This is a genomic window from Streptomyces sp. NPDC045968 (genome assembly GCF_056430475.1).
Genome location: NZ_JBWKLF010000006.1, coordinates 402,274 through 459,944, shown reverse-complemented (window position 1 = coordinate 459,944; position 57,671 = coordinate 402,274). Strand labels below are relative to the sequence as shown.

The window sequence follows — 57,671 nt, the reverse complement described above, 5'->3', positions numbered from 1 at the left end:
TGCCGCCGTCTGCCCCTGCCCGCCGCTCCTGGTTCCCGAGGTCGCCGCCGGAGCGGCGCCCGAGCTCGATACCGCACGGACCGCGTGCGGGGACGCCCTGGGCGTACTCGCCGCGGCCCGCCCGGATCTGCTGATCGTCGTCGGGACCGCCGACGACGGAGGCGAAGGACCGTATGCCGCCGGAGCGACCGGTTCCTTCGAGGGCTTCGGCGTGGACCTCTCCGTACGGCTGGGCGGCCCGCCCCGCGACTCCGCCGGGGTGGGCCGCCGGCTTCCGGCCTCCCTGGCTGTGGGGGCGTGGCTGCTGGATGGAGCGCGGTGGTCCGCCGCCGCGGTCGAGGGCCTGGGCGTGGGGGAGCGGCTGGCGGCCGACAGCTGCGCCCTGGCCGGCAAAGAGCTGGCGGTCAGGGCCGACCGCGTCGCCCTGCTGGTGATGGGGGACGGAAGCGCCTGCCGCACGGTGAAGGCACCCGGCTACCTGGACGAGCGGGCCGTGGACTTCGACACGGCCGTGACGCGCGCCCTGGGTGACGCCGATCTTCCCGCTCTGAACAGGCTCGACGCGTCGCTGGCGTACCAGCTCAAGGCATCGGGCCGGGCGCCCTGGCAGGTACTCGCGGGGGCCGCGGAAGGCGCGGGTCTGGGCGGCCAGCTGCTGTACGCGGATGCCCCGTACGGCGTGGGCTACACCGTCGCCGCCTGGTCATGACGTTCTGACCCGGCGTGCAAAGGAGGGCCCGGAGCACATGCGCTCCGGGCCCTCCTCCGTACGCGGTCCTTCGAGGTCAGGCAGTCGGCGGCCTGGTGCCGCCCCCGTCCTTGTGGCCCAGCCGGTCCACGGCGTCCTTGGCCTTCTGGGTGCCGGTCACGATCTTGTCGCTGTACTTGCCCTTGGTCTTCTGATCGACCGTTCGCGCGGCCTTGTCGAGGCCCTGCTCGATCTTGCCCCCGTGCTGGTGTGCGAGGTCGCCGACCTTGTCCTTGGCCGGAGCGAGCTTGGCCTTCAGATTGTCCAGGAAACCCATGGGTCACCTTCCGTGCAGTGGGGACTGTGCTCGGGCGTGCTCTGCAGCTCCATTATCCGTTGCCTCGTCGACGGACCGGTGCGGATGAGAGCTGCGAGGCAATACGTGTACTGCATATTTGTACAACATTTTACTCGCGTGCGGGCGGCCTACGGCTCTCGGCTTCGTGTACCCGGCCAGATCGGAAGTCACTCCGCGTGCGTTCGGGAAGTGTCTGCGTGTTTGGGAGACTGGGGCGGTGAGAACACCTGCTTCCGCCCCCCGCGTCATCACCGTCGTAGGTCCCACCGCAGCCGGAAAGTCCGATCTGGGGGTATTTCTCGCCCAGCAGCTCGGTGGCGAAGTGGTCAACGCGGACTCCATGCAGCTCTATCGCGGGATGGACATCGGCACAGCGAAGCTGACGGTCCCCGAGCGCGGCGACATCCCGCACCGGCTGCTCGACATCTGGGACGTCACCGAGGCGGCCAGCGTCGCCGAGTACCAGCGGCTGGCCCGTGCGGAGATCGACCGGCTGCTGGCCGAAGGCCGCACCCCCGTCCTGGTGGGCGGTTCCGGGCTCTACGTGAAGGGCGCCATCGACGCCCTGGAGTTCCCCGGTACGGACCCCGAGGTGCGCGCCCGGCTGGAACAGGAGCTCGACCGGGGCGGCTCCGGCGCCCTGCACGCCCGGCTCGCCGCGGCGGACCCGGCGGCCGGGCGGGCCATCCTGCCGAGCAACGGGCGCCGCATCGTGCGCGCCCTGGAAGTAATCGAGATCACGGGCAAGCCCTTCACGGCCAACCTCCCCGGTGATGAGGCGGTCTACGACGCCGTGCAGATCGGTGTGGACGTCGGCCGTCCCGAGCTCGACGAGCGGATCACCGTCCGCGTCGACCGGATGTGGGAAGCCGGACTCGTCGACGAGGTGCGTGCTCTGGAGGCCCAGGGGCTGCGCGAGGGGCGCACGGCCTCCCGGGCGCTCGGCTACCAGCAGGTCCTGGCGGCACTCGCGGGCGAGTGCACGGAGGACGAGGCGCGCGCCGAGACCGTGCGTGCCACCAAGCGGTTCGCGCGCCGCCAGGACTCCTGGTTCCGCCGCGACCCGCGCGTCCACTGGCTGAGTGGTGCCGCCGACGGGCGCGCGGAACTCCCGCATCTGGCGCTGGCGTTGGTCGAACGAGCGGTCACAGCCTGATGGCGTGGGGAGAGAACGACGTGTAGCAGGAACCCCAGCGCTGCATTGCATCGACGCAGGTCAGAAAGAATCCTGGGTTGCGGGGCTTCAGCAGACTTCGACGAGCCAGGAGAACCGTTCCCAACCGCTGTAGAGCCTGACGGCCGGCGGGTCGAGGCCGGGTCCGTCGGCCGCCCCGGGTGGCGAACTCCCTGCCCCCCTTGGCAGCGCGACGGCCGGCCCCGGAAGGCAGGCAACCGGAAGGTGGTTGGGCCGGCCGACGCGTCCCCTGGTGAGGGCTACTTGGAGAAGTACAGGTACTTCCAGGCGCCGTAAGTGGTCGAGTTGACGTTGTCGCCGGACGTGCCGTTGACGTAGACGGACCGCGTCCGCGCCCGGATCCCGGACTCGCCGGGTGCCCCGAGGCTGATCGCCGACTTTCCGTTCGTGCCGAGGGGGAAGTACCGAGAGCCGCCGGAGTGCCAGGCGCCGTTGTAGTGGACCTGAAGGTCGAAGCGCTGCGGGGAGATCACTTGACGCGCCGGGGAGCGGACGAGGCAACGGCTCAGCGGGGCCGGCCTGCCAGGGTGGCGGAGGACAATGGGCTGGAAACACGGAACGCTAGAGCAGGAGCCTCCATGGCGAAGCGAGTTCACCAACCCCGTGAGGATGCGGAGTTCGATTTCATCCTCGGGATGAGCGGAGTCCCGGTTCTCGCCTACTTCATCGGGACATGGCCGAAGGCGATCGAGCCCTGCCGGGAGATGGACCTCGTCGTGGGCGGCCTCGCCGACGAATACGCGGGCCGACTGACGGCCGTCCGCACGGACATGACGCGCTGTCCCGCCACGACCAGTCGCTATGGGATCACCAGCGCCCCGTCATACGTCCTGCTGAAGGAGGGCAGGACGGTGGCACAAGGCACGGGGCCGCTGACCGCCGCCGAGGCACGGCAGTGCCTGGACAGCCAACTCTGAGCCGCCGCGGGCAGGCGTGAGAGGCGGCGACGAGTCCGGTGGCGCCCTCGCGCGCCAAGCCCTCCTTGCCGCCCATGCGAAAGCCCGGCCGCAACGGGGATGCGGTCGGGCCGATACGGGGGCGTTGGAGGCCGCGCAGGCGCGCCTTCCGCTGCTCGAACTCGGCAGGGGACATAGGGGCATCCCCGATGATGTGCGGGCCCCGTTCCTGGCGGTGTTTCCGCTGGTGAGGTGGCCTTTCGTTGGGTTGGAGTGTGGTTACGCGCCGTCTCGGAGAAGCCTCGGGGCGAGTGTGCCGGCGTCGCGACCTCGCGCGTTCGCGCCCGTGACGCCGCGCGGCTCTGGCCCTTGACCGGTTGTGCGCTGTCGTGCCAACCCCTGGGCGCAGGAGGTCAATGCGGTCGGTCGGGTCGCTCGTAGCTTGAAGACGTGCCGAGCCGCGGAGGTGGCGGGCACGTTGCCGACTGCTTCGAGAGGACCCCTCATGTTCGACATAGACAAGGTGCAGGCCGCCCCGAGCGCGGATCTGCTCACGCCCGACAACGCGGTCATGCTCTTCGTGGACCACCAGCCGCAGATGTTCTTCGGCACCGGGAGCGGCGATCGCGCCGCGATCATCAACAGCACCGTGGGTCTCGCCAAGGCGGCTCAGGCGTTCGACGTGCCGGCCGTCCTCACCACGGTCGCCGCCGAGTCGTTCTCCGGGCCCCTGCTCCCGCAGCTCGCCGAGGTGTTCCCCAAGAACGAGGTCATCGACCGCACCACCATGAACGCCTGGGAGGACGAGGCGCTCGTGGCGGCGGTCAAGGCGACCGGGCGTAAGAAGATCATCCTCTCCGGCCTGTGGACCGAGGTCTGCCTCGTGCTGCCCGCCCTCTCCGCGCTGGAGCAGGGTTACGAGGTGTACGTGGTCTCCGACGCGTCCGGCGGCGTCAGCCCGGCCGCCCACGAGCACGCGCTGCAGCGGATGCTCGCCGCCGGCGCGGTGCCGGTGACCTGGGTGCAGGTCCTCCTGGAGCTGCAGCGCGACTGGGCGCGTCAGGAGACCTACCCCGCGGTCATGGAGATCGTCAAGGCCCATGCGGGCGCCTACGGCCTGGGCGTCGTGTACGCGCAGAGTGTCATCGGCGCGCACGCGGCAGGCTGACGCCTGTGGACACCGGCATTCTGATCCTGCGTCTGCTGGTGGGCCTGCTCGTCGCCGCCCACGGAGTGCAGAAGATCAGCTCCCATCTGGGCGGCAGGGGACTCGAGGGAGGTACCGAGGAGTTCCGCGCCGACGGCTTCCGCGGCGGAGCCCTCACCGCCCTGGCGGCGGGCGGGGGCCAGATCGGGTCGGGGCTGCTTCTCGCCGCCGGCTTCCTGACCCCGCTCGCCGCGACCGGCGCCATCGGGGTGATGACGGTCGCGCTCACCGTGAAATGGCGTCACGGCCTCTGGGTGCAGAACGACGGGTACGAGTATCCGCTCGTCCTCGTCGGCACCGCCGCCGCCCTCGCCGCCACAGGCCCCGGCGCCTGGTCCGTCGACGCGGCCCTCGGTCTCACGCCGTACCCGCTGTGGTGGTCGGCTCTCGCGCTCGTGGCCGGACTCGGCAGCGGGCTGCTCACCCGGCTCGTCCTGCACCGTCCGGCCCCGGAGGCCCGCAGGGACGCCCTCGACGGGCGCTGAGCGCGAGCCGCGCAGACCGGTCCGGCCGCCCGCACACCCCTGACCGGGCGGCCGGACCATCCCACCCTCTCTCTCCCGAACAGGAGCACTCGATGGACCCCCTCACGACCCAGATCGGCGGCGGCCAGCCGCTGCTGCATCAGAAGGGCGCCGAGACCCAGGCGTTCGGCACGCTCAAGCAGCTGCCGATCGGGCTCGGCCACGACACCCGCATGTACGCGTGCCAGCGGCTGAACCGCGTACTCGCCGACACGCAGATCCTGTACTCCCTCTACAAGAAGCACCACTGGCTCATGCGCGGGGCGACCTTCTACTCGCTCCACCTCATGCTGGACAAGCATGCGGAGGCCCAACTGGCCATCGTGGACGCGCTGGCCGAGCGGGTCCAGAGCCTCGGCGGTGTCGCCGTCGGGGACCCGCGCCACGTCGCGGAACTCACCACGGTTCCTCGGCCGCCGGACGGAGTGGAGCCGGTTCCCGTCATGCTGTCGCGGCTCCTCGACGCGCACGAGCGGATCCTGATCGACGCGCGGGACGCCGCCGCCCGGATCTCGGCGGAGGGCGACGAGGGCAGCACCGACCTGCTCGTCTCCGACGTCATCCGCACCGGCGAGGCGCAGGTCTGGTTCCTGGCCGAGCACCTCGTGGACACCCCTTTGGTGCACGGCTGATGGACACGTACGACGTCGTCGTGGTCGGCGGCGGTCCGGCCGGCGAGGTCGCCGCCGACCGGGCCGTCCGGTCGACGACACCTGTCGGGTCACCGCGATCGAGGGCGCATGGCTCTACGCCGTCGGCGACGTGAATCACCGTGCGCCGCTGACCCACATGGCCAAGTACCAGGCCCGCGCCTGCGCGGCGGCGATCGCCGAGCGGGCAGCAGGGCGCCCGGCCGTCACCGGCGGCCGACAGCCGTGGAGCGCGGAGGCCGAGCACATTGCCGTCCCCCAGGCCGTCTTCACCCGCCCCGAGGTCGCGAGCGTCGGTCTCACGGAACGCGCGGCACGTGAAGCGGGTCTCGCCGTACGCACGGTGGAGTACCGCATCGACGACGTCGCCGGAGCCGCGCTCCACGCGGACGACTACCGCGGCCACGCCAAGCTCGTCGTCGACGAGACCCGGGGAGTCGTCGTCGGCTGCACGCTCACCGGCCCCCTGGCGACCGAACTCATCCACACCGCCACCGTGGCCATCGTGGGCGAGGTCCCCCTGGAGCACCTGTGGCACGCCGTACCTGCCTTCCCGACGGTGAGCGAGGTCTGGCTCCGGCTCCTGGAGGCGTACGGCCTCTGAGCCCCCGACCGAGCGCCGCACCCTCCCGCCCTACCGGCACACCCCCGCCGGCCCGAGCGCACCCGAATGCCTCACCACTCGACAAGGAGCCCCCTTTGCATCCCAAGAGGCGCACCCTCGCCCTCGCCCTGCCGGCCACGCTGGCCGCCCTGATGGGCGCCGCACCCGCCACACCCGCGAGCGGCACGGCCGCCGCCGGCGCCGACCGGCACGGACCCAAGCCCACGATCGTCCTGGTCCACGGGGCGTTCGCCGACGCCTCCAGCTGGAGCGGCACGATCAGGCGGCTGCAGCGCTTCGGCTATCCCGTCCTGGCCCCCGCCAACCCGCTGCGCGGTCTCGCCGCGGACACCGCCTATGTGCGCAGCGTGCTGGCCACCGTCGAGGGACCCGTCGTCCTGGTCGGCCACTCCTACGGCGGCGCCGTCATCAGTGGCGCCGCGCTGGGCGACAGCCGTGTGAAGGCTCTCGTCTACATCGCCGCGTTCACCCCGGACAAGGGCGAGAGCGCGGCCGAGCTCGCCGCCAAGTTTCCCGGCTCCACCCTCGGTGACACGGTGAACTCCCGGCCGTACCCGCTGCCCGGCGGTGGCACCGGCACCGAACTCGTCATCGAACGCGCCAAGTTCCACCGGCAGTTCGCCGCCGACGTCCCCACCGCCGACGCGGCCGTCATGGCCGCGTCACAGCGCCCGGTCGCCACCGCCGCGCTGGAGGAGAAGGCCGGGGAAGCGGCCTGGAAGACGATCCCGTCCTGGGCGCTGATCGCCACCGCCGACAAGAACATCCCGCCGGCCGCCGGACGGTGGATGGCCCGGCGCGCAGGCTCACACATCACCGAAGTGGACGCGTCGCACGCCGTGGCCGTCTCCCGTCCAGCCGCGGTCACCGACGTGATCCTCGGCGCCGTACGGGCGACCCGCTGAGCCCCCGACCCGCGTCCTCTCGCACATCCCAGAAGGAGAACCCCTCATGAAGAACCGTCCGGTCCTCGAACCCGCTGCCCAGGCCTTCGCCGACGCCACCGCCCAGCCGCCGTACCTCTACCAGATCCCCGTCGCCGAAGGCCGTAAGGCTGTGGACGGCGTCCAGAACGGTGAGGGCGTCCCCCTGCCCGAGGCCGACGAGGAGTGGATCACCGTCCACGGCGGCCCGACCGGCGACGTCCGCGCCCGCATCGTCCGCCCCCGCGGCGCCACCGGCCCGCTCCCCGTCATCCTCTACATCCACGGAGCGGGCTGGGTCTTCGGCAACGCCCACACCCACGACCGGCTCGTCCGCGAACTCGCCGTCGGCGCCAGGGCGGCCGTCGTCTTCCCCGAGTACGACCTCTCGCCCGAGGCGCGCTACCCCGTCGCGATCGAGCAGAACTACACCGTCGCCCAGTGGATCGGCCGCGAGGGACACCACAAGGACCTCGACGGCACCCGGATCGCCGTCGCGGGCGACTCGGTCGGCGGGAACATGACCGCCGCCCTCACCCTCATGGCCAAGCAGCGCGGCGACGTCATGTTCGTCCAGCAGGTCCTCTTCTACCCGGTCACGGACGCGAGCTTCGACACCGACTCGTACCACCAGTTCGGCGAGGGCTACTTCCTGCGCCGCGACGCCATGAAGTGGTTCTGGGACCAGTACACGACGGAGGAGACCGAGCGCGCCCAGATCACCGCCTCGCCGCTGCGCGCCACCACCGAGCAGCTCAGCGGCCTGCCGTCGGCCCTGGTCATCACCGCCGAGGCCGACGTCCTGCGCGACGAGGGCGAGGCGTACGCGGCGAAGCTCCGCGCCGCCGGCGTCCCCACCACCGCCCTCCGCGTCCAGGGGACCATCCACGACTTCGTCATGCTGAACGCACTGCGCGAGACGCAGGCCGCGGAACTCGCCATCGGTCTCGCCACCGACATCCTGCGCAAGGCCCTCGCATGACTGGGCCGTCGACGAGCATGCCGGTGGCGGGCCTCGTCCCCGCCCCGCGCCGGGAGCACGAGCACGCCGAGCTCCTCGTCCGTAACGCCAAGGTCTTCACCGGTGACCCCGACCGGCCCGAGGCCCGCGCCGTCGCGATCCGCGACGGCCGGGTCACGGCCCTCGGCGACGACCACGACCTCGCCCGCCTCGTCGGGCCGGGGACCAAGGTCGTCGACGCACTCGGCCGCCGCGTGATCCCCGGCCTGAACGACTCGCACCTGCACGTCATCCGGGGCGGCCTGAACTACGTCCTGGAGTTGCGCTGGGACGGGGTGCGCAGTCTGCGCCATGCCCTGGCCATGCTGCGCGAGCAGGCCGGTCGCACCCCGAAGGGGCAGTGGATCCGCGTCGTGGGCGGCTGGACCGCCGAGCAGTTCGCCGAGCGCAGGATGCCGACCGTCGCGGAGCTGAACGCCGCCGCCCCCGACACCCCGGTCTTCGTCCTGCACCTGTACCAGTCGGCCCTGATGAACCGGGCCGCCGTCAAGGCTGCCGGATTCACCCGGGAGACCCCCGACCCGCGCGGCGGGCACATCGTACGCGGCCGGGAGGGCGAACCCAACGGCGTCCTCCTCGCGGCGCCGGGCGCGCTCATCCTGTACTCGACCCTGGCCAAGGCGCCGGCCCTCGACGAGGCCGACAAGCGGACGTCGACACGCCACTTCCTGCGTGAGCTGAACCGCTTCGGACTGACCTCCGCGGTCGACGCCGCCGGCGGGTTCCAGAACTTCCCCGACAACTACGCCACCGTCGTCGACCTCGCCGGCTCGGGGGAGCTGACCCTCCGGATCGCCTATCACCTCTTCCCGCAGACGGCCGGACAGGAGCTCGCCGACCTCAAGCGCTGGACCGAGATGGTCAAGCCCGGTGACGGGGACGAGTGGCTCCGGCTCAACGGCGCGGGCGAGAACCTGACCTGGGCCGCCGCCGACTTCGAGAACTTCTCCGAACCCCGGCCCGAACTCGCCGCAGGGTACGAGACCGAATTCGAGAGCGCCGTACGGCTCCTGATGGAGAACGGCTGGGGCTTCCGGCTCCACGCCACCTACGACGAGACGATCCGCCGCGACCTGGCCGTTTTCGAGAAGCTCGCGGCCGAAGGGCTGTTCCCTGGCGACAACCGCTGGCTCTTCGATCACGCGGAGACCGTCTCGGCCGGCAGCCTCGACCGGATCGCAGCCCTCGGTGGCGCCCTCTCCGTCCAGAACCGCATGTCCTTCCAGGGCACCGCCTTCCGTGATCGTTACGGCGCCGAGGCCGCCGCCCACACGCCGCCGGTCCGGGCCATGCTGGACCGGGGACTGACCGTCGCCGCCGGAACCGACGCCACCCGCGTCTCCTCGTACAACCCCTGGGTCGCTCTCCACTGGCTGGTCACCGGGCGCACCGTCGGCGGCACGGCCCTCTACCCGGCCGGGAACCTGATCGACCGGGAGACCGCCCTCGGCCTCTATACCCGGGGCGGAGCGCAGCTCACCGGCGAGCAGGACGTCAAGGGCATTCTGAGGGAGGGGTATTACGGCGACCTCGCGATCCTGTCCGACGACTTCCTCACTGTGCCCGAGGACGTCGTTCCCGACATCGAGTCCGTCCTCACCGTCGTCGGCGGCCGCATCGTCTACGCCTCCGCCGAGTACGAGGGCCTCGACGAGGCCATCCCGCCGGTCACCCCGGAGTGGAGCCCCGTGGCCCACTTCGGCGGCTACCGGAGCGGCGCCGACCAGGCATCGGCCGTGACCGAGGCCGTCGCCGAGTCCGAGCAGCACCGCCGCTGGCGCGTCGCCCGGGGCTCCGTCCCCGACACCCCGCCGTCCTTCGTCGACCCCTGCTTCGAGCACTGAAAGAGAGATTCACCCGATGTCCGCAGCCTCCCCCGCCGCCGAAAGCGGCGACACCCCGGCGACCTCGCCGGACGCGCCCCCGGGACGTCGTTTCGAACCGGACCTACGGTCGATGACACGGATCAACCTGCGCCCCATCGCCTCACCCATGCCGCTCGGCTTCTTCACGATAGCCATCGCCTCCGTGATGACGGGCTGCCTCCAGCTCGGGCTCTTCGACGAGGCGGCCCGCGCCGCCGTCGCCTACACCGTGCTGCCGGCCTTCGCCCTCCAACTCCTGGTGAGTTTCCTGGCCTTCGGCGCCCGTGACGTGATCGCGGCGACCCTGATGGCGGTCTTCGCCGGCAGCTGGCTGCCCTACTCGCTCATCATGCTGAGCGGCGCGGCCGACGGCCTTCAGGTGCTCGGCGTGTTCAACCTGGCACTGCTCTGCTTCGGGGCCCTGATGACCGCCGTGACCCGGCCCAAGCGCGCGCTGTGGCTCGTCCTCGCGGTCTCCCTGCCCCGCTGGGCGGCCACCGGCCTCGCGGGCATCACCGGCGCCGACTGGCTGACCCGCACGTCCGGCGCGCTCGGCCTCGTGGTGGCGCTCGTCGCGATGTACACGGCGTTCGCCCTGATGCTCGAGGACATGCGCAGCGAGCAGGTCCTGCCCATCGGCCGCAGCGGTCCCGCCCACCTGGCCGTGGAAGGCGACCTGACCGTCCAGCTCCGCAACCTGGAACGCCAGGCGGGCGTACGCCGCACGCTCTGACCGCGCCCACCCACCCACCCCGACACACCACGACCGCACAGGAGCACCCCATGGAACCGCAGGTGACGGACCGGCCCCAGAAGTCCCGGTACGAGATCCTCGCCGGCGACGACGGCACCGAGACCGCGGGCTTCGCCGAGTACCACCTCTCGGAGGGCGAGATCGCCTTCATCCACACCGAGATCGACAGCCGGTTCGCGGGCCAGGGCTTGGGCGGTCGCCTTGCCCGGGGAGCGCTCGACGACGCCCGTGCCCGTGGGCTGCGCGCCCTGCCGTACTGCCCCTTCATCCGGGGTTGGATCGGCAAGCACCCCGAGTACACCGACCTGGTGCCTGAGGCGAGGCGCGCCCGCTTCGGCCTGTGAAGTACCCAGCATCCCTCTCCCGCATCCCCAGCCCCACCCCCCGTCACGCACCGAGGAGTTCCCCCATGTCCCGACACGCCCGCCCCACCGTCGTCCTGGTCCACGGCGCCTTCGCCGACGCCTCCAGCTTCGCCCGCGTCATCCCCGAGCTGACCGCCGCCGGCATGGAAGTGGTGGCCCCGGCGGTGCCCAACCGCAGCCTCGTCGACGACGCCGCGTACATCGCCTCGGTGATCCGCGCCGTCGAAGGCCCCGTGATCCTGGTCGGGCACTCCTACGGCGGTGCCGTCATCACCCTCGCCGGGACGGAGGACAACGTCCGCGCACTGGTGTACCTCGCGGGATACGCGCTGGAGGAGGGCGAGAGTCTGGGCGAGCTGCAGGGCCGCTTCCCCGACTCCGGTCTCGCCGACGCGCTCGTATACACCCCGTTCCCGATGGCCGGCTCCACCGAGACCGGCACCGACGTCTCGGTGGAGATCGAGAAGTTCCCCGCCCTCTTCGCGGCGGACGTCGACCCCGGCCTCGCCAGGGTGCTCGCCGTCTCCCAGCGCCCCTTGGCCGCACGTGCCTTCTCGGAGGCGGCGCCTGTCGCGGCGTGGAAGACCAAGCCCTCGTGGGGCCTGGTCGCCTCCTCCGACCGCACGATCAACCCCGATGTCGAGCGCTACGGCTATGAGCGCGCCGGCATGACCACCGTCGAGGTCGACTCCTCCCACCTGGTCATGCTTGCCCAGCCCAAGGCTGTGGCGGAGCTGATCCAGGACGCGGCCCGGGCCACCACTCGCTGACCCGATCGTTCAGGATCGGACGATTAGTCGATAATGTTCGAGCGCTGGTAGCTTCTGATCGCCCCCGAGGATCCTTCGGCGGGCGATCGGAGGAGCTACACCCATGAGGTTCGGCGCGAGGCTCGCGCTCGCCGTCATCGCCCTCGCCGCCCTTGCCACCGCCTGCGGTGTTCCGCAGGACAGCGGGTCCCGGTCGCACACCTCCGCGGACTGTGGGCCCTACACCAAGTACGGCAAGCACCCCGGCACCAAGGTCACCGTCTACGCGGAGAACCGGGGCCGGGAGGCCGACCTGTTCGAAGAGACCTGGGCCGACTTCGCGGACTGCACGGGAATCGACGTCCAGTACGAGGGGGACGGGGAGTTCGAGGCCCAGATCCAGCTCCGGGTCGACGGCGGGAGTGCGCCCGATGTGGCGTTCTTCCCCCAGCCCGGGCTCCTGGAACGCTTCGCGCGGGCGGGAGAGCTCAAGCCCGCGAGCGCCGGGGTCGTGGCCCTCGCGAAGCAGGGCTGGTCGGCTGACTGGAACAGCTACGCGACCGTGAACGGCACCCTCTACGGCACGCCGCTGGTCGCGAACGTGAAGTCGTTCGTCTGGTACTCGCCGAAGTTCTTCCGCGACAGGGGACTGAGCGTTCCCCGCACGTGGTCCGAGCTGATGGCCGTGACGGAGAAGGCCGCGGCGTCGGGCGTCAAGCCGTGGTGCGCGGGCATCGAGTCCGCCGAGGCGACCGGCTGGCCCGTGACGGACTGGATCGAGGACGTCCTGCTGCGTCAGCAGGGCACGGACGTCTACGACCAGTGGGTCGCCCACAAGATCCCGTTCAACGACCCACGGGTGATCAAGGCCATGGACACCGTGGGGTCCATCCTCAAGAACGACCGGTACGCCAACGGCGGTTTCGGCCCGGCCCGCTCGATGGCGTCGATCTCCTTCCAGGAGGCCGGCACACCGATTCTCTCCGGCGACTGTGCGATGCACCGCCAGGCCTCGTTCTATGCCGACATGTGGCCGAAGGGCACCGAGATCGGACCGGACAAGGACGTCTACGCCTTCCTCCTGCCGGGGGCCGACCCGGCCAACCGCCCCGTACTGGGCGGTGGGGTGTTCACCGCGGTGTTCGCCGACCGTCCCGAAGTACGGGCCTTCCAGGAGTATCTGGCCTCCGCGGACTTCGCGAACGCGCGGATGAAGAAGGGCCCGTTCGTCTCGGCGAACAGGGCCGTGGATCCGGCGAATGCCGCGAACCCGGTCGACAGGCTCTCGATCCGGCTGCTCCAGGATCCCAGGACACACTTCAGGTTCGACGGTTCGGACCTGATGCCCGCTTCGGTCGGCGCCGGGACGTTCTGGAAGGGGTCCGTCGACTGGATCGGCGGCGCGAGCACCCGGCAGGTCGCCGACTCCATCGAACGGTCCTGGCCGAGCCACTGATGTCGTTCGACGTCGTCGCCCAGCAGCCCAAGCTGCTGTACCTGCTCCAGGGCGTCGCCGCCTTCGCGGCGGTGGTCTCCCTGATCCTCCTGGCGCTGCACCGGGGGCCGGTCCGCAGAAGGGCCGCGGCCCTTCTGCTGCTGGCCCCCGCGCTGACGCTGCTCACGGTGGGTCTCCTTCTGCCCGGTCTGCGCACCCTGGCGTTGTCGTTCACGGAGAACGGGGGAGACGCGTGGGCCGGCTTCGACAACTACGTGTGGATGTTCACCGACCCCCGGGCGATGGTCGCGCTGCGCAACACCCTGGCGTGGGTGGTGCTCGTGCCGTCGCTGGCGACCTCGGTCGGTCTGCTCTACGCGGCGGCCGTCGCACGGTCGCGGTTCAGAGCGTTCGCGCTCTTGCTCGTCCTCATGCCGATGGCGATCTCGCTCGTCGGCGCGGGTGTCGTGTGGAAGTTCGTCTACGCCTACCGTCCCGCGGAGGCCGGGCAGGTCGGACTGCTGAACCAGCTCGTCCTCGCGTTCGGCGGCGAACCGAGGCAATGGCTCGTGGACTCTCCCTGGAACGTCCTGTTCCTCATCGTGGTGATGGTGTGGACACAGGCGGGCTTCGCCGCCGTCCTGCTGGCCGGCGCGATCAGGGCCGTTCCCGGAGAGCTGATCGAGGCGGCCGGACTCGACGGCGCGTCCCCCCGGCAGATCTTCTGGCGGATCACCATGCCGTCGATCAGGCCCACTCTGCTCGTCGTGGTACTCGCCCAGGTGATCGGCACCTTCAAGGCCTTCGACATCGTCAAGACCATGACCGGAGGACAGTTCGACACGGGCGTCATCGCCCACGAGATGTACGACCAGGCCTTCCGCTACGGCGAAACAGGCCGCGGCGCCGCCCTCGCCGTGCTCCTCTTCGTCCTCGTCACGCCCTTCGTCGCCCACCAGGTCCGGGCACAGCGGAGGGCGGGGTGAAGGGAGTCCGGGAGCGTCTGGCCTCCCGCGCCTTCACGTCGATCGCCGTGGTGATCGCGGTCGTCTGGACGACACCGACCCTCGGTCTGCTGCTCTCCTCGTTCCGTCCCGAGGAGGAGATCAAGACGACGGGCTGGTGGACCGTGTTCGGGACGCCGCATCTCACGCTCGACAACTACGGCGAGGTGTTGTCCGGCGGCGGGAACGGGTCGGGGCGGCTCGCGGAGTACTTCGTCAACTCCGTCGTCATCACCCTTCCCTCGGTGCTGTTCCCGCTGGTGCTGGCGTTCTTCGCGGCGTACGCCCTGGCGTGGATCGACTTCAGGGGGCGGGACGCGCTCGTGGTCGGCATCTTCGCGCTCCAGGTCGTGCCGCTCCAGATGGCGCTCGTTCCCTTCCTGAGGCTGTTCTCCCAGGGCTGGCTGTTCTTGCCCGCGTGGGACGTCACCGGTCCCGCGCGGTTCGGCCACATCTGGTTCGCCCACACGGTCTTCGCGCTGCCGTTCGCGGTGTTCCTCCTGCACAACTTCCTGGCGGGGTTGCCCCGCGAGCTGATCGAGGCCGCCCGCGTCGACGGCGCGTCGCACGGGACGCTGCTGCTCCGGATCGTGCTGCCCCTGGCCCGCCCGGCCCTGGTCTCCTTCTCCATCATCCAGTTCATCTGGGTGTGGAACGACCTCCTCGTGGCACTGACGCTGTCGGGCGGGACGGCGGAGACCGCGCCGATGACGGTCAGACTCGCGAGCCTGGCCGGTACGTACGGCAACGAGTGGCAGCGGCTCACCGCAGGAGCCTTCGTGGCGGCGTTCGTCCCGCTGCTCGTGTTCTTCTCCCTCCGGCGGCACTTCGCACGGGGACTGCTCGCCGGATCGGTGAAGGGATGAGCCCCGGCCGGCCCGCGGGGGAAGGCATGGCGGTGCCCGGGAGCGCGGCGCTGAGCCGGCCCGGGCTGCGGGGCCGCGAAGCCGAGGTGGGGCGGCTGTGCGCCCTGGTCGAGGCGGTGCGCGACGGCGAGGGAGGAGCGATCGCGCTGCTCCTGGGCGAGCCCGGCATCGGGAAGACCGTACTGCTGCAGGAGACCGTCTCGATCGCGCGGGCTCACGGCTTCGTCGTCAGCCATGGACGCGCCGAGGAACTGCACGAGCTGGCACCGCTCGCCTCACTGGCCTCTGGCCTCCTGCACGGTGACCCGCCGCTCCTGTCCAGCTCGGACTTCGCAGACCTCGCGGGCTATCACGGCCAGCGCATCTGGCTCGTTGAACGACTGGCCCAGCTGATTGAGGAACGCTCGGCGGACACGCCCGTGCTGATCGCTGTCGACGACGTCCAATGGGCCGACCCGCTGAGCCGGTTCGCCCTGAGTGTCATGCCGGCACGACTGCTCAGCTCCCCGGTCCTCTGGCTGCTCACAGGCAGGAACGACCCGGAACTGTACGGGCAGGGGCCGCGGACGACGACGCTCCCCCTCCGGCCGCTGTCCGATACGGCCCTGGCCGAGGTGGCGCGGGACGTGCTCGGCGGGGACGTGCCGACGCGGGTCGCGGGACTTCTCGACGGGGCGGGAGGCAACCCCTTCCTCGCGGCCGAGGTGCTCGCGGGCATCGCGGCGTCGGGCTCGGACGTGCCGGAGCCGCCGGAGCGGCTGGTTCTCGGTGTACGCGACCGGCTGGCCGACCTACGGCCGGACACCCTCCACTTCCTGCGGATCGGCTCGGTCCTCGGCCGCGCGTTCTCGCTCGCGGACGCCGCCGCCCTGTGCGGCAGGCCCGCCTCCGGACTCAGCGCCGAAGTGAACGAGGCGATCGCCGCCGCCCTCCTCCACGACGATGGCGAACGCCTCCTGTTCCGTCACGACCTGCTCCGCCAGGCGGTGTACGCCGATCTCGCCCCCTCCGTACGCCGGGCGCTCCACCGTGAGGCCGCGAGCCGGCTCGTCGCGGCGGGCCGGAGCTCCACCGACGCGGTCCCGCATCTGCTGAAGAGCGCCGAACCCGGCGACCAGGAGGCGATCGGGCTGCTGGGCACGGCCGCCACGGACGTGATGGCCGTGATGCCCGATCTCGCCGCCGACCTGGCCGTACGCGCCCTGGAACTCGTACCGCCCCATGTGCCCATGGTGTTCGACGTGGGAGAACGGGCCATCGTCGCGCTGACCCGCGCGGGCCGGTACACCCAGGCACGGGATACCGGCGACAGGCTGCTCGCCCGGCAACCGCCGCTGGCCGTCTTCGCCCGTCTGCAGTCCGTACTCGGCGACACGCTGTGGCACCTCGACGACATCCACGAGCTGACCCGCCGCTCGACGGCAGCACTGGCGGCCGCCACCGACCCGACGATCCGCGCCCGGCTCACCGCCCGGCAGGCCCTCGCCCGGTCCCGCGGGCGCGACCTCGGGGCCGCTCGCGAGACCGGCGAACGGGCGCTCGCCGAGGCGGAGCGGTCCGGTGACCGGGAGGCCCGTGTCCTCGCGCTGTGGGGCCTCGGCGAGATCGCCCTCAACGCGGGCGACTGCGCCGCCGCCGTCGAACACCACACGGCGCTGAACGTGTTCGACACGGCCTTCCTGCCCGAGGAGGCCGTCGCACGGATCCACATGGACGACTTCGACACCGTACGGCGACTGCTCCGGACGGCGGGCGACGCTCCCCTGCGCCCCTCCATGCTGAGCTGGGCCCAGGGAACCCTGAACATGGGGCTCGGCCGGCTCGACGACGCGGACGCCGACCTCGTCACCGCCGAGCGGCTCGAAGCGGACCTCCACGTGCCCGGCAACCTGGTCAACATCCGCGTCAACCGCGGCCTCCTCGCGATGCTGCGCGGCGACCGCGAAGCCGCGCGGGAACACCTGGACGTCGTACGGGCGACCGTGGCCGAGCGGCCGAACACGGGCAACCACGCCACGCACCAGTACTTCGAGGCAGTGGTCGCCGACGCCGACGGCGACCACGCGGCAGCGGCCGAACTGGTCCGATCCGTGCAGCGGGACCACCCTTTCCTCCGGTGGCGGCTGCTGCGCCCCCATGTCGTCCAGGCCGTGCGGATCGCCCTTCGCGGCGGGGACCGGAACCTGGCCGATGACCTCGCGGCCCAGGCTGTCGAACACGCCACCCGCAATCCCGGCGTGCCGACCGCCCAAGGGGCGGCCGCCCACGCGTCCGCCTTGACGAACGCCGACCACGGACTCCTGGAGCGGTCGGTCCGCCTCCTCCTCGCCGGCCCCCGGCCGCTGCCCCTCGCCGCCGCATCCGCCAACCTCGGGCGCGCTCTCCTCACAGCGGGAGACCCCGCCGCGACACCCGCTCTGACCAGGGCACACGACATCTACGCCCAGGCGGGGGCCGATGCCGAGGCCGACCGGGTCCGGGCCGATCTGGAACGGGCCACCAGCCGCTCCGGCCGGCGCACCGGAGCCCTCCGGCCGCGCCCCGGCCAGGGCTGGGACGCGCTCACGGCCTCGGAACGCAAGGTCGCCCGGCTGATCGCCGCGGGCCACACCAACCGGTCGGCCGCGCAGGCCCTCGTCGTCTCCCCGCACACGGTCAACACCCATCTGGCGTCGATCTTCCGCAAGCTCTCGGTGCGCTCAAGGGTCCACCTGGCCCGGATCGTGCTCGCCGAAGGCAACGCCGGAACAGCCACCGACGGCTGAGTGACCTCTGCGCCCCCGTGCAAGGGGTGGTGCGTCGTACGGCAACAGGAGGCGCAGGACCGGTCCTAGCGTGACGGGCATACCGCGCCGCTTCGACGCGCGGACCAGCCGACCCGAATCGAGGGAACATCCCCATGCCGTACATCACCGTGGGCCAGGAGAACACCAACCCCATCGAGCTGTACTTCGAGGACCAGGGCGCCGGGCAGCCCGTCGTCCTCATCCACGGCTTCCCGCTCGACGGCCACTCCTGGGAGCGCCAGAGCGCCGCGCTGCTCGCCGCCGGCCACCGCGTGATCACGTACGACCGCCGCGGATTCGGACAGTCCTCGCAGCCGACCATCGGCTACGACTACGACACCTTCGCCGCCGACCTGAACACCGTGATGGAGACCCTCGACCTGAACGACGCCGTCCTCGTCGGCTTCTCCATGGGCACCGGCGAGGTCGCCCGCTACATAGCCACGTACGGCTCCGCCCGCGTCGCCAAGGCCGCGTTCCTGGCCTCGCTGGAGCCCTGCCTGCTCAAGAGCGACGACAACCCGGACGGGGTGGCCCCCAAGGAGTTCTTCGACGGAGTCGTCGCCGCCGTCAAGGCCGACCGCTACGCCTACTACACCGCCTTCTTCCAGGACTTCTACAACCTCGACGAGAACCTGGGCACCCGGATCAGCGAGGAGGCCGTCCGCAACAGCTGGAACACCGCGGCCCGCGGCGGCTCCTTCGCCGCGTCCGCCGCGCCGGCGACCTGGTACACCGACTTCCGCGCCGACATCCCCGCCGTCGACGTGCCCGCCCTGATCCTGCACGGCACCGCCGACCGCATCCTGCCGGCCGAGGGCACCGCCCGCCCCTTCCACAAGATGCTCCCGTCGGCCGACTACGTCGAGATCGAGGGCGCTCCGCACGGCCTGCTGTGGACCCACGCCGAGGAGGTCAACACCGCCCTCCTCGCCTTCCTGGAGAAGTGACGCCGCGCCGCTGACCCCGCCGGGTGACGCCGGAGCCCCCGACGTCACCCCGACCCGGTTCCCCGGCGCGGGAACCGGACGAGCCCAGGAGAGCAGACACCCCATGCAGTTCGGCATCTTCACCGTCGGGGACGTGACCCCCGACCCCACCAACGGCCGTATTCCGACGGAACACGAGCGCATCAAGGCGATGGTCGCCATCGCCCTCAAGGCCGAGGAAGTCGGCCTCGACGTCTTCGCGACAGGCGAGCACCACAACCCGCCGTTCGTCCCGTCGTCGCCGACGACCATGCTCGGCCACATCGCCGCCCGCACCGAGAAGCTGATCCTGTCCACGTCCACGACGCTGATCACCACCAACGACCCGGTGAAGATCGCCGAGGACTACGCGATGCTCCAGCACCTGGCCGACGGCCGGGTCGACCTCATGCTGGGGCGCGGCAACACCGGTCCGGTCTACCCGTGGTTCGGACAGGACATCCGCCAGGGCCTCAGCCTCGCCAAGGAGAACTACACGCTGCTGCGCCGGCTGTGGCGCGAGGACGTCGTGGACTGGGAGGGCACGTTCCGTACGCCGCTCCAGGCCTTCACGTCGACACCCCGGCCCCTGGACGGCGTCCCTCCCTTCGTCTGGCACGGGTCCATCCGGTCCCCTGAGATCGCGGAGCAGGCCGCCTTCTACGGCGACGGCTTCTTCCACAACAACATCTTCTGGCCGGCCGACCACACCAGGCGCATGGTGCAGCTCTACCGGCGCCGGTTCGCGCACCACGGCCACGGCCGCCCGGAGGACGCCATCGTCGGCCTGGGCGGACAGGTCTTCATGCGCGAGAACTCCCAGGACGCCGTACGGGAGTTCCGTCCCTACTTCGACAACGCTCCCGTGTACGGCCACGGCCCGTCGCTGGAGGACTTCACCGAGCAGACCCCGCTGACGGTGGGCTCTCCCCAGCAGGTCATCGAGCGGACCCTGTCGTTCCGGGAGAGCGTCGGCGACTACCAGCGTCAGCTGTTCCTGATGGACCACGCGGGCCTGCCTCTGAAGACCGTCCTTGAGCAGCTGGACATCCTCGGCGAAGAGGTCGTGCCCGTCCTGCGGAGGGAGTTCGCGAAGGGACGCCCGGCCGACGTGCCGGAGGCCCCCACGCACACGTCGCTCCGAGCCGTCCGGGAGGTGTCCGCCGCATGAAGCTGATCGTCGTCTCCGCGGGGCTGAGCACGCCCTCCTCCACCCGCCTGCTCGCGGACCGGCTGGCCGAGGCGGCCCGCGACGAACTCGCTGCCCGGGGGCAGGCGCCGTCGACCGAGGTCGTGGAGCTGCGGGAACTGGCCGGCGACATCGCCAACCACCTGGTGACCGGCTTTCCGCCGCCGCGACTGAGCGCCGCGATCGACGCGGTGACGGCGGCTGACGGCCTGATCGTGGTGACTCCCGTGTTCGCGGCTTCCTACAGCGGTCTCTTCAAGTCCTTCTTCGACGTGATCGATCCGGACGCCCTCTCCGGGAGGCCGGTCCTGATCGCGGCGACCGGCGGTACCGCCCGCCACTCCCTGGTCCTTGAGCACGCCGTGCGCCCGCTCTTCGCCTATCTCCGCGCCGTCGTCGTCCCCACCGCCGTGTTCGCGGCCTCCGAGGACTGGGGCTCGGGGGGAGACGAGTACACCGACGGCCTGCCCGGCCGCGTCCGCCGGGCGGGCGTCGAGCTCGCCGCGCTCATGGCGGCGCGCCCGGTCGGTGCAGAGCCCGAGGACGACGTCACCGTGCTCGAACGGCAACTCGCCGACCTGCGCTTCGACTGAGACGGGCGCCTGGGCCGGGCGACGGCGGGGTGGTACATACCGTTCATACTGGTGCGCTGTATGAGCGTGAACCGAGTGACGACAAGGACCGTGCCCGAGGAACTCGACGGTGTACGGGCGCCCCTCCGCGGCAGGGACGCCGAACTGGCGTTCATCGAGGCGCGGCTCGACGCGCTCGACCGGGGCGAAGGCGGGATTGTCCGCGTCGAAGGCCCCGTCGGCATCGGCAGGTCCAGAATCCTCGCGGAGTCCGCGGCAGCCGCGGGGCGGCGCGGGGCGAGGGTGTTCGAGGGAGCGGCGGACCCCGACGAACAGTTCGTGCCGCTCGGCCCGCTCCTCGACGGTCTGCTCTCCGGCGAGGAACCGCTGTCGGGCGCCGTCCGCCTCAGGGACCTGGCCACGACACCTGGCCAGCGCTTCTGGCTGCTCCAGGAACTGGGGGACCGCCTGAGGGAGACGGCTCGCAACGGCCCCCTGCTCGTCGTCCTCGACGACCTCCAGTGGTGCGACGACCTGACCCTTCTCACCTTCAACACCCTCGCGGCCGGACTCTCGTCACACGCCATCCTGTGGATGGTCGGCATGCGCGGCGGCAGCGTGCCGTCGGGAGTGCGCACGACCCTGGACCGGATCCGGCGGGCAGGCGCACACGAGCTGACGCTGGGAGCGCTGGACGACCAGGCGGTCACACGGATCACCGAGGACGTCCTCGGCGCCGCTCCCGACCCGGACGTCCTTCGCGTCGTCCGTCGCGCCGAAGGAGTCCCGCAGCTGCTGGTCGAGCTGCTCGGCCCGCTTCGGAAGGCGGCGAGGATCGGGAACGGCACGGCCAGGCTGCCGGCCGGGCCCCCCGCCCCACGGGAGCTCCCCTCTGTCGTGCGCCGCCTCGACCAGCTGTCCGGCGAGGCACGGGAGCTGGTCCAGACGGTGGCAGCCGTGGGCGGTCCGGTCACCGTCGCGCTGCTGGCCGAACTGCTCGGCAGGTCATCGGCGGCGCTCATCACAGCGGTGCGGGAATCCCTCGACGCCGATCTGCTCATCGAAAGCGGCGATCGCCTCGCCTTCCGCCACGACATGGTCCGCGAGGCGGTGGAAACCGGCCTCCCCCTGCCCCTGCGTCAGGCCCTGCGGGGTCAAGCCGCCGAGCTGCCGCCGGGGAGCGTGGCCTCCCCCGTCGAGCGTCCCGGGCCGTCGGCAGGGAGAGTGCGGGCAGATGCGGCGGCGGCCGGGAGAGCGGGGCCGGGAGACGTGGCGGAGGCCGACCGGCTGCGCACCGCCGCGGCGGAACTCGCGGCCACCGCTCCCGGAACCGCCGCGGAACGCAGTCTCAAGGCCCTGGAGCTCACCACGGCGGACGCTCCCGAACGGCCGCTGGTCATCGCCGAGACGATCCCGCTGCTCTGGCAGACGGGCCGGGCCGCCCAGGCGCGTGAGCTGGGGACCTCCGCCCTCGCGACCGGCGCTCTCGGACCAGAGGACGAGGCGCGCATACGCCTTGCGCTGGCACGCCTCGCCGTACCGTTCGACTTCTCCGAGGCGGTCCGCCAGGCCCGCGCCGGGGCGGCACTGCCCGGGATCCCCGTGGACTTGAGGGGGCGACTGCTCGCCATGCTCGCTGTCGGCCTGTCGATGTCGGGCGAGCACTCGGCGGCCGAGCAGGTCGCCGCGGAGGCATGGGAGACCGCCGCGGCAGCGGGGGACCGCTCCGCCGAGGCCACGCTGACGACGGTCCGCTCGGCGGTGAGTTTCCACCGCATGGACTTGACCGAGGCGTTCCGGCAGGCCGAGCGGTCCGCCGCGCTGGCCGACGCCCTGGGCGTCAGCACCTCGCTGTGGGTTCCCGAGGCCTTGTGGCACGCTCTCCTGTCGAACACCACCGGACGCTCGGCGGAGGCGCTCGCCGCCGCGGAGGACGGCATCCGGCTCACCAGGGAGCAGGGCCGGACAGCGGCCACCGGTATGTGGCTCATGACCCGCTCCCGCATCCTTCTGGAGGCCGGACGGCTGACGGACGCCCGGGCCGACGCTGAAGCCGCGTCCGCGACGACCGACGACCTCGGCCCGGGCAACCTCGCCGACGTCACCCTCCGGTACGTGATGATGCGTGTCGCCCTCCACACCAACGACCAGCAGACCGCACGAGCGTACGCGGCGGAGGCGAGGCGCATGCGGCGCGACGGCGCACCCGTCGTCCGCCAATTCGGCTCCTGGATGCTGGCGCTGCTGGCCGACTTCGAAGGCCGGCCCGACCGTGCCATGGCCGAGCTCGACGAGGTGATGACGTCGCCCGCCGCGGACCGGCCGGCCTACGCCGGCTTGGTCGACCCCGCCGACGCCCCGGTCCTGGTCCGCCTGGCGCTGCGTGCCGGCGCACACGAACGGGCCGCGCAGGCAGTGGCCCTGGCCGAGCGACTAGCCGTGCTCAACCCCGACCTCACGTTCCTGGCCGCCACCGCCGCGCACGCCCGGGGGCTCCTCGACAACGACCTCGCCCCTCTCGTACGCGCCGCCCGGCTGTACGAGGACTGCCCTCGGCCGTTGTCCCGGGCGTCTGCACTGGAGGACGCCGGACGCAAGCTCGCGGCCACCCGCAAGCCCGAAGCGGTGCCGTACTTCGACACGGCCCTCGCTCTCTACGCGCGAGCGGGCGCCGAGAGGGACGTCGCACGCGTCCGCCGGCGCCTCCGGGCCGCTGGTGTCCGCCGCCGGCCCTCGACGGCCGGACTCTCCGGGGCATGGCCCGAGCTGACGGCCGCGGAGAAACGGGTGGTACGGCTCGTCGCACAAGGGCTGACCAACCAACAGGTGGCCGAGCGCCTCTCCCTCTCGCCGCACACGGTGAGTTCGCACCTGCGCCGTGCCTTCACCAAGCTGGACATCACCTCGCGCGGGGAGCTGACCCGGCTGGTGAGGCATCGCGACAGCGGAGAGTAGTCACTTCGTATCCCCTGCGGGTGTCGTGACAATGGACGATTCGTGTGATGTGCCGACGTCGTCGCTTCCTCAGAATGATCAAGAGCCGCGGAATGGAGAAGTCCGCGGGGAACCGTTGGTCGAGAGAGGAACAGCGCATGACCGTAAGGCTCCAGCGAGCCCGCTCCGGCAGCCCCGAGCTCCAGGCACTTGTCGACGAGCTGGCGGAGCGGCTCGGCCGGTCCGTGGCCGTCGACGACCCGCTGGTCCGCATGGTCTGTACGAGCCGCCACTTCGGCGACGAGGACCCCGTCCGCATCGGCACCCTGTTGCAGGGCCGTGCCGACAACGCGGCCATCCGCTACGTCCTCGCCCAGGGCGTGACCCAGTGGTCCCGGGCCGGGTTCATCGATGGACGTGACGATCTCGGACTGCTGCCCCGTTACGTCGTGCCCCTGCGCGAGCGCGGGCGTCTCCTCGGACTGCTCCTGGTGGTCGTGCCCGAGAAGACGCTCGCAGAGCACGAGACACGTGCCATCGCCCGGGCCGCGGACGCCATGGCCGCCCAGATGCACGGAGAGCACATCGCCACCGACACCCGGAAGGCCGACGAGCGGGACCTCGTCCTCCAACTCGTCGGCACCGACGTCGCCGCCCGTACCACCGCACGGCGGCGAGGCAGAGAACTCGGACTGCTCGGAGCAGCCGAGCACGTCCTGGTCACCATCGTCCAGCTGAGCTGCGCGACCGAACTCGTGGGGCAGTCCGAGGCGGCCCTGTGGGGGGCGCTGGAGGGGTTCCGGCAGACGCGTTCGGCCCAGGGTCTCATCGCGATCGGCAAGGAGCGGGCGACCTTGCTCCAGCTGCGCGACCGCCCACCCGGCCAGGACGAGGTCACCGCACAATCCGCTCGCATCCTGGGCGAACTCCGCACCTTCCTGGGTCCGTCGGCGGACCCCGTGATCGGCGTCGGCGGCCGGCACCCCAGCCTGGACGACGCATGGACGTCGTACGAGCAGGCGCTCGTGGCGGCACGTGCGGCTCACCGACTGCCCACCCTGAAGAGCGCTGGCGACTGGGAGCTGCTCGGGGAGCTCGCGGTGCTGCTCCAGCTCCCCGAGCACGCACTGAACGCGTCTTTGGTCCCCAAGCCGCTCCGTACCCTGAGCGACGCTCACGGCGGTGACCGCCTGCGGGACACCCTGCGCTGCTTCCTCGAACACGCGGGATCGATTCCCCGGACCGCGGACACGCTGGGAATCCACCGCACCTCGCTCTACTACCGGCTGCGCCAGATTCAGGAGATCACCGGACTCGACCTCGACGACGGCGCCCACCGGCTCACTCTGCACCTCGGCCTCAGGATCGAGGAACTTCTCGCCCCAGGCGGCGACGGGGCCGTCTGACACGGACTCGCTTCGACAAAGCGAGGAGGATTCACGGCCCGATTCCTACAGCTCGCGGTGGTGCGGGCAGCGGGCCCCATTCGATGATGTACGGGACGGGCGGGCACGATGTGCCGCCTCTGACCAGGGGAGAGGTCATGAAGGAACTGATCACGACGGACGGCGCACGGCTCGCGTACCAGGACACCGGTGGGGAGGGCGTCCCGCTGGTGATGCTGCACGGCTGGGGGCAGACGCAGGCGATGTTCCGCCACCAGATCGAGGGGCTGGCGCCCGGCCGTCGCGTCGTCACCGTCGACTTCCGCGGCCATGGGAAGTCCGGCAAGCCGCGTCACGGCTACCGCATCGCCAGACTCTCCCGCGATGTGCTCGAACTCGTCGACCATCTCGGTCTCGACCGTTTCGACGCACTGGGCTGGTCCATGGGTGTCTCGGTGTGGTGGAGCTTCATCGACCAGTACGGGACCGGACGGATCCGGCGCTTCGTCGCCGTCGACCAGCCCGCGGCGGTCGCCGCCGTGCCGTGGATGACCGAGCGGGAACAGCGGGACTCCGGTGCCATCTTCGATGTGTCGGGGCTGTTGTACCTCGGTGCGGCTCTCGCGGGTCCGGAGGGCGACACGGTCCGCGCCGACTTCGTGCGCGGCATGTTCTCCGGCGAGCCCGACCCCGAGGTGCTGGCCTTCATCGCCGAGGAAATCAGGTCGACACCCGCCTACGCGGGCGTACCGCTGCTGTTCGACCACTGCGCGCAGGACTGGCGCGACGTGCTTCCCCGGATCGATGTGCCGACCCTGGTGATCGGCTGTGAGGGAAGCCATGTGCACCCCGATTCGCAGCGCTTCGTCGCCGAGCGGATTCCCGGCGCACGCCTGCACGTCTTCGCCTCCGACGTGGCGAGCTCACACTTCCCCTTCCTGGAGAACCCGCCGGCCTTCAACGCCGTGGTGGACAAGTTCCTGGCCGAGGAGCTGGCGAACGGGGTGTGAATCCACGCTCCGCCCGCACGCACCTACGCCTAGGACTCCCCATGACCCTCTCGCTGATGTCTCGTGTGCCCGAACGGATGCCCCGACAGGCGCCCGATCCGGCCTCGCCCTCCTCCCGCTCGGGGTGGCTGGTCCAGATGCTCTCCGAGATGCCGGAGACGAACGACCGGAACCACATCTACCTCGGTGTCCATGTCCGTGGGCCCGTCACCGTCGTCCACGAGCGTGCCAAGACCCTGCTGGAGCCGAACGACCTCGTCTTCTGCGACCCGTCCCGACAGCACCTGCTGCGGTTCGGCGAGGACTGCCAGATGATCTTCTTCCGGATCCCTCGCTGCTATCTGGGCGTCACGGAGCCGGAACTGAACCAGGTGCTCGGCGTACCCGTACGCGGCGGGGAGGGGATCGGGGCGCTGGCGTCCGACTTCCTGACCGCGCTCGCCGCCAAGGCGGAGTTCCGCCGGTCCACGATCGGGGACCGGCGTGCCCGGACGGCCGTACACCTCCTCTCCATCCTGGTCATGGAGCTCCTCGAAGCGGACACGACGTCCGAGGCCGACGACGCGTCCGGGGCGGGTAACGAGATGCTGTCCCGTATCCACGGCTACATCGAAGAGCATCTGATGGACCCGGACCTCTCACCGGAGTCGATCGCGCGCGCCCACCACATCTCCGTCCGGTACCTGCAGAAGCTCTTCCAGAACGACGGCAGCACGGTGAGCCATTGGGTGCGGCGGCGCAGGCTCGAGTTCTGCCGGCTCGAACTGGGCCGCTCCAGCCGGAGGATCACCATGGCCGCGGTGGCACACCGCTGGGGCTTCAGCAGCCCCTCGCACTTCAGCCGCACGTTCCGCGGGGCCTACGGCATGAGCCCCAGCGAATGGCAGGCGCTGGCGACCTCGGCCTTCGCGGCGACGACTGCCGGCACCCAGGACGAGCGAAGGCGCTGAGACGCGTGTGCGCTGCCATGACAGCGCGGATGCGCGCACGTACAAGAGGAGCCACGTCCACGGCTCTACCGTGAGTAACAGTCGCATGGACCTCTTGCCGTATTCCGGGTCGCGCCCTGACCGTCGTGAGGACGCCCCATACGTGGCCCGACGCCGAAAAGAGAACTCGCATGACCAACCCCACCGTCGTCCTCGTGCACGGCGCCTTCGCCGACGCGACAGGCTGGATAGGCGTCATATCGGAACTGCGGAGCAGCGGCATCCCGGTGATCGCTCCGTCGAACCCGCTGCGGGGGCTGACGTCGGACGCCGCCTACCTCGCCTCCGTCCTCGCGCAGGTCGACGGCCCGGCCGTACTCGTCGGCCACTCCTACGGCGGTGCGCTGATCACCGTGGCCGGCGCCGCGGAGAACGTCGTGGGGCTCGTCTACGTGGCCGCGTACGTGCCCCACGAGGGCGAGAGCCTCGGCCAGCTCCAAGGGAGCTTCCCCGAGTCCCCGCTGACGGCCCACCTGAAGGAGCGGACGTACCCGCTCCTCGACGGCGACTCGGCGGTCGAGGTCACCATCGAGGAGGCGGCCTTTCCCTCCGTCTTCGCGGCGGACATGCCCGAGGACGTCGCCGGCGTCCTGGCAGCGACCCAACGTCCGCTCGCCACGGCCGCCTTCACCGAGACCGCGTCCGCTGCGGCGTGGCGGACCAAGCCGTCCTGGGCCCTGGTGGCCGGGGCGGACCGCACGATCAGCCCCGAGGTCCAGCGCTTCGGCGCCGCACGGGCCGGCGCCGTCGTCGTCGAACTGCCGGACGCCTCCCACGCCGTCGTCCTCTCCGAGCCCACCCGGGTCGCCGACCTGATCAGGGACGCGGTACGGGCGACGAGCTGACTCGAAAAGCTGCCCATACCCCGCGCAAGCTTGTTCGACATGCCTTCTTCGGGCTGGTCGAGACCGGTCAATCCGGGGCTGACCTGGGGCTATTGCTCACCTCTTGCTGACTCGCTGACCAGCAGCAGGCGTCTGACCTGCGTAAACCCTGAAGCGGGGGCTATAACAGCCTGATCACGTGATGGCATCGGGACGCTCCGCCCGTCATTTCGGTGCCCGGGAGCGTGCCATCATCGAGCATCGATCGACCAGTGGAGTCCGAGTTGGGAGGGCGCGTGGCGATGGAGGCCGGCCCTCGCGACACAGACCAAGACGCACCGGATGCGCAGCACGAGACGGGACGCCTGAGCCCCGACGGGCCCGACGAGCTCGACGTGACCCCCGAGGTGGAGGTCGAGCTGCGCCCCGCGCGTCGGCTGCGCATCTGGCAGCTCGCACCGATCGTCATGCTTGCCGCTGTCGGCTCCCTGATGTTCGCCTTCCCACTCGCCTTCGAGTTCGGCGACGGCGGTGCCATCGTGGCGATGCTGGGCCTGCTGATCAGCTGCTGCGCCGCCGGCTGGGGCATGATGGCCGCCCGCCGGGTCGGTCACACCTGGCCCGGCCTGCCCGCGAGAGGCTCCGGCGAGCGTCCCGACTGGCGTGTGATCGCCCTGTACGTCGCCGTGTGCGCCGGACTGGTCGCGCTCGCCGTCTGGCGCGTGGCCCGGCTCCGCTGACGCGACGCTCTCTCCGCGCGGTCCGCCTTCGCGGGCTGTCGGTGCGGCCTCGTACAGTGGCCGTGTGAGCACTTCGCAGATCGCCTTCCTCAAGGGTCACGGCACCGAGAACGACTTCGTGATCGTTCCTGATCCGGACAACGACATCGACCTGCCCGCATCCGTCGTCGCCCGGCTGTGCGACCGCCGGGCCGGCATCGGCGGCGACGGCCTCCTGCATGTCGTACGGTCCGCCGCGCACCCGGAGGCGCGGGACATGGCGGCAGCTGCGGAGTGGTTCATGGACTACCGCAACGCGGACGGCTCCATCGCCGAGATGTGCGGCAACGGCGTCCGGGTCTTCGCCCACCACCTGCGGCGGGCCGGACTCGTCGAGGAGGGCGACCTGGCCGTCGCCACCCGGGGCGGCGTCAAGCACGTCCACCTCTCCAAGGACGGCGACATCACCGTCTCCATGGGGCGCGCCCTGCTCCCGGAGGAGCACGTCACGGTCACTGTGGGCGGCCGCAGCTGGCCCGCCCGCAACGTGAACATGGGCAATCCGCACGCCATCGCGTTCGTCGACGACCTGGCACACGCCGGTGACCTGTACTCCGCGCCGGAGTTCACCCCCGGGGCCGTCTACCCCGACGGCGTCAACATCGAGTTCGTCGTGGACCGCGGCCCGCGCCACGTGGCGATGCGTGTGCATGAGCGCGGCTCCGGCGAGACACGCTCCTGCGGTACGGGGGCCTGCGCCGTGGCCGTCGCGACGGCCCGCAGGGACGGCGCCGACCCCGCGCTCACCGGCAGCCCCGTGACGTACACGGTGGATCTGCCCGGTGGCACCCTGGTGATCACCGAGCACCCGGACGGCGTGATCGAGATGACCGGCCCCGCCGTGATCGTCGCCGAAGGATTCATCGACCCGGCCTGGCTCGAAACCGTGATCGGCTAGAGCTTCGCTCGAATGGGTGATCCGTTTCACGCTGAGCGAGAGCCGGACTGCGCCACGTGGTGGGGTCGGTAGCATCAAGCACCGGCCCGGGGACGCACCCGCGCCTCCTCACCGCCGGTCGACGTTGCCGGAGGCGCCCCCATGAGTGCAGAGGCCACCAATCCAGGTGCTCCCCCTCGCAAGCGGGGCCGTCCGCGGATCGACCTCCGCAGGATCGGCCGTGTGGCGCTGCTCGGCCCGGTCTCCCGCGACCGTCTGTCCGACGCCATCGGCCATGTCGCGGACGCCCACCGCGCCCACCATCCCGATGCCGACCTCGCCATCCTGCACAGGGCGTACGTCCTGGCGGAGTCCTCGCACCGCGGCCAGATGCGCAAGAGCGGCGAGCCGTACATCACGCATCCCCTCGCCGTGACCTTGATTCTCGCCGAACTGGGCGCCGAGACGACGACGTTGACCGCCTCTCTCCTCCACGACACGGTGGAGGACACCGAGGTGACCCTCGATCAGGTCCGGGACCAGTTCGGCGAAGAGGTCTGCTACCTCGTCGACGGCGTCACCAAACTCGAGAAGGTCGACTACGGCGCGGCGGCCGAGCCCGAGACCTTCCGGAAGATGCTCGTCGCCACCGGGAACGACGTCCGGGTGATGTCGATCAAACTCGCCGACCGGCTGCACAACATGCGCACGCTCGGGGTGATGCGCCCCGAGAAACAGGCCAGGATCGCCAAGGTCACCCGCGATGTCCTCATCCCCCTCGCCGAACGTCTCGGCGTGCAGGCACTCAAGACGGAGCTGGAAGACCTCGTCTTCGCGATCCTCCACCCGGAGGAGTACGCACACACCCGCGCCCTGATCGCCGGCTCCGGCGGCGCCGAGGACCCCCTGACCGAAATCGCCGAGCGGGTCAGGGCGACGCTCCGGGAAGCCGGCATCTCCGCCGAGGTCCTGATCAGGCCACGCCACTTCGTGTCCGTGCACCGCGTCCACATCAAGCGCGGCGAGCTGCGCGGCACCGACTTCGGACGCCTCCTGGTCCTGGTCACCGAGGACGCCGACTGCTACGCGGTCCTCGGCGAACTGCACACCTGCTTCACGCCCGTGATCTCCGAGTTCAAGGACTTCATCGCGGCCCCCAAGTTCAACCTCTACCAGTCGCTTCACACCGCCGTCGTCGGCAGGGACGGCGCCGTCGCCGAAGTCCTCATCCGTACGCATCAGATGCACAAGGTCGCCGAAGCGGGCGTCGTCGCACTCGGGAACCCGTACACCCCGGACAGCACCGCGGTCCAGCACTCCGAACCGGTGGACGGGGAACGCGCCGACCCGACCCGGCCCGGCTGGCTCTCCCGGCTCCTCGACTGGCAGGAGTCCGCCCCCGACCCGGACACCTTCTGGACCACACTCCACGCCGACCTCGCCCAGGACCGGGAGATCACCGTCTTCTCCACCGACGGCGGGACGCTCGGCCTGCCCGCGGGCGCCAGCTGCGTCGACGCCGCGTACGCGCAGTACGGCGACGAGGCGCACGGCTGCATCGGGGCGCGCGTCAACGGCCGGCTCGCCACGCTCAGCACCGTCCTGAGCGACGGCGACACCGTGCAGCCGTTGCTCAGCCAGGACGCGGCCTCAGGGCCCTCACCCGACTGGCTCGACCACGCGCGCACGGCCGCCGCCCGGATCGCCATCACCGGCTGGCTCGACGCCCATCCCCAGCACGCCCAGGGGCTCGCCGGACAGCCAGAGACCCCCCGATCACAGCCCCAGCCCCAGCCCACGGACGAGGGGGCCGGCGGCCGGAGCAAGCAGGGGGCGCGCGTCGCGAGCGTCGCCGTGGACGGACCGGGTACAGCGGTACGCCTCGCGGGCTGCTGCACCCCCGTACCTCCCGACGAGATCACCGGCTTCACCGTGCGCGGCGGTGCCGTGACCGTGCACCGCCAGGAGTGTCCGGGTGTGGCGCGTATGCAGGCCGCCGGGCGGCCCCCGGTCGCGGCCCGCTGGAACGACGACGGGGACCTCCGCGACGCGGGGGAGTGCCGGGTCACCCTGGTCGCCGAATCCTTCGGACGTCCCAGGCTTCTCGCCGACCTCACCGAAGCCATCGCCACCGCCGACGCCGCCATCGTCTCCGCCACCGTGGAACCCCCCAGCGAGCAGCGCGTCCGGCACACCTACACCCTGCAGATCCCCGATGCCGCCGGGCTGCCCGCCCTCATGCGGGCCATGCGGGACGTGCCCGGTGTGTACGACGTGAGCCGTGCCCAGCACCCGGCGACCACCACCTGACGCCTCCGACCGCCGGAAGATCTCGTTCGGGTGGTCCGGCGCGCGGCACCCCGACGGAGCAGGTCTTCGCTGGTAGCCGTAGTCCATGCCGCTCACCTCTCGTCGACTGCGCGCCGCCCTGCTGGCCACCGCCTCGGCCACCCTCGTCGCCGCCGCCCTCCCCGCGCCCGAGCCGCTCGGCATCGGAGACCGACTCTTCCCCCAGCTCGGCAACCCCGGATACGACGTCCTCTCGTACGACATCGCGTTCACGTACCACGGCAGCAACACCAAGCCGCTGGACGCGGTCACCTCGATCGAAGCCCGGACCACCGAGCCGCTGGAACGCATCAACCTCGACTTCACACGCGGCAAGGTCGGCGCCGTCGAAGTGAACGGCCTGGTCTCCGACTTCGCGACGAAGGGCGAGGACCTGGTCGTCCAGGCACCCGCCGCACTCCCCGCCGGAGTGCCCCTGCACATCACCGTCCGCCACACCAGCGACCCGAACGGCAGCCGTGCCGACGGCGGATGGCTGCGCACCGCCGACGGCCTGGCCATGGCCAACCAGGCCGATGCAGCGCACCGCGTCTTCCCGGGCAACGACCACCCGGCGGACAAGGCGTACTTCACCTTCCGGATCACCGCCCCCGAAGAGCTGACCGCCGTGGCCAACGGCCTCCCCGTCAGCGCGAAGCGCCGCGGCGACACGACCACCTGGACCTACCGCACCGAGCACCCGATGGCCACCGAGCTCGCCCAGGTGTCCATCGGCCGCTCCGCGGTCCTGCACCGCACCGGACCGGACGGGCTGCCGCTGCGCGATGTGGTGCCGGCCGCGGACCGTGAGGAGCTCGAGCCCTGGCTGAAGAAGACTCCGGAGCAGATGGCCTGGATGGAGCGCCAGGTCGGCCGGTATCCGTTCGAGACGTACGGCCTGCTGGTGGCCGACACGCAGACCGGCTTCGAGCTGGAGACCCAGACGCTCTCGCTCTTCGAACGGTCCTTGTTCACCGAGCCCGGCTATCCCGAGTGGTACGTCGACTCGATCATGGTGCACGAGCTGGCCCACCAGTGGTTCGGCAACAGCGTCTCCCCGAAGTCGTGGTCCGACCTGTGGCTCAACGAAGGACACGCCAGCTGGTACGAGGCCCGGTACGCCGAGGAGCACGCCAAGCAGCCGCTCGAACGCCGGATGCGCCAGGCATACACCCGGTCCGACGCCTGGCGGGCCGCCGGAGGCCCGCCGGCGCACCCCGACGCTCCGGAGCCGGGCCGGAAGATCAGCCTCTTCAGGCCCGTGGTGTACGACGGGAGCGCACTGGTCCTCTACGCACTGCGGCAGGAGATCGGCACAGCCGCGTTCGACCGGCTGGAGCGGACCTGGGTGCGGCGCCACAAGGACGAATCCGCGACCACCGAGCATTTCACCGGGCTCGCCTCGCAGATCGCCGGACGCGACCTGACCGCCTTCTTCCAGGCCTGGCTGTACGGGGAGAAGACGCCGGCGATGCCCGGGCACCCGGACTGGCGCAGCGAGACGCCCACGGCTCAGTGAGCGGCGCGCGGGGCGGGAAGAGCGCAGTCCTCACACCGGGAAACCCGGGTGACGGGGCAGGTGGCGCCATGCCACTATCAACGGGTCGGCACGGCGGCCGCACCGGAAGTCCCGGCAGGGGAATCATCCGGCGAGGTCACGCGTTGTGACTGACGTAAGCGAATCTCATCGACGTAAGGATCCAATGACCTCCTCTTCTTCCTTTTCCCAGGACGCGCAGAAGGCGCAGAGCGCTACGGAGAATGCCACCGAAAGCCTCACCGAGGGCCTGCGGGCCGACGCCCTGATGGAAGAGGACGTCGCCTGGAGCCACGAGATCGACGGAGAGCGTGACGGCGATCAGCTGGACCGCTCGGAGCGTGCCGCGCTTCGGCGTGTGGCAGGTCTCTCCACCGAGCTCGAGGACGTCACCGAGGTCGAGTACCGCCAGCTGCGCCTGGAGCGCGTCGTGCTGGTCGGTGTCTGGACCTCCGGGACCGTCCATGACGCGGAGATCTCACTCGCGGAGCTCGCCGCGCTGGCCGAGACGGCCGGTGCACAGGTGCTCGACGCCGTGTTCCAGCGGCGCGACAAGCCCGACCCGGCCACCTACATCGGTTCCGGCAAGGCGCTCGAACTGCGCGACATCGTTCTCGAAACCGGGGCCGACACCGTCGTCTGCGACGGTGAGCTCAGCCCCGGCCAGCTGATCCACCTGGAAGACGTCGTCAAGGTCAAGGTGGTCGACCGCACCGCCCTGATCCTGGACATCTTCGCCCAGCACGCCAAGTCCCGCGAGGGCAAGGCGCAGGTGTCGCTGGCACAGATGCAGTACATGCTGCCGCGACTGCGCGGCTGGGGTCAGTCGCTCTCCCGGCAGATGGGTGGCGGCGGTTCCAGCGGTGGTGGCGGAATGGCCACCCGTGGTCCCGGTGAGACCAAGATCGAGACGGACCGGCGCCGGATCCGCGAGAAGATGGCGAAGATGCGCCGGGAGATCGCGGAGATGAAGACCGGCCGCGAGATCAAGCGTCAGGAGCGCAAGCGCAACAAGGTGCCCTCCGTCGCCATCGCCGGATACACCAACGCGGGCAAGTCCTCGCTGCTCAACCGGCTCACCGGTGCGGGCGTCCTCGTGGAGAACTCGCTGTTCGCCACTCTCGACCCGACCGTGCGCCGGGCCGAGACGCCGAGCGGCCGGATCTACACCCTGGCCGACACCGTCGGGTTCGTACGGCATCTGCCGCACCACCTCGTCGAGGCGTTCCGCTCCACCATGGAGGAGGTCGGCGAATCCGACCTGATCCTGCATGTGGTGGACGGTTCCCACCCGGTGCCGGAGGAGCAGCTCGCCGCGGTGCGTGAGGTGATCCGCGAGGTGGGTGCGCTCGACGTACCCGAGATCGTGGTGATCAACAAGGCGGATGCGGCCGATCCGGTCGTGCTCCAGCGGCTGCTGCGCATCGAGAAGCACGCGATCGCGGTTTCGGCGCGGACCGGCGCCGGTATCGACGAACTGCTCGCGCTGATCGATTCGCAGCTGCCTCGGCCGTCCGTCGAGATCGAGGCACTCGTGCCCTACACCCAGGGCGGCCTCGTCTCCCGGGTGCACGCCGAGGGTGAGGTCCTCTCCGAGGAGCACACCCCGGAGGGCACGCTGCTCAAGGCGCGCGTGCACGCGGAACTGGCCTCGGACCTCTCGGCGTTCGTTCCCGCGACACGCTGACGGTTGAGCAGGGCGGTACAGGACGACCCGAAGGCCCGGCCCCTCTCCGAGAGAGGGACCGGGCCTTCGGCATGGACCCGCCGGGCTCCGACGGCTCCATGAACGGGAAGCGGCCCCCGGTACGGCGACTGCCGTACCGGGGGCCGCTGGCGCCTCGCCCGCTCCGTGTGGGCCGGGGGCAGCCCGTCACCGTGCCTACTGGCCGGCGAACTTCTCACTGACCGAGTCGAAGACACCCTTGGCCTCGGCGCCGAGACGCGGGCCGGCCAGCCAGCCGGCCGTCACCGGACCGATGGAGGTGTTGGAGACCAGCGCGGGCTTGCCGTCCTGGCCCGCGGCTACCCAGCCGCCGCCGGAGGAGCCGCCCGTCATCGTGCACCCGATGCGGTACATCGTCGGCTGCGCCTCGAAGACCGAGAGGCGACCGGGCTTGTCCTTGCACTGGAGCGCCTTCTGGCCGTCGAACGGCGGGGCCGCCGGGTAGCCGGTCGCCGTCATCTGGGCGATCTCCGGCACGGCCGGGGCGTTGAACTCGACCGGAAGCGCGGAACCGACCGTCTCCTCGAGAGACTTGCCCGTCGCGCCCTTCTCCGGCGTCACGTGCAGGACCGCGAAGTCGTACGGGGCACCCTGGCCACCGACCGGTGCGCCCTGGGCGATCCACTGCTCGGAGGTCTGCGCCCACTGGCCCCACCACACGCCGTACGGAGCGATCTGCTCCTTGGAGGCCTTCTCGAGCTCCGCCATCGACAGACCGCTGTTGTTGTACGCGGGGACGAAGGCGATGTTGCGGTACCAGCCGCCCTTCTTGCCCGCGTGCACACAGTGTCCGGCGGTCCACACCATGTTGGACTTGCCGGGGTGCGCGGGGTCCTTCACGACGGTCGCGGAGCAGACCATCGAACCCTCGGGCCCGTCGAAGAGGAGCTTGCCCGACTCCGGCGCGTTGTCGTGGTACGGCGTCGCCACGGGGGTGGCCGACACCGGAGCGGGCGTCGGGTCCGTCACTCCGTCGTCGCCCGAGATGTCGTTGTCGACGGGCTTCTCCGGGGACTTGTCGGCATCGCGCATCCGGTCCGGGTCCCAGAGGTCCTCGATGATCGGGTTGACGTAGTCCTTCGCCTCACGCAGCCATGTGTCCTTGTCCCAGTTCTTCCATTCGCCGTTCTTCCACTGGTCGAGGTCGATCCCGTGCTCCTTGAGCCGGTCCTTCAGATCGTCCGGGATCGTGATCTTGTCGTCGGACGACTGACCGGTGGAGAGGCTCGGCTTGCTGCTCGCATCGTCCTCGGTCGGGCCGCACGCGGTGGCGGTGAGAGCCAGGACGGTGGCGAGGGACGCGGCGGCGAACACGGGGGAGAGCTTGCGGCGTGCGCTCCTCCCACGGCGTGCGGCATCGGTCGGGCGGATGGGTCGCATGTGGTGATCCCCCTGGGACTTCGTCATTCGTTACTCGGTAAGGCGCTGCGGCGAGTGGTGGCGCGCTGCGCACACCCGGGACGGCGGCAGGACCGCACCGGCCCCGAGTGCGGGCCCCACTATGCCGGTGCCGATGGGGACGGCGTTCGGCAGGGCCACGGTTCCGAGCCCGCAAGGATCTTCCGATTTACCCGTGATCCTCCGCGATCGCCGTCGTTGGTACGTACGGGGGACACCCGGGCAGCGTTCACCGCCACGGCCCTTCCCCGGGGGCAACGTACTGACGTGCAACGCAACTGTGACAGCAGGAGGATCAACAGCCGTGGCCGTGACCGAACCAGCTCCGGTGGCAACGCCCCCCGCCCACGAGGGAATTCTGCGACGCCAGGCGCAGCGTGAATCGGCGGCCCGTACCTACGCGCGGTCGCTGCCGATCGTGCCCGTACGCGCCCGGGGGCTGACCATCGAAGGGGCTGACGGACGGCGCTATCTCGACTGTCTGTCAGGGGCGGGCACCCTGGCGCTCGGCCACAACCACCCTGTCGTGCTGGAGGCGATCAGGAAGGTCATCGACTCAGGCGCACCCCTGCATGTGCTCGACCTCGCCACCCCGGTGAAGGACGCCTTCACGACCGAGCTCTTCGCCACCCTGCCCCGGCAGTTGGCGGACGACGCCCGCATCCAGTTCTGCGGCCCTGCCGGAACGGACGCCGTCGAGGCCGCGTTCAAGCTGGTCCGCGCCGCGACCGGCCGCAGCGGACTCCTGGCCTTCACCGGCGCGTATCACGGGATGACGGCCGGAGCGCTGTCGGCCTCGGGGGGCGCCCCGGACGTGCGGGTGACACGGCTCCCCTTCCCGCAGGACTACCGCTGCCCGTTCGGCGTGGGCGGGGAGCGCGGCGCCGACATCGCCGCCCACTGGACGGAGCACCTCCTCGACGACCCGAAGGCAGGGATGCCCGCTCCCGCCGGGATGATCGTGGAACCGGTCCAGGGCGAGGGGGGAGTGAATCCCGCGCCCGACGGCTGGCTGCGGCGTATGCGTGAGATCACCGCGACGCGCGCCATTCCGCTGATCGCCGACGAAGTGCAGACCGGCGTCGGCAGGACCGGTGCCTTCTGGGCGGTCGAGCACAGCGGCATCGTGCCCGATGTGATGGTGCTCTCCAAAGCCATCGGCGGCTCCCTTCCTCTCGCGGTGATCGTCTACCGGTCCGAACTGGACCTCTGGCAGCCGGGCGCACACGCCGGCACCTTCCGCGGCAATCAGCTGGCCATGGCCGCCGGTGCGGCCACGCTCAAGTACGTGCGCGAGAACCGTCTCGCCGAACGCGCCGCGACGCTGGGCGCCCGGATGCTCGCCCGCCTCCAGGCGCTGAGCGCGGACCATCCGAGCATCGGCGACGTCCGGGGCCGGGGCCTGATGATCGGGATGGAGCTGGTCGACCCCGAGGCCGCTTCCCCTCCCGGCCGGCCGGAGCGCCCCACCGCCCCGCCACCCGACCCGGTCCTCGCCGCGGCCGTCCAGCAGGAATGCCTGAGCCGCGGTCTCATCGTCGAACTCGGCGGACGTCACTCCGCCGTCGTACGTCTGCTCCCTCCCCTGACTCTCACCGACGAACAGGCAACAGCGGTCGTCGACCGCCTCGCCGAAGCACTGGCAGCCGCAGAACGCTCGCCGCACCGTCGGACCACTGCCGGGCCGCTCCGCTGATCCCGGACACCTCGTAAGGAAGACCGCCGTGAACCCCACCCCCGCGCCCGAGGCCGACGGCCCTCTCGCCGGCTCGCACCCCTGGCAGGACGGACCGGACAGCCCCGTGGCCGTCGAGGCGGCGACCGTGCCGCGTCAGAAGATCCCGCCTCGCGGGGACCGGCGTACCCCCACCAGCGCACCCATCGGCGCGGCACAGCAGGATCTCCTCGACCACCCCGACCCGCTCAGGGCCGCGGACGCGGCGGGCACCGAGAACCTCCTGCGCTGCTGGGCCCGCGAGAACGACCTCCGCCGCCCGGACCGCGACACCCTGCGCATCCCGCTCCCCGCCAGCGGCACCGCCCTGCTCGTCCCGGTCCTCTACTGGTCCGCCACCGGCTGGCACCGCTTCGGCGCACCCACTCTGGAGACCGCGCCCGAGTCCGCCCCGTCCGCCGACGCCGTCACGGTCGCGGCCCTGCTGGGCCGTGAGGCAGACCGCAGCGCCGGCTCGGACCTGGTGGCCAGGGTGGCCGATTCGGTACGTCATACGGCGGCGTTCATCGAGGAACGGCGACGCACGCCCGCCGGGCCCGCGGACGCCGACCTGTTCCTCACCGCCGAGCAGTCCCTGCTCCTCGGACATCCTCTGCACCCCACCCCGAAAAGCCGCGAAGGTCTCTCCGAGGCCGAAGCGCGCCTCTATTCTCCCGAGTTGCATGGGTCCTTCCCCCTCCACTGGATGGCTGTGGACCGGTCCGCGCTGGCCACCGAATCGGCGTGGACACAGGGTGGGCGCCCGGTGTCCGCCGAGGAACTCCTCGCGCCGCACGCCGAAGGCCTGCGCCTCCCCGACCACACCACGGCCCTCCCGCTCCACCCCTGGCAGGCCGGCGAACTGATGCGCCGCCCGGAGGTCGGCGCACTGTTCGAGGCGGGTCTGCTCCACGACCTCGGCGCACACGGCAGGCACTGGCACCCCACGTCCTCCGTCCGTACCGTGCATCAGCCCGGCGCCGAGCTCATGCTGAAACTGTCCCTGGGCGTACGCATCACCAACTCCCGTCGTGAGAACCTCCGCAAGGAACTCCACCGGGGGACAGAGGTCCACCGGCTGCTCCGCAGCGGCCTCGCTGAGCAGTGGCACACGGTGCATCCCGGTTTCGACATCGTCCGGGACCCCGCCTGGCTGGCCGTCGACACCCCGGACGGCAGCCCCGTCACCGGACTCGACGTCATGCTCCGGCACAATCCGTTCGGCCTCGGGGACGACGCGGTGTGCATCGCCGGACTCACCGCCCCGCGCCCCTGGCCGGACGGCACGGGCATGCGCTCGCGTCTGGTCGAATGCGTCTCCCGGCTCGCCGCACGTACCGGCCGGACCACGGCGGCTGTCTCCGCCGAGTGGTTCCTGCGCTATCTCGACCGAGTCGTACGGCCCGTCCTGTGGCTCGATGCCACGGCCGGAGTCGCCCTCGAAGCCCACCAGCAGAACACGCTGGTGCTGCTCGACCCTGATGGCTGGCCCATCGGCGGCCGTTACCGGGACAATCAGGGCTACTACTTCCGTGAATCCCACCGTGCCGCACTCGAGCGCAGGCTTCCCGGTATCGGCGCGCTCAGCGACACCTTCGTCCCGGACCCGGTCACCGACGAGCGCTTCGCCTACTACCTCGGCATCAACAACGTCCTCGGCCTCATCGGAGCGTTCGGCGCCCAGCGTCTCGCGGACGAACAGGTGCTGCTCGCCGCATTCCGCCGCTTCCTCGGCGGCGTGTCAGGACTCGGCTCACCGCTGCCCGCCTACCTGCTGGAGACACCGCTGCTGCGCTGCAAGGCCAACCTTCTCACCCGGCTGCACGGCCTCGACGAGCTCGTGGGCCCGGTCGACACCCAGTCCGTCTACGTCACCATCGCCAACCCCCTTCACTCCTGAAAGCCCTGAACACCATGGCCACCTGAACTCATGAGAGGAGAGCGTCACGTGCCTCCGGCCGATGCGCACACGGACACCGGGTCCGACGCCGCCCCCGAGCTCGTCACGGGCGCCGAAGACACCCTGGACCTGCGGCTCTCCGAGGAACTTCTCGCCCTGTTCGGTGACGACACAGCAGCGTCCGCCAACCGCCCGGCCGCCTCCGATCTGCTCGGCGACCCCGCGGCCTGGCGCCCCGTCACCACCTCCGTCGGTGTCTTCCAGCTCGTCCCGGTACGGCTGGAGCGTGATCTCGCGCTGATCAGCCGCTGGATGAACGACCCCGCGGTCGCAGCGTTCTGGGAACTGGCCGGAGCCGAAAGTGTCACCGCCGACCACCTGCGACCGCAGCTGGAAGGAGACGGACGGAGCGTGCCCTGTCTCGGCGTCCTGGCAGGCATGCCCATGAGTTACTGGGAGATCTACCGGGCGGATCTGGACCCGCTGGCGCGCCACTACCCGGCCCGGCCCCATGACACCGGTATCCACCTTCTGATCGGCGGCGTGACCAACCGCGGACGGGGCGTGGGCACCACACTTCTGCGGGCCGTCTCCGACCTCGTACTCGACAATCTTCCCCTGTGCGCACGCGTGGTGGCCGAACCCGACATGCGTAACACCCCCTCCGTCTCAGCCTTCCTGAGCGCCGGCTTCCGCTTCTCCGCAGAGCTCGAACTACCCGACAAACGAGCCGCTTTGATGGTTCGCGACCGAGCCCTTCGTGCCCAGCTGTGAACAGCTCGCCGACTTGCGTACACCGCTCGAACCCCATCGGTTCCACCCGGAGGAGTCCCCGTGCCGAAATATCCTGCGAGCAATGACCCGGCGGAGCCCCATGCGCCGCGCAGCACTCCGGAACTGAACCGGGCGGGCTGGGACCGGGCGGCGGCCCGGCTGCTGGCGAAGATGCTCGGCGAGTTCGCCTACGAGGAGGTCATCGAGCCCGCCGCGCTGGGCGAGACTGGGGCGGAGGCGGGGGACCTCTACTCCCTCCCGCTCGACGACGGCGCGACACTGCGCTTCCGGGCCCGGCGCGGTGTGTACGGCAGTTGGCGCGTCGACGCCGGATCGATCGCCGAAATCAACGCCGAACACGGCGCGAAGAGCGATGCGTCACGGCCCTTCCGCGACCCACTCCAGTTCCTCGCCCGCGCCCACCGCCTCCTGGACATCGACGGCGCCACCCTGGGCCACCTCATCCGCGAGATCACCACCACGCTCACCGCCGATGCCAGACTCGATCACACCGCCCTCGACGCGGCTCGTCTGGCGGAGCTCGACTACGCCGAACTCGAGGGCCATCAGACAGGCCATCCCTGGCTCGTCGCCAACAAAGGGCGTCTCGGATTCTCCTCCGAAGACATGGCCCGCTTCGCTCCCGAAGCCCGCCGGGCGGTCCGGCTGCCCTGGATCGCTGTCCGTACCCGCATCGCCGGCTACCGAGCGGTTCCCCACCTCGCCGACCCCGAACACCTCTACGCCCAGGAACTGGACCCATCCGTCCGCGCGTCCTTCGACGCCACCCTGCTCGCCCGAGGTCTCGACCCCGGGGACTACCTGTTACTTCCGGTACACCCCTGGCAGTGGGACGAGTGGATCGTGCCGCACTTCGCCCCGGCGATCGCGGACGGTGACATCGTGCCCCTGCACGCCGACGACGACCTCCGGCTGCCGCAGCAGTCCATCCGTACCTTCACCAACGTCGCACGGAAGGACCGGCACACCGTCAAGCTGCCGCTGTCCATCCTCAACACCCTCGTCTGGCGCGGTCTCCCCACCGAGCGCACGCTCGCAGCACCTGCCGTCACGGCGTGGGTCCAGGAACGGTGCGACTCCGACCCGTTTCTCCGGGACTGCGGCGTGATCCTCCTCGGGGAGGTCGCCTCCGTCGCCGTCGAGCACCCCCTCTACGACCGTCTCCCGGAGACGCCGTACCAGTTCAAGGAGATACTCGGCGCGATCTGGCGGGAGCCCCTGCACCCCCGGCTCGCTCCCGGTGAGCGGGCCCGCACGCTGGCCTCCCTGCTGCACACCGACCCGCAGGGCCGTGCGTTCGTGGCCGAGCTGGTCACCCGGTCGGGGCTGACACCCACCGCATGGCTGACACGGCTCTTCTCGGCGCTGCTCCCGCCGCTCCTGCACTTCCTCTACCGCTACGGCACGGTCTTCTCCCCGCACGGTGAGAACACCATCGTCGTCTTCGACGACCAGGACGTCCCGGTACGCCTCGCGATCAAGGACTTCGTCGACGATGTGAACATCAGCGCCCGGCCCCTCCCCGAGCACGACAGCATGCCGGAGGACGTGCGCCGTATTCTCCTTACGGAGAACCCCTCCTTTCTCACCCAGTTCATCCACTCCGGACTCTTCGTCGGTGTCTTCCGCTATCTCTCCCCTTTGTGCGAGGAGCAGCTGGGAGTTCCGGAGGGTGAATTCTGGTCACTTGTCCGGGCGGAAATCGTCCGCCATCACGTCCGGTTCCCCGAGCTCAAGGACCGGTTCGAGATGTTCGACCTGCTGACCCCGCGTATCGAGCGCCTCTGCCTCAACCGCAACCGCCTGCATCTGGACGGCTACCGGGACCGGCCGCAGAGACCGCACGCCGCCGTCCACGGCACCGTTCCCAACCCCCTCCATCCCCTCGCCCGAGTCCAGGAGTGACCGCCGTTGTCAGTGCCGCGCCGTAGGGTGGTCGGGCTATGACGAAGCCATCCCTCACCGAACTCCTCCACGCCGCCGTCACCGCCGTCGGCGGTACGGAACGGCCTGGCCAGGTCACCATGGCCGAGGCCGTTGCCGAGGCTGTCGACGACCAATCCCATCTGCTGGTCCAGGCCGGTACCGGCACCGGCAAGTCCCTCGGCTATCTGGTGCCCGCGCTGGCGCACGGGGAGCGCGTCGTGGTGGCCACGGCGACCCTCGCGCTCCAAAGGCAGCTCGTGGAGCGGGACCTTCCGCGTACGGTGGACGCGCTGCATCCGATACTGCGCCGCCGCCCCCAGTACGCCATGCTCAAGGGGCGGTCGAACTACCTCTGTCTCCACCGGCTCCACGAGGGAGTGCCGCAGGAAGAGGAAGACGGTCTTTTCGACCAGTTCGAGGCGGCGGCACCCTCCAGCAAGCTGGGCCAGGACCTGCTGCGCATGCGCGACTGGGCGGATGAGACGGAGACCGGGGACCGGGACGACCTCACGCCCGGTGTTTCGGACCGGGCGTGGGCACAGATCTCCGTCTCCTCCCGTGAGTGCATCGGAGCGACGAAGTGCGCGTACGGCGCCGAGTGCTTCGCCGAGATGGCCCGTGAGCGGGCCAAACTCGCCGATGTGGTCGTCACCAACCACGCCCTGCTCGCCATCGACGCCATCGAGGGCGCCCCGGTGCTCCCGCAGCACGAGGTGCTGATCGTCGACGAGGCCCATGAGCTGGTCTCCCGGGTGACGGGTGTGGCCACGGGGGAGCTCACCCCCGGCCAGGTGAACCGTGCGGTGCGCCGTGCGGCCAAGCTCGTCAACGAGAAGGCGGCCGACGCGCTCCTGACCGCGTCCGAAGGCTTCGAGAGAGTCATGGAGCTGGCGCTTCCGGGGCGTCTGGAGGAAGTCCCCGAAGACCTGGGTTACGCACTGATGGCGCTGCGGGACGCCGCGCGTACGGTGATCTCCGCGCTGGGTTCCACCCGGGACAAGTCCGTCCAGGACGAGGACGTGGTCCGTAAGCAGGCCATGGCGTCGGTCGAGAGCATTCATGGTGTGGCCGAGCGCATCACCCAGGGCTCCGAGTACGACGTCGTCTGGTACGAGCGGCACGACCGTTTCGGTGCCTCCGTGCGGGTCGCCCCGCTTTCCGTCTCGGGCCTGCTGCGCGAGAAGCTCTTCGCGGAGCGTTCTGTCGTCCTGACCTCGGCGACGCTGAAACTCGGCGGGGATTTCAACGGGGTCGGAGCTTCCTTGGGGCTTGCCCCGGAAGGCACCGCGGGTGATGACATCCCGCAGTGGAAGGGTCTCGACGTCGGTTCCCCCTTCGACTATCCGAAGCAGGGCATCCTCTATGTCGCCCGCCATCTGGCCACGCCGGGGCGGGAGGGCTCTCGTACCGACATGCTGGACGAGCTCGCCGAGCTGATCGAGGCGGCAGGTGGCCGGACCCTGGGGCTGTTCTCGTCCATGCGGGCGGCTCAGGCCGCAGCCGAGGAGCTGCGGGGCCGGCTCGGCAAGCCGATCCTCCTCCAGGGCGAGGAGACGCTCGGCGAGCTGATCAAGAACTTCGCCGCGGACCCGGAGACCTGTCTCTTCGGCACACTCTCGCTCTGGCAGGGGGTCGACGTTCCTGGAGCGAGCTGCCAGCTCGTGATCATGGACCGGATTCCGTTCCCGCGCCCCGACGACCCGCTGATGAGCGCCCGCCAGAAGGCGGTCGAGGAGGCAGGTGGCAACGGGTTCATGGCCGTCGCGGCGACGCATGCCGCACTGCTGATGGCTCAGGGCGCCGGCCGGCTCGTACGGGCCACGGGCGACAAGGGAGTGGTCGCGGTGCTCGACCCCCGGCTGGCCAACGCGCGGTACGGAAGCTACCTGCGCGCTTCCCTGCCCGACTTCTGGTACACCACGGACCGCAATCAGGTGCGCCGCTCACTCGCTGCCATCGACGCCGCCGCCAAGGCCGACGGGCGGTAGCCGACCCGGAGAGGCGGCCCGCAGGGAAGGGGCCCAGCGGGCGGAGTGTCGCCCTCTCCGGCAGACGGCAGTCCGGCAGACATGGCAGGGCCCCGGGATCGGCGCAGTGCATCCCGGGGCCCGGTCCGACTCGGCGGGTTTCAGACCCGCCGCAGCACCGCCACCACCTTGCCGAGGATGGTGGCCTCGTCGCCGGGGATCGGCTGGTAGGCGGAGTTGTGCGGGAGGAGCCACACATGGCCGTCCTCGCGCTTGAACCGCTTGACCGTGGCCTCGCCGTCCAGCATGGCCGCCACGATGTCCCCGTTCTCCGCGACCGGCTGGCGCCGGACCGTGACCCAGTCGCCGTCACAGATCGCGGCCTCGATCATCGAGTCGCCGACGACCTTGAGGACGAAGAGCTCTCCGTCGCCGACCAGCTGGCGAGGAAGCGGGAAGACGTCCTCGACGGATTCCTCGGCGAGGATCGGGCCACCGGCGGCGATCCGGCCGACCAGTGGAACGTACGAAGCGGCGGGCTTGCCCGTCGTATCGGTCGGCTGGGTGCTGGGCTGATCCGAGCCCCGGACCTCGTACGCACGAGGGCGGTGGGGGTCGCGACGCAGGAAGCCCTTGCGCTCCAGGGCCATCAGCTGATGAGCGACGGACGACGTGCTGGACAGCCCCACCGCCTGGCCGATCTCCCGCATCGAGGGCGGGTACCCTCGGCGCTGGACCGAATCACGAATGACCTCGATCACCCGCCGCTGCCGGTCCGTGAGCCCGGAGCTGTCCGCCCGGATTCCTGGTGGGCGGCCGGGCAGTGAGCGCGCGGGACGCGCGGGCTCCTGCCCCTCCGTGTTCATGACTGAGTCATTCATTGCATGCACCGGCTCAAGTCGGCTCTGGGAGCGGTGGTCCTGGGCAGTGATGGTGGCACTGTCTGCGGTGGTGGTCACGTCGGCCCCTCTCGAATGTTCTCCCTAGTTGGACAACGGTAGTAGCTTTCGAAAGGTTGCGCCAAACACACGTTCGAGTGAAAAACAAATAAAGGCCCGCCGAGGGCTTATGGCGGGGTGTATGGGCGCCCTCCGGGGCGACCGGCAATTCGGACCATTACGGTAGCGTCCGTGCTTCCCGGAGGTGCGTGCGGGGGCCCTTTTCCGGGGGTGCCACGTCAGTCTGCCACCCGGCGCCCCGGCCTCGGGGGAGCCGTGGGTTTCACGTACCCTCGTGCCTGGCTGTGCACCGCCCAGGCGGCCCGCAAGCGCGACACGCGCTAGGGCCGAAAGTGCGGCGAAACCCTAGATCTAGTGGTTGGATTGCCTCGGTCGCCCAGAAGTTGTGGTCCCTGGTCCATCGGGGAGCGGCGATCGCCTATGCTTGAGCCTGCTCCGAAGGGCCCGTGACGGGCCTGGAGGGGCTATTCAGTCGTGCTGTGAAGGAGGGTTGGGAGCCATGCACTGCCCCTTCTGCAGGCACCCCGACAGCAGGGTCGTCGACAGTCGCACCACCGACGACGGCACGTCGATCAGACGGCGCCGCCAGTGCCCCGACTGCTCCCGCCGTTTCACCACGGTGGAGACCTGTTCGCTGATGGTGGTCAAGCGCAGCGGCGTGACGGAACCCTTCAGCCGTACCAAGGTCATTTCCGGTGTCCGCAAGGCGTGCCAAGGGCGGCCCGTCACCGAGGACGCGCTCGCCAAGCTCGGCCAGCGTGTCGAAGAGGCGGTGCGTGCCACCGGCAGCGCCGAGCTGACGACCCACGACGTGGGTCTGGCCATACTCGGCCCCCTGCAGGAACTCGACCTCGTCGCGTACCTGCGGTTCGCGTCCGTGTACCGGGCGTTCAATTCACTCGAAGACTTCGAGGCAGCCATCGCGGAGCTCCGCGAGCAGCGGCCTCACGCGTGCGGGAGCGGCGAGACCCTTGAGGTCCCCGCGCCCGCCGTCGCCGCCGACTGATCGGCACCGGCCGGCCGGCGGAGGTCTGCCGGTCGGCGGCAGAGCGATACCAAGACCTGTTCCCGACGCTGCCAGCGGCGTCCGGAGCATCAGACACACACTGTGCCCTGGGAAGAACTGGGTACTTCAGGGCGTTTTTGCCCACATATGGGAGGCGGCATGACAGAGACGGCGAGCGGCCCGGCACGAGGTTCCCGCACCAAGGGCACCAAGTCGACTGCGAATCGGCAGGGTCTGCGTATCGAGCGCATTCACACCACCCCCGGCGTGCATCCGTACGACGAGGTGGCGTGGGAGCGCCGTGACGTCGTCATGACCAATTGGCGCGACGGCTCGATCAACTTCGAGCAGCGTGGCGTCGAGTTCCCCGACTTCTGGTCGGTGAACGCGGTCAACATCGTCACCAGCAAGTACTTCCGCGGGGCCGTCGGTACCCCGCAGCGCGAGACCGGTCTGCGACAGCTCATCGACCGGATCGTGAAGACCTACCGGAAGGCCGGTGAGGACTACAACTACTTCGCCTCTCCCGCTGACGCCGAGATCTTCGAGCACGAGCTGGCATATGCCCTCCTGCACCAGATCTTCAGCTTCAACTCGCCGGTCTGGTTCAACGTCGGAACGCCTCAGCCGCAGCAGGTCTCCGCCTGCTTCATCCTGGCCGTCGACGACTCCATGGAGTCGATCCTCGACTGGTACAAGGAAGAGGGCATGATCTTCAAGGGCGGCTCCGGTGCCGGCCTGAACCTCTCCCGTATCCGCTCCTCCAAGGAGCTGCTCTCCTCCGGCGGCAACGCCTCCGGCCCGGTCTCCTTCATGCGTGGCGCCGACGCGTCCGCAGGAACGATCAAGTCCGGTGGGGCGACCCGCCGCGCGGCCAAGATGGTCATTCTCGACGTCGACCACCCCGACATCGAGAACTTCATCGAGACCAAGGTCAAGGAGGAGGAGAAGATCCGCGCCCTGCGCGACGCGGGCTTCGACATGGACCTGGGCGGCGACGACATCACGTCCGTCCAGTACCAGAACGCCAACAACTCGGTCCGCGTGAACGACGAGTTCATGAAGGCCGTGGAGACCGGCGGGAAGTTCGGTCTGCGCGCCCGGATGACCGGTGACGTCATCGAGGAGGTCGACGCCAAGTCGCTCTTCCGCAAGATGGCCGAAGCGGCCTGGGCCTGTGCCGACCCCGGCATCCAGTACGACGACACCATCAACCACTGGCACACCTGCCCGGAGTCCGGCCGGATCAACGGCTCGAACCCCTGCAGCGAGTACATGCACCTGGACAACACCTCGTGCAACCTGGCCTCGCTGAACCTGATGAAGTTCCTCAAGGACGACGGCGAGGGCCACCAGTCCTTCGAGTCCGAGCGCTTCTCCCAGGTCGTCGAGCTGGTCATCACCGCGATGGACATCTCGATCTGCTTCGCGGACTTCCCGACCCAGAAGATCGGCGAGAACACCCGCGCCTACCGTCAGCTGGGCATCGGTTACGCCAACCTCGGCGCCCTGCTGATGGCGACCGGCCACGCCTATGACAGTGACGGCGGCCGCGCGCTCGCCGGAGCCATCACGTCGCTGATGACCGGCACCTCGTACAAGCGTTCCGCCGAGCTCGCCGCGGTCGTCGGCGCGTACGACGGCTACGCCCGTAACGCGGAGCCGCACCAGCGCGTCATGAAGCAGCACTCCGACGCCAACGCCGCCGCCGTGCACGTGGACGACCTGGACTCGCCGATCTGGGCCGCCGCCACGGAGGCCTGGCAGGACGTGATCCGGCTCGGAGCGAAGAACGGTTTCCGTAACGCCCAGGCGTCGGTCATCGCCCCGACCGGCACCATCGGTCTCGCGATGTCCTGCGACACCACCGGCCTGGAGCCCGACCTCGCCCTGGTCAAGTTCAAGAAGCTCGTCGGCGGCGGCTCGATGCAGATCGTCAACGGCACGGTTCCGCAGGCGCTCCGTCGCCTCGGCTACCAGCCGGAGCAGATCGAGGCGATCGTCGCCCACATCGCCGACAACGGCAACGTGATCGGCGCCCCGGGCCTGAAGGCCGAGCACTACGAGGTCTTCGACTGCGCGATGGGCGAGCGTTCCATCTCCGCGATGGGCCACGTCCGGATGATGGCGGCCATCCAGCCGTGGATCTCCGGCGCGCTCTCCAAGACGGTGAACCTGCCGGAGACGGCCACCGTCGAGGACGTCGAAGAGGTCTACTTCGAGGCGTGGAAGATGGGCGTCAAGGCGCTCGCGATCTACCGCGACAACTGCAAGGTCGGCCAGCCCCTCTCCACCAAGAAGTGGGAGGAGAAGAAGGCCGAGGTGACCGCGAAGACCGAGGACACCATCCGCACCGCGGTGGAGAAGGTCGTCGAGTACCGCCCGGTCCGCAAGCGTCTGCCCAAGGGCCGGCCCGGCATCACCACCTCCTTCACGGTCGGTGGCGCCGAGGGTTACATGACCGCCAACTCCTACCCGGACGACGGTCTGGGTGAGGTCTTCCTGAAGATGTCCAAGCAGGGCTCGACCCTCGCGGGCATGATGGACGCCTTCTCGATCGCCGTCTCGGTCGGTCTCCAGTACGGCGTGCCGCTGGAGACGTACGTCTCGAAGTTCACCAACATGCGCTTCGAGCCGGCCGGTATGACGGACGACCCGGACGTGCGGATGGCGCAGTCGATCGTCGACTACATCTTCCGCCGCCTGGCGCTGGACTTCCTGCCGTTCGAGACGCGTTCCGCGCTCGGTATCCACTCGGCCGAGGAGCGTCAGCGTCACCTCGACACCGGTTCGTACGAGCCGTCGTTCGAGGACGAGGACCTGGACACCGAGAGCCTCGCTCAGTCCGCTCCGCTCCAGGTGGAGCCGCTGAAGGCGGTCGCGGCCCCGCAGGAGGCGGCTGAGAAGCCGGCTCCGAAGACGGCGCACACCTCGGCCGAGCTGGTCGAGATGCAGCTCGGCATCAGCGCGGACGCGCCGCTCTGCTTCTCCTGCGGTACGAAGATGCAGCGCGCCGGTTCCTGCTACATCTGCGAGGGCTGCGGCTCGACCAGCGGCTGCAGCTGATCCAGGACGCCCGATCAGGGCGTGAAGCACCTGCCCGGGGCGGTGGAGCCGATCATTCGGCGCCACCGCCCCGAGCGGTTTCGCGGCCAGGGTGCGGCATCCGGGCGGTGCGCCCGCCGCTCAGGAACCCGAGGCGCGGCTTCCCATGACCGCGGCGAACTCATCGGGGTCGCCATCGAATCCACGCACCTCCGGGTGGAACGCCCAGATACCTGAGCTGTCCCGGGTGAACTCCGCGATCACCGCCGCAGTGGCCGTCGGGACGCCCGAGAAATCGTTCTCCGAGAGATTCGTGTATCCCTCGCGGACCTGCATACCGGTGCGCTGTATCTCCCCGAAGGTCTTCCGGCCGTCCCGCTGCTGGATGGCGACGCCGACGATCACCCGGACGTACGTCGCGGCCAGCCGGCCCAGCTCGAACGTCATGACCTCGTCGAACCCGAGGCCCTGGCCCGTCCTGCTGTCCCGGTTGAGAGTGATCGTGCCGTCCGGTGAGCGGCTGTCGAAGTGCACCAGATAGGCGGGGCGGCCGTACGGATCGTCCGTGGTGTACGTCGCGGCGATGATGTCCAGGTCATGGGCCGGCTCGCCCGCCGCGCTGGGGTCCCATTTGACCCTCACCTCAACCTTGTCGATGTCCTTGTTGGGAGTGCTCATCGGACTTTCCTCCTCGCGCCGGGCCGGCGGACCGCTCTCACCGCCCGATCATGGCCGTAACTGTCCGTGAATCCAACCGCCTTGGCATCTGGCGACGCAATCGGGCCATGGTCGTGACGGCCTCACTCGATGCGGGGTACGGCGCTCAACGGGGATCGGGCGCGGGGGCTGCTGGATGACTGACTCCCTCACGGGAGAAGCCGGTGACGATTGCTCCGGGGCAGTCCGTCGTAGCGTGACCGGCGCCACGCCGGGCGCCGTACGATGGCGCGGTGCTGGTCAAGTGGATTCGCTGCGACGTGACGGACCGTCATGGATTCGAGCGGGGGCAGCGAAAGTGGGCGGGGCTGCTGGGTGAGCCGGGGTTCAGGGGGCAGAGCGGAGGGTGGAGCCGGGGGCGTCCGGATGTGGCTCATGTCTTCGCGTTCTGGGAGAACCGCGTCTTCTACGACTCCTTCATGGCGCGCGGGCACGACCGGCTGGCCACGGCGCAGTCCGGAATGTACCGGAACATCCAGGTGAAACTCTTCGAGTACCGGTTCGACGTGAAGACCGGTTTCGAGCCGCACTTCACGGACGCCGACGTCGTCAGGGTGGCGCACAGCCGGGTCTATGAGGACCGGGTGGAGCATTTCGCGCTCATGCAGCGGCAGGTGTGGAATCCGGCGATGGCCGGATCACCGGGAATGCTGCGTGGGATGTTCGGGGAAGCGCCGGGGCACGAGTTTCTGGTGCTGTCGATGTGGCAGTCGAGTGCGGAGCGGGGCAAGTACCGGCCGCAGGGCGTGGAACGGCTCTCGGACCGGGCGCAGACGGACACGGATGTCGCGGAGCTCGCCGGGGACGTGGTGGAGCTCCAGCCGCTGTGGACGGTGTGACCGGCTGAGGCGCTGTGCGCTCCGGCTCTCGGTCAGGTGGCGGGGGTGGACTCGGCCGGGGACGGTGCGGTGCTGGGCGGCTGCGGGGGTGCCGGTGACGCTTCAGGTGGCCGTGTGGCCGGCGGCCGGGGGGTGAACACGCCGGCGAGGCCGGCTGCCACGGCGCCGTCCGCCGCCTGATCGGCGAGGGCTTCGTCGATCGGTTCGCGGGTGACGAACAGGCGCAGGAACAGCGGAGCGGTGGCCGCCCGCACGAGTGCGCCCGCATCGGTGGCCCGCGGGATCTCGCCGCGCTCGACCGCCCGCCGGACGACGGACTCGCAGCGCCGGAACCGTTCGGAGTAGAAGGCCTGCAGCGCGTCGGCCGCCTTCGCCGACTGGAACGCGGCCGCGATAAACGCGCTCGGCGCGGCCGCCGCCGCCGGATCGGCGAACGAGGCCGCCGTCTCCCGGGTGAGCGCGCGCAGGTCGTCCCGCAGGCAGCCGGTGTCGGGGGGCGTCCAGTCGTCCTCGCCCGCCAGGTCGAGCGCGTCGACGACGAGCCCTTCGAGCCCGCCCCAGCGGCGGTAGAGGGTCGTCTTGTGCACCCCCGAACGTTCCGCCACGTACTCCATCGACAGGCCCGGATAGCCGTGCTCGGCCAGTCCGGTGAGGACGGCGTCGCGAACGGCCGCCCGGGTGCGGGCGGTGCGGCCGCCCGGACGGCGGGAGCCTGGGGCGGGGTCCGGATCGGCCGGTGACGAGGTCCGTTCATCCATCAATTGCTACTCCTGTTGCGTTAAGGCTTCCCAGTGTGCCACACTCGCCTTAATGCGAATCTGACTGCATTTGCAGCCGGGGGCAGGTTCGCATGCCTGGCCGACTGTTGACGATGCCCGACTCCCGGCGGCCGCCCTGGGCGGCCCGACGCTGGAGGTGCTCTTGCCCACTCAGATCTCTGTGCATGACATGACTGTGACCCGCGGGGAGCGAATCCTGCTCGACGATGTCTCCTTCACCGTGCGCCCGGGGGAGCGGATCGGCATCGTCGGGGAGAACGGCGCGGGGAAGAGCACCCTGCTGCACGTCCTCGCCGGTCTCGAAGCGCCGGACACCGGCGAGGTGGTCACCGTTGCCGAGAAGGGAGCGGAGCTGCTGGCGCAGACGCCTCGGCTGCCGCCCGACAGCACCGTGGGGGACGCGATAGACGCGGCTCTCTCCGAGCTGCGTGACCTGGAGCGCCGACTGCGCGAGGCCGAGGCGGACCTGGGCGCGGCCGATGAGGCAGGTCTCGCTCGGTACGGGGACCTCCGCACCACCTACGAACTGCGCGGTGGGTACGAGGCGGATGCGCGGATCGAGAAGGCCATGCACGGACTGGGCCTGGCGCGCATAGGCCGTGAACGGACCCTCGGAAGTCTCTCGGGCGGCGAACTGGCCCGACTGGGTATCGCGTGCCTGATCGCGGCGGCTCCGGAGGTGATGCTGCTGGACGAGCCCACCAATCATCTCGACGAAGCGGCTCTGGAGTGGCTGGAAGGAGCGCTGCTCTCCCATCCCGGCACCGTTGTGGCGGTCTCGCACGACAGGGTCTTCCTGGAACGGGTGACCTCGGCCGTCCTGGAGGTCGACGCCGACCGCAGGACGATCGTGCGGTACGGCGGTGGATACGCGGGATTCGTGGCGGAGCGGAAAGCGGCACGAAGCCGGTGGGAGCAGGCGTACGCCCAGTGGACGGAGGAGGCCGCGCGACTGCGGGACTACGTCGCGACCACCGCCCACGGCGTAGCGCCCGGGCGAGCCATCAAGGACAACAACAAGATGGCGTACGACCGGGCGGGAAGCCGGGTCCAGGCGTCCGTGTCGGGACGGGTCCGCAACGCCCAAGAACGCCTGCGCCGGCTCCAGGACGAGGCCGTGGAGAGGCCTCCGGACCCCCTGCGCTTTTCTGCCAGGCCCGAGGCGGGCGCGGTGGACGGGGACCTGGTTGCCCTGGCGGGTGTCAGGGTCGGGGACCGGCTCGCCGTCGACGAGCTGACCGTGGGGGCGGGGGAGAAACTGCTGATCCACGGGGGGAACGGGGCGGGCAAGTCGACCCTGCTGCGCGTCATGGTGGGCCTCGTCGAGCCGGACGCGGGTTCGGTGATCCGGCGGGGCAGGATCGGCTATCTCGCCCAGGAGATCCCGGCGCACCGCCCGGCCCAGCGGGTTCTGGAGACCTTCGGCCGTGGTCTTCCGCTCACGGAGGAGGAGCAGGCGGAACTGCTTCTGTCGTACGGGCTGTTCCGTCCCCAGGACCTCCATGTGCCGGTCGGCGCGCTCTCCGCCGGCCAGCGTCGCCGGCTGGCGCTGGCCCGCCTGCTGGCCCGGCCGGCGGACCTGCTGCTTCTCGACGAGCCCGCCAACCACCTGGCCCTCGGCCTGGTCCAGGAGCTGGAGGAGGCGCTGTCCCACTGGCCGGGTGCGCTCGTCGTGGTCTCCCACGACCGGCTCCTTCGACGCCGTTTCGTCGGTCACATACGCCGGATGGAGTCCGGACAACTGCTCGATTGAGGCGACCTGGGCCTAGGGTCGTGGCATGGCACGACCGCAGCGCATTGTCCTTGTCCGGCACGGCGAGTCCGAAGGCAACGCAGACGACACGGTGTACGAGCGGGAGCCGGACCACGCGCTGAGACTCACGGCGAACGGACTGCGGCAGGCCAGGGAGACGGGGGTGCGGCTGCGTGAACTGTTCGAGGGGCAGCGGGTCAGCGTGTATGTCTCGCCCTACCGTCGGACACACGAAACGTTCAGATCCTTCGGTCTCGACCTGGACAAGGTGCGGGTGCGGGAAGAGCCCAGACTGCGTGAGCAGGACTGGGGGAACTGGCAGGACCGAGAGGACGTACGTCTGCAGAAGGCGTACCGCGACGCGTACGGCCACTTCTTCTACCGCTTCGCCCAGGGCGAGTCCGGGGCCGATGTGTACGACCAGGTCGGAGCGTTCCTGGAGAGTCTGTACCGGAGTTTCGAGGACCCCGGCCATCCGGAGAACGTCCTGCTGGTCACGCACGGTCTGACCATGCGGCTGTTCTGCATGCGCTGGTTCCACTGGTCCGTGGCGGAATTCGAGTCGCTGTCCAACCCCGGCAACGCGGAGACACGGTCACTGGTGCTGGGTGAGAACGGCCGATACGCGCTTGACCGGCCGTTCGAGCGCTGGCGCACTCCGGAGCCGTACGGCATCACCGGATAGAGTGGCAGAGCGATGACCGCTGATTCTGCTTCCGACCGGCGCTTCGAACGCGCACTGGCCAGCCTGCGTGGGCTGTCCGTGGGAGACGCCCTGGGCTCCCAGTTCTTTGTCCCTGTCAACTATCCGCTGCTCAAACGGCGCGCTCTGCCGCCCGGTCCCTGGCAGTGGACCGATGACACCGAGATGGCTTCCTCCGTACTCGCCGTGCTCGCCGCGCACGGCCGAATCGACCAGGACGCGCTCGCTCACTCCTTCGCCGAGCACCACGATTTCGACCGGGGCTACGGCCCCGCGGTGAACCGGCTGCTCAGACTGGTCCGGGAGGGCGGCGACTGGCGCGAGCTGGCGTCCGCGCTCTTCAAGGGTCAGGGCTCCTGGGGCAACGGCTCGGCGATGCGTATCGCCCCGCTCGGTGCCTGGTACGCGGACGACCCGGAGCAGGCCGTGCACCAGGCCGAGATCTCCTCGTACACGACGCACCAGCACCGTGAGGCAGTGGTCGGTGCGATGGCGGTCGCCGCTGCCGCGTCGCTCGCTGCCGCGCCCGGAGGCCCGCCGGCGCCGAGTGATCTTCTCGACGGTGTCATCGCCCTCGTACCGCGCAGCGCGGTCGGCGCGGGGCTCCGCCGGGCACGGGACATGCTCGACTACCGGGACGCGGGGACCGTGGCGGCCGTTCTCGGAAACGGGCGCCGTACGAGCGCGCACGACACCGTGCCGTTCGCCCTGTGGTCGGCGGCACGGAGCCTCGGGGACTTCGAGCAGGCGTTCTGGGTGACGGCCCAGGCCGGTGGCGATGTCGACACGACCTGCGCCATCGTCGGTGGCGTGGTCGCAGCGGGCCCGGAAGGGGCGCCGCCCGCCGACTGGCTGGCACACACGGAAGAGCCGCCGCACTGGCTCGCCGTGGCGCGCGGCTGACGACTCGCCCCGGCCGAGTCCACTGTCACGGTCCTGCCACAGCCCGGTCCAGGGCTGCTGGAGAGACCGCGAGGGGAATACTCTTTCGGCCACGCCGCCACTCGTTGATCTTGTAGTGGCATGCGCCGAACGAGACGCCGGGGCGATCGCGCCGCCTCCTGGCCGTGCGAGCGGGCCCGGTGGGGGAGGGGTCCCATGTCCGATCAACCGTCCGAGGCGTCGCGTCGACCGTCCGAGCCGTCGCACCGACCCGATACGTCCACGTCACCCGGACGGGCCGAGTCGCCCGAGGCGAGCTCGGTGCCCGAAGGCGGCGGGTCCGGGGCTCACGCACCGGATGCGCACGCGGTTGCCGAGGGAACCGCGTCTTCCGCGGCCGGCTCCGCGAGGGCGCGCGCAGGGACGGAGAAGACCGGTGCGGTGGCGGACGCGACCGGCGCCGTGACGGTCGGCACCGGCGCGGCGCACGTGCCCGGGAGTACGGAGCCCGTCGGCCCGGTGCCGGGACAGCGGCAGCAGGCGAACCCGTGGCAGCACGGTGTACGCACCCCGGTCGCCCAGGGCCGACTGCACCCTGCACCCTCGATTCCCGTACCGGCCGGCACGCTCTGGTCCGTCCTGGCCACCGCGCTGCTCAGCGCCATCCTGCTGGGTGACGGCCTGGGCCCCAACCTCCTGATCGTCGCGGTGCCCGCGGCCCTCGCCGCCTTCTTTGCCGCGCTCCACGTGGGCCGGCGGCCGCGCCCCTGGACACTCACCTGGGCGCTCGGAGGTCTGGCGCTGCTCGTGGTGCCGGCGCTCCGGGACGCAGGCTGGCCGACGTTCCTCGCCATGGTCTCCGCACTCGCGCTGGGGTCCCTGGCGCTGCACGGCAGTCGCAGCTGGCTGGGCATCTTCCTCGGTTCGCTGGGTCTGGCCGGCTCGGCCGTTCCCGGTCTGCGGTGGGGATGGCGAGGGCTGCGGTCCCAGGCGGAGGCCTCGCGTGCCCGTTGGGGCACGGTGCTCCGCACGACAGGGGTGGCCCTGGTGCTGCTCATCGTGTTCGGCACGCTCTTCGCCGGAGCCGACGCGGCCTTCGCCGATCTGCTGGGCAACCTCACCCCCGATGTGTCGGTCGGGGAGGGCCCGTGGCGCTTCTTCCTGTTCCTGCTGGGGCTCGTCGGTGCGCTGGCCGCCGCGTACACCGCTGCGGCTCCGGCCCGGTGGGACGAGGTCACCGTCCGGCCCGGTCCGGCCCGCGGAAGGGTGGAGTGGGCCCTTCCGCTGATCGTCCTCAACCTGCTCTTCGCCGCGTTCATCGCGCTCCAGCTCGCCGTTCTGTTCGGCGGGTACGACAAGGTGCTGGAAGAGACCGGCCTGTCCTACGCGGAGTACGCGCGCCAGGGCTTCTGGCAACTGCTGTGGGCCACGCTGCTCACGCTGCTCGTGATCGCCCTCGCCCTGCGCTGGGCGCCGCGCGGCGGGGCCCGTGACCGGACGCTGGTACGCGGAGTGCTCGGCGCCCTGTGCGTACTCACTCTCGTGGTCGTCGCATCGGCGCTGCGCCGCATGGACCTGTATGTCGATGCGTACGGCCTGACCAGGCTGCGGATCTCGGTCGCGGCCATGGAACTCTGGCTGGGCGTGGTGCTCGTCCTGATCATCGCCGCGGGTGTGTTCGGTGCGCGGCTGCTGCCGCGCGCCGTTGCCGTGAGTGCCGCCGTGGGCGTGCTCGCGTTCGGGCTGGTCTCGCCCGACGGGATGATCGCGGAGCAGAACGTTCAGCGGTACGAGAACGACGAGTCCATCGACATCGACTACCTCAGGACGCTCTCGGCCGACGCCGTGCCGGCTCTGGACAAACTGCCGGAACCGCTGCGCTCCTGCGCGCTGGGGAGGATCGAACGCGATCTCGATGACGCGGACGAGCCGTGGTACGCGACCAGTTGGGGCGTATCGCGGGCCCGGGACATCCTGGCGGAGCGCAGCGCGCTGGAACGGGCCCACGCCTGCGACAGGTCGGGCCGGTACGGAACGGGCAGCGAACGGGACGGCGTCGACGGGGAGTTCTACGATCCCTATGACCCGTACTGATCGCTCCCGTACTGATCGCTCCCGTACTGATCGCTCCCGTACTGATCGCTCCCGTCCTGATCGCTCCCGCGCGGGGGGGGGGGGGGGGGGGGGGGGGGGGGGGGGGGGGGGGGGGGGGGGGGGGGGGGTGGGGGGGGGGGGTGGGGGAGGGGGGGGGGGAAGAGG

Annotated in this window: 47 protein-coding genes and 1 pseudogene (1 of these 48 running past the window's edge); 42 read left to right on the top strand and 6 right to left on the bottom strand. The window is 70.5% G+C overall.

Annotated features, from left to right (window positions below):
- On the top strand, window positions 1–709 hold the 3' portion of the coding sequence (locus tag AC07FA_RS20325) for a class III extradiol dioxygenase subunit B-like domain-containing protein (protein ID WP_479077169.1). It extends 11 nt beyond the left edge of the window; the window shows 709 of its 720 coding nt (coding positions 12–720); its start codon lies off the left edge, out of view; its stop codon occupies window positions 707–709.
- A gap of 76 nt (window positions 710–785) precedes the next feature.
- Here AC07FA_RS20325 and AC07FA_RS20320 read toward each other — a convergent pair whose 3' ends face one another.
- The gene (locus AC07FA_RS20320) at window positions 786–1,025 is read right to left on the bottom strand and encodes an antitoxin (RefSeq protein WP_479077168.1); all 240 of its coding nucleotides are present in this window, start codon (window positions 1,023–1,025) and stop codon (window positions 786–788) included.
- A gap of 238 nt (window positions 1,026–1,263) precedes the next feature.
- Between AC07FA_RS20320 and miaA the strand changes: the two genes are divergently transcribed.
- Window positions 1,264–2,202, top strand: a complete 939-nt coding sequence (miaA, locus tag AC07FA_RS20315) for a tRNA (adenosine(37)-N6)-dimethylallyltransferase MiaA (RefSeq protein ID WP_479077167.1) — start codon at window positions 1,264–1,266, stop codon at window positions 2,200–2,202.
- A gap of 278 nt (window positions 2,203–2,480) precedes the next feature.
- On the opposite strand, the gene AC07FA_RS20310 is transcribed toward miaA, so the two are convergent.
- A complete protein-coding gene (locus tag AC07FA_RS20310; RefSeq protein WP_479077165.1) occupies window positions 2,481–2,714 on the bottom strand; it encodes a hypothetical protein in 234 nt (77 codons plus the stop codon).
- Window positions 2,715–2,819: 105 nt separating this feature from the next.
- Between AC07FA_RS20310 and AC07FA_RS20305 the strand changes: the two genes are divergently transcribed.
- The 28 genes and pseudogenes from AC07FA_RS20305 to hflX all read left to right on the top strand — a co-directional run bounded on the left by AC07FA_RS20305 (window position 2,820) and on the right by hflX (window position 34,990).
- Window positions 2,820–3,158, top strand: a complete 339-nt coding sequence (locus AC07FA_RS20305) for a thioredoxin family protein (RefSeq protein ID WP_479077164.1) — start codon at window positions 2,820–2,822, stop codon at window positions 3,156–3,158.
- 484 nt (window positions 3,159–3,642) lie between these two features.
- Window positions 3,643–4,305, top strand: a complete 663-nt coding sequence (locus tag AC07FA_RS20300) for a hydrolase (RefSeq protein WP_479077162.1) — start codon at window positions 3,643–3,645, stop codon at window positions 4,303–4,305.
- A 5-nt stretch (window positions 4,306–4,310) separates the two neighbouring features.
- Window positions 4,311–4,829, top strand: a complete 519-nt coding sequence (locus tag AC07FA_RS20295; RefSeq protein ID WP_479077161.1) for a DoxX family protein — start codon at window positions 4,311–4,313, stop codon at window positions 4,827–4,829.
- A gap of 92 nt (window positions 4,830–4,921) precedes the next feature.
- A complete protein-coding gene (locus tag AC07FA_RS20290; protein WP_479077160.1) occupies window positions 4,922–5,500 on the top strand; it encodes a Dps family protein in 579 nt (192 codons plus the stop codon).
- 70 nt (window positions 5,501–5,570) lie between these two features.
- Window positions 5,571–6,122 (top strand): annotated as a pseudogene (locus tag AC07FA_RS20285) (pyridine nucleotide-disulfide oxidoreductase); the annotation flags it as partial.
- A gap of 95 nt (window positions 6,123–6,217) precedes the next feature.
- Complete coding sequence (locus tag AC07FA_RS20280) at window positions 6,218–7,048, top strand: alpha/beta fold hydrolase (protein WP_479077158.1); 831 nt, start codon at window positions 6,218–6,220, stop codon at window positions 7,046–7,048.
- A gap of 46 nt (window positions 7,049–7,094) precedes the next feature.
- Window positions 7,095–8,048: an alpha/beta hydrolase gene (locus AC07FA_RS20275; protein WP_479077156.1), complete on the top strand. Its 954-nt coding sequence runs from the start codon at window positions 7,095–7,097 to the stop codon at window positions 8,046–8,048.
- Complete coding sequence (locus tag AC07FA_RS20270) at window positions 8,045–9,931, top strand: amidohydrolase (protein ID WP_479077155.1); 1,887 nt, start codon at window positions 8,045–8,047, stop codon at window positions 9,929–9,931. Before AC07FA_RS20275 ends, AC07FA_RS20270 begins: the two co-directional genes overlap by 4 nt.
- 16 nt (window positions 9,932–9,947) lie before the next feature.
- Window positions 9,948–10,685: a GPR1/FUN34/YaaH family transporter gene (locus AC07FA_RS20265; RefSeq protein WP_479077153.1), complete on the top strand. Its 738-nt coding sequence runs from the start codon at window positions 9,948–9,950 to the stop codon at window positions 10,683–10,685.
- Window positions 10,686–10,735: 50 nt separating this feature from the next.
- A complete protein-coding gene (locus AC07FA_RS20260; protein ID WP_479077151.1) occupies window positions 10,736–11,050 on the top strand; it encodes a GNAT family N-acetyltransferase in 315 nt (104 codons plus the stop codon).
- A gap of 65 nt (window positions 11,051–11,115) precedes the next feature.
- On the top strand, window positions 11,116–11,841 hold the full coding sequence (locus AC07FA_RS20255; RefSeq protein ID WP_479077150.1) for an alpha/beta fold hydrolase: 726 nt from the start codon (window positions 11,116–11,118) through the stop codon (window positions 11,839–11,841).
- 103 nt (window positions 11,842–11,944) lie between these two features.
- The gene (locus AC07FA_RS20250; protein ID WP_479077149.1) at window positions 11,945–13,276 is read left to right on the top strand and encodes an ABC transporter substrate-binding protein; all 1,332 of its coding nucleotides are present in this window, start codon (window positions 11,945–11,947) and stop codon (window positions 13,274–13,276) included.
- Window positions 13,276–14,241 carry a carbohydrate ABC transporter permease gene (locus AC07FA_RS20245; RefSeq protein WP_479077148.1) on the top strand — a complete coding sequence of 322 codons (966 nt, stop codon included), beginning with the start codon at window positions 13,276–13,278 and terminating at the stop codon, window positions 14,239–14,241. The genes AC07FA_RS20250 and AC07FA_RS20245 overlap by 1 nt, the downstream gene beginning before the upstream one ends.
- Window positions 14,238–15,125, top strand: coding sequence for a carbohydrate ABC transporter permease (locus tag AC07FA_RS20240; RefSeq protein WP_479077146.1), 888 nt, complete (start codon window positions 14,238–14,240; stop codon window positions 15,123–15,125). The genes AC07FA_RS20245 and AC07FA_RS20240 overlap by 4 nt, the downstream gene beginning before the upstream one ends.
- Window positions 15,122–17,890: a helix-turn-helix transcriptional regulator gene (locus tag AC07FA_RS20235; RefSeq protein ID WP_479077144.1), complete on the top strand. Its 2,769-nt coding sequence runs from the start codon at window positions 15,122–15,124 to the stop codon at window positions 17,888–17,890. Before AC07FA_RS20240 ends, AC07FA_RS20235 begins: the two co-directional genes overlap by 4 nt.
- A gap of 134 nt (window positions 17,891–18,024) precedes the next feature.
- Window positions 18,025–18,861 carry an alpha/beta fold hydrolase gene (locus tag AC07FA_RS20230; RefSeq protein WP_479077142.1) on the top strand — a complete coding sequence of 279 codons (837 nt, stop codon included), beginning with the start codon at window positions 18,025–18,027 and terminating at the stop codon, window positions 18,859–18,861.
- A gap of 103 nt (window positions 18,862–18,964) precedes the next feature.
- The gene (locus AC07FA_RS20225; RefSeq protein WP_479077140.1) at window positions 18,965–20,050 is read left to right on the top strand and encodes an LLM class flavin-dependent oxidoreductase; all 1,086 of its coding nucleotides are present in this window, start codon (window positions 18,965–18,967) and stop codon (window positions 20,048–20,050) included.
- Window positions 20,047–20,661 (top strand): FMN reductase, encoded by a 615-nt coding sequence (locus AC07FA_RS20220; RefSeq protein ID WP_479077139.1) that lies wholly within the window; start codon window positions 20,047–20,049, stop codon window positions 20,659–20,661. The genes AC07FA_RS20225 and AC07FA_RS20220 overlap by 4 nt, the downstream gene beginning before the upstream one ends.
- A gap of 60 nt (window positions 20,662–20,721) precedes the next feature.
- A complete protein-coding gene (locus AC07FA_RS20215) occupies window positions 20,722–23,595 on the top strand; it encodes a helix-turn-helix transcriptional regulator (protein ID WP_479077138.1) in 2,874 nt (957 codons plus the stop codon).
- Window positions 23,596–23,732: 137 nt separating this feature from the next.
- Window positions 23,733–24,980 (top strand): PucR family transcriptional regulator, encoded by a 1,248-nt coding sequence (locus tag AC07FA_RS20210; protein ID WP_479077136.1) that lies wholly within the window; start codon window positions 23,733–23,735, stop codon window positions 24,978–24,980.
- Between the two features lie 137 nt (window positions 24,981–25,117).
- The gene (locus AC07FA_RS20205) at window positions 25,118–25,969 is read left to right on the top strand and encodes an alpha/beta fold hydrolase (protein WP_479077134.1); all 852 of its coding nucleotides are present in this window, start codon (window positions 25,118–25,120) and stop codon (window positions 25,967–25,969) included.
- 56 nt (window positions 25,970–26,025) lie between these two features.
- Window positions 26,026–26,919, top strand: coding sequence for a helix-turn-helix domain-containing protein (locus tag AC07FA_RS20200; RefSeq protein ID WP_479077133.1), 894 nt, complete (start codon window positions 26,026–26,028; stop codon window positions 26,917–26,919).
- Between the two features lie 170 nt (window positions 26,920–27,089).
- Window positions 27,090–27,803, top strand: a complete 714-nt coding sequence (locus tag AC07FA_RS20195; RefSeq protein WP_479077131.1) for an alpha/beta fold hydrolase — start codon at window positions 27,090–27,092, stop codon at window positions 27,801–27,803.
- A 281-nt stretch (window positions 27,804–28,084) separates the two neighbouring features.
- Window positions 28,085–28,522 (top strand): hypothetical protein, encoded by a 438-nt coding sequence (locus AC07FA_RS20190; protein ID WP_479077245.1) that lies wholly within the window; start codon window positions 28,085–28,087, stop codon window positions 28,520–28,522.
- 64 nt (window positions 28,523–28,586) lie between these two features.
- Window positions 28,587–29,459, top strand: coding sequence for a diaminopimelate epimerase (dapF, locus tag AC07FA_RS20185; protein ID WP_479077129.1), 873 nt, complete (start codon window positions 28,587–28,589; stop codon window positions 29,457–29,459).
- A 141-nt stretch (window positions 29,460–29,600) separates the two neighbouring features.
- The gene (locus AC07FA_RS20180) at window positions 29,601–31,748 is read left to right on the top strand and encodes a RelA/SpoT family protein (RefSeq protein ID WP_479077127.1); all 2,148 of its coding nucleotides are present in this window, start codon (window positions 29,601–29,603) and stop codon (window positions 31,746–31,748) included.
- Between the two features lie 85 nt (window positions 31,749–31,833).
- Window positions 31,834–33,285: a M1 family metallopeptidase gene (locus AC07FA_RS20175; protein WP_479077126.1), complete on the top strand. Its 1,452-nt coding sequence runs from the start codon at window positions 31,834–31,836 to the stop codon at window positions 33,283–33,285.
- 184 nt (window positions 33,286–33,469) lie between these two features.
- The gene (gene hflX / locus AC07FA_RS20170) at window positions 33,470–34,990 is read left to right on the top strand and encodes a GTPase HflX (protein ID WP_479077125.1); all 1,521 of its coding nucleotides are present in this window, start codon (window positions 33,470–33,472) and stop codon (window positions 34,988–34,990) included.
- Window positions 34,991–35,185: 195 nt separating this feature from the next.
- On the opposite strand, the gene AC07FA_RS20165 is transcribed toward hflX, so the two are convergent.
- Entirely contained in the window at window positions 35,186–36,409 is a 1,224-nt protein-coding gene (locus AC07FA_RS20165) for a trypsin-like serine peptidase (protein WP_479077124.1), read from the bottom strand.
- Between the two features lie 322 nt (window positions 36,410–36,731).
- On the opposite strand from AC07FA_RS20165, the gene AC07FA_RS20160 reads away from it, so the two are divergent.
- From AC07FA_RS20160 to AC07FA_RS20140, 5 genes are read left to right on the top strand one after another with little or no spacing between them, the layout of a single operon-like run.
- A complete protein-coding gene (locus AC07FA_RS20160; protein WP_479077123.1) occupies window positions 36,732–38,123 on the top strand; it encodes a diaminobutyrate--2-oxoglutarate transaminase family protein in 1,392 nt (463 codons plus the stop codon).
- Window positions 38,124–38,151: 28 nt separating this feature from the next.
- On the top strand, window positions 38,152–40,041 hold the full coding sequence (locus tag AC07FA_RS20155) for an IucA/IucC family protein (protein WP_479077121.1): 1,890 nt from the start codon (window positions 38,152–38,154) through the stop codon (window positions 40,039–40,041).
- A 48-nt stretch (window positions 40,042–40,089) separates the two neighbouring features.
- The gene (locus AC07FA_RS20150; RefSeq protein WP_479077120.1) at window positions 40,090–40,815 is read left to right on the top strand and encodes a GNAT family N-acetyltransferase; all 726 of its coding nucleotides are present in this window, start codon (window positions 40,090–40,092) and stop codon (window positions 40,813–40,815) included.
- Window positions 40,816–40,875: 60 nt separating this feature from the next.
- Complete coding sequence (locus AC07FA_RS20145) at window positions 40,876–42,741, top strand: IucA/IucC family protein (RefSeq protein ID WP_479077118.1); 1,866 nt, start codon at window positions 40,876–40,878, stop codon at window positions 42,739–42,741.
- A gap of 38 nt (window positions 42,742–42,779) precedes the next feature.
- Window positions 42,780–44,750 carry an ATP-dependent DNA helicase gene (locus AC07FA_RS20140; RefSeq protein WP_479077117.1) on the top strand — a complete coding sequence of 657 codons (1,971 nt, stop codon included), beginning with the start codon at window positions 42,780–42,782 and terminating at the stop codon, window positions 44,748–44,750.
- A 140-nt stretch (window positions 44,751–44,890) separates the two neighbouring features.
- Here the strand turns inward: AC07FA_RS20140 and lexA are convergent, their stop codons facing one another.
- Window positions 44,891–45,688 carry a transcriptional repressor LexA gene (gene lexA / locus AC07FA_RS20135; RefSeq protein ID WP_328906237.1) on the bottom strand — a complete coding sequence of 266 codons (798 nt, stop codon included), beginning with the start codon at window positions 45,686–45,688 and terminating at the stop codon, window positions 44,891–44,893.
- 499 nt (window positions 45,689–46,187) lie between these two features.
- Between lexA and nrdR the strand changes: the two genes are divergently transcribed.
- Window positions 46,188–46,694, top strand: a complete 507-nt coding sequence (nrdR, locus tag AC07FA_RS20130) for a transcriptional regulator NrdR (protein WP_479077115.1) — start codon at window positions 46,188–46,190, stop codon at window positions 46,692–46,694.
- A 159-nt stretch (window positions 46,695–46,853) separates the two neighbouring features.
- Window positions 46,854–49,760: a vitamin B12-dependent ribonucleotide reductase gene (locus tag AC07FA_RS20125; protein ID WP_479077114.1), complete on the top strand. Its 2,907-nt coding sequence runs from the start codon at window positions 46,854–46,856 to the stop codon at window positions 49,758–49,760.
- A gap of 120 nt (window positions 49,761–49,880) precedes the next feature.
- Here AC07FA_RS20125 and AC07FA_RS20120 read toward each other — a convergent pair whose 3' ends face one another.
- Window positions 49,881–50,417 (bottom strand): TerD family protein, encoded by a 537-nt coding sequence (locus AC07FA_RS20120; protein ID WP_479077113.1) that lies wholly within the window; start codon window positions 50,415–50,417, stop codon window positions 49,881–49,883.
- Window positions 50,418–50,689: 272 nt separating this feature from the next.
- Here AC07FA_RS20120 and AC07FA_RS20115 point away from each other — a divergent pair, with 272 nt between their 5' ends.
- Window positions 50,690–51,295: a YdbC family protein gene (locus AC07FA_RS20115; protein ID WP_479077111.1), complete on the top strand. Its 606-nt coding sequence runs from the start codon at window positions 50,690–50,692 to the stop codon at window positions 51,293–51,295.
- A 32-nt stretch (window positions 51,296–51,327) separates the two neighbouring features.
- Here the strand turns inward: AC07FA_RS20115 and AC07FA_RS20110 are convergent, their stop codons facing one another.
- Complete coding sequence (locus tag AC07FA_RS20110; protein ID WP_479077110.1) at window positions 51,328–52,053, bottom strand: TetR/AcrR family transcriptional regulator; 726 nt, start codon at window positions 52,051–52,053, stop codon at window positions 51,328–51,330.
- A 190-nt stretch (window positions 52,054–52,243) separates the two neighbouring features.
- On the opposite strand from AC07FA_RS20110, the gene AC07FA_RS20105 reads away from it, so the two are divergent.
- The 4 genes from AC07FA_RS20105 (at window position 52,244) to AC07FA_RS20090 (ending at window position 57,506) form a co-directional block, all read left to right on the top strand.
- Entirely contained in the window at window positions 52,244–53,827 is a 1,584-nt protein-coding gene (locus tag AC07FA_RS20105; RefSeq protein WP_479077108.1) for an ABC-F family ATP-binding cassette domain-containing protein, read from the top strand.
- A 25-nt stretch (window positions 53,828–53,852) separates the two neighbouring features.
- Window positions 53,853–54,512: a histidine phosphatase family protein gene (locus AC07FA_RS20100; protein ID WP_479077106.1), complete on the top strand. Its 660-nt coding sequence runs from the start codon at window positions 53,853–53,855 to the stop codon at window positions 54,510–54,512.
- A gap of 12 nt (window positions 54,513–54,524) precedes the next feature.
- Window positions 54,525–55,433 carry an ADP-ribosylglycohydrolase family protein gene (locus tag AC07FA_RS20095; protein ID WP_479077104.1) on the top strand — a complete coding sequence of 303 codons (909 nt, stop codon included), beginning with the start codon at window positions 54,525–54,527 and terminating at the stop codon, window positions 55,431–55,433.
- A 195-nt stretch (window positions 55,434–55,628) separates the two neighbouring features.
- A complete protein-coding gene (locus AC07FA_RS20090; protein WP_479077102.1) occupies window positions 55,629–57,506 on the top strand; it encodes a DUF4153 domain-containing protein in 1,878 nt (625 codons plus the stop codon).
- Window positions 57,507–57,671 lie beyond the last annotated feature (165 nt).

Excerpts from the sequence above, each read along its gene's own strand:
- AC07FA_RS20125 (WP_479077114.1), top strand. The coding sequence starts at position 46,854 with ATGACAGAGACGGCGAGCGGCCCGGCACGAGGTTCCCGCACCAAGGGC.
- AC07FA_RS20180 (WP_479077127.1), top strand. The coding sequence starts at position 29,601 with ATGAGTGCAGAGGCCACCAATCCAGGTGCTCCCCCTCGCAAGCGGGGC.
- AC07FA_RS20225 (WP_479077140.1), top strand. The coding sequence starts at position 18,965 with ATGCAGTTCGGCATCTTCACCGTCGGGGACGTGACCCCCGACCCCACC.
- AC07FA_RS20220 (WP_479077139.1), top strand. The coding sequence starts at position 20,047 with ATGAAGCTGATCGTCGTCTCCGCGGGGCTGAGCACGCCCTCCTCCACC.
- AC07FA_RS20165 (WP_479077124.1), bottom strand. The coding sequence starts at position 36,409 with ATGCGACCCATCCGCCCGACCGATGCCGCACGCCGTGGGAGGAGCGCA.
- AC07FA_RS20270 (WP_479077155.1), top strand. The coding sequence starts at position 8,045 with ATGACTGGGCCGTCGACGAGCATGCCGGTGGCGGGCCTCGTCCCCGCC.
- AC07FA_RS20260 (WP_479077151.1), top strand. The coding sequence starts at position 10,736 with ATGGAACCGCAGGTGACGGACCGGCCCCAGAAGTCCCGGTACGAGATC.
- AC07FA_RS20200 (WP_479077133.1), top strand. The coding sequence starts at position 26,026 with ATGTCTCGTGTGCCCGAACGGATGCCCCGACAGGCGCCCGATCCGGCC.
- nrdR (WP_479077115.1), top strand. The coding sequence starts at position 46,188 with ATGCACTGCCCCTTCTGCAGGCACCCCGACAGCAGGGTCGTCGACAGT.
- AC07FA_RS20175 (WP_479077126.1), top strand. The coding sequence starts at position 31,834 with ATGCCGCTCACCTCTCGTCGACTGCGCGCCGCCCTGCTGGCCACCGCC.
- AC07FA_RS20100 (WP_479077106.1), top strand. The coding sequence starts at position 53,853 with ATGGCACGACCGCAGCGCATTGTCCTTGTCCGGCACGGCGAGTCCGAA.
- AC07FA_RS20275 (WP_479077156.1), top strand. The coding sequence starts at position 7,095 with ATGAAGAACCGTCCGGTCCTCGAACCCGCTGCCCAGGCCTTCGCCGAC.
- AC07FA_RS20110 (WP_479077110.1), bottom strand. The coding sequence starts at position 52,053 with ATGGATGAACGGACCTCGTCACCGGCCGATCCGGACCCCGCCCCAGGC.
- AC07FA_RS20245 (WP_479077148.1), top strand. The coding sequence starts at position 13,276 with ATGTCGTTCGACGTCGTCGCCCAGCAGCCCAAGCTGCTGTACCTGCTC.
- AC07FA_RS20290 (WP_479077160.1), top strand. The coding sequence starts at position 4,922 with ATGGACCCCCTCACGACCCAGATCGGCGGCGGCCAGCCGCTGCTGCAT.
- AC07FA_RS20190 (WP_479077245.1), top strand. The coding sequence starts at position 28,085 with ATGGAGGCCGGCCCTCGCGACACAGACCAAGACGCACCGGATGCGCAG.
- AC07FA_RS20140 (WP_479077117.1), top strand. The coding sequence starts at position 42,780 with ATGACGAAGCCATCCCTCACCGAACTCCTCCACGCCGCCGTCACCGCC.
- AC07FA_RS20300 (WP_479077162.1), top strand. The coding sequence starts at position 3,643 with ATGTTCGACATAGACAAGGTGCAGGCCGCCCCGAGCGCGGATCTGCTC.
- AC07FA_RS20095 (WP_479077104.1), top strand. The coding sequence starts at position 54,525 with ATGACCGCTGATTCTGCTTCCGACCGGCGCTTCGAACGCGCACTGGCC.
- AC07FA_RS20305 (WP_479077164.1), top strand. The coding sequence starts at position 2,820 with ATGGCGAAGCGAGTTCACCAACCCCGTGAGGATGCGGAGTTCGATTTC.
- AC07FA_RS20195 (WP_479077131.1), top strand. The coding sequence starts at position 27,090 with ATGACCAACCCCACCGTCGTCCTCGTGCACGGCGCCTTCGCCGACGCG.
- hflX (WP_479077125.1), top strand. The coding sequence starts at position 33,470 with ATGACCTCCTCTTCTTCCTTTTCCCAGGACGCGCAGAAGGCGCAGAGC.
- AC07FA_RS20120 (WP_479077113.1), bottom strand. The coding sequence starts at position 50,417 with ATGAGCACTCCCAACAAGGACATCGACAAGGTTGAGGTGAGGGTCAAA.
- AC07FA_RS20250 (WP_479077149.1), top strand. The coding sequence starts at position 11,945 with ATGAGGTTCGGCGCGAGGCTCGCGCTCGCCGTCATCGCCCTCGCCGCC.
- AC07FA_RS20235 (WP_479077144.1), top strand. The coding sequence starts at position 15,122 with ATGAGCCCCGGCCGGCCCGCGGGGGAAGGCATGGCGGTGCCCGGGAGC.
- AC07FA_RS20230 (WP_479077142.1), top strand. The coding sequence starts at position 18,025 with ATGCCGTACATCACCGTGGGCCAGGAGAACACCAACCCCATCGAGCTG.
- AC07FA_RS20320 (WP_479077168.1), bottom strand. The coding sequence starts at position 1,025 with ATGGGTTTCCTGGACAATCTGAAGGCCAAGCTCGCTCCGGCCAAGGAC.
- AC07FA_RS20215 (WP_479077138.1), top strand. The coding sequence starts at position 20,722 with ATGAGCGTGAACCGAGTGACGACAAGGACCGTGCCCGAGGAACTCGAC.
- AC07FA_RS20090 (WP_479077102.1), top strand. The coding sequence starts at position 55,629 with ATGTCCGATCAACCGTCCGAGGCGTCGCGTCGACCGTCCGAGCCGTCG.
- AC07FA_RS20210 (WP_479077136.1), top strand. The coding sequence starts at position 23,733 with ATGACCGTAAGGCTCCAGCGAGCCCGCTCCGGCAGCCCCGAGCTCCAG.
- AC07FA_RS20265 (WP_479077153.1), top strand. The coding sequence starts at position 9,948 with ATGTCCGCAGCCTCCCCCGCCGCCGAAAGCGGCGACACCCCGGCGACC.
- AC07FA_RS20255 (WP_479077150.1), top strand. The coding sequence starts at position 11,116 with ATGTCCCGACACGCCCGCCCCACCGTCGTCCTGGTCCACGGCGCCTTC.
- AC07FA_RS20205 (WP_479077134.1), top strand. The coding sequence starts at position 25,118 with ATGAAGGAACTGATCACGACGGACGGCGCACGGCTCGCGTACCAGGAC.
- AC07FA_RS20105 (WP_479077108.1), top strand. The coding sequence starts at position 52,244 with ATGACTGTGACCCGCGGGGAGCGAATCCTGCTCGACGATGTCTCCTTC.